A 57,671-nucleotide genomic window follows, 5' to 3' on the forward strand; every position below is an offset into this window, starting at 1 on the left:
CTGCCGCTTGTGGTGTTCGTCGGCATTGCCAGCGTGATCGGCCTCGCGCTGCTGATCGCGCCGTTCATGCTCGCCTACAGCAACCCCGATCCGGAAAAGCTGTCGGCCTATGAGTGCGGCTTCGATGCGTTCGATGATGCACGCATGAAGTTCGATGTCCGGTTCTATCTGGTCGCCATTCTGTTCATCATCTTCGACCTCGAAGTCGCCTTCCTGTTTCCCTGGGCGGTGGCGTTCGGTCAGCTCGGAGCCACCGGTTTCTGGTCGATGATGGTGTTTCTTGCGGTGCTGACCATCGGCTTCGCCTATGAGTGGAAGAAGGGCGCGCTCGAATGGGATTGATTCAAACACGTGACACCGTCGTGTCGAAGCCGTCGACCGGCGTTCTTGATCCGCGGACCGGCCAGCCGGTCGGCGCGGACGATCAGTTTTTCGTCGATGTGAACAACCAGCTCGCCGACAAGGGCTTCTTCGTCACTGCGACCGACGACCTGATCACTTGGGCGCGTACCGGTTCGCTGATGTGGATGACGTTCGGGCTCGCCTGCTGTGCGGTCGAGATGATGCAGATGTCGATGCCGCGTTACGACGCCGAGCGATTCGGCTTCGCGCCGCGTGCGTCGCCGCGGCAGTCGGACGTGATGATCGTCGCGGGGACGCTTACCAACAAGATGGCGCCGGCACTGCGCAAGGTCTACGACCAGATGCCGGAGCCGCGCTATGTGATCTCGATGGGCTCCTGCGCCAACGGCGGCGGGTACTACCATTACTCTTACTCGGTCGTCCGCGGTTGCGACCGCATTGTGCCGGTCGACATCTATGTGCCGGGCTGCCCGCCGACAGCCGAGGCGCTGCTTTACGGTGTGATGCTGCTGCAGAAGAAGATCCGCCGGACCGGCACGATCGAGCGGTGAGGATCAGCCAATGGACGACACCCAACTCGACCAGCTAGGCGCGGCGATTGCAGAAGCATTGCCGGAGGCGGTGACGGGCCGCAGCCTGTCCCACGGCATGCTGACGCTCGAGGCCGACGCCGCAAAAATCGTCGACGTCGTGAAATTCCTGCGCGACGATCCGCGCTGCCGCTTCGTCAACTTCACCGACGTCACAGCTGTCGACTACCCTGGCCGACCGCACCGCTTCGAAGTCGTCTATCACTTCCTGTCGCCGTACCTGAACACGCGCGTCCGCATCAAGATCCCCGCCAACGAAACGACGCTGGTGCCATCCATCGTCGGGGAGTTTCCGGGAGCCGACTGGTTCGAGCGCGAGACGTTCGACCTCTACGGCGTGATCTTCACCGGTCACCCCGACATGCGCCGCATCCTCACCGACTACGGCTTCGACGGCTATCCGCTGCGCAAGGACTTCCCGCTGACCGGCTTCGTCGAGGTTCGCTACGACGATCAGGAAAAGCGGGTGAAGTATGAGCCGGTGCGGCTGAACCAGGAGTTCCGCAAGTTCGATTTTCTCTCGCCATGGGAAGGCGCCGATTACGTGTTGCCGGGCGACGAGAAGGCGAAGAAGAGCGAACAGAGTTCATGACTGAAGCCCAGCTCCGCAATTTCACGATCAATTTCGGCCCGCAGCATCCTGCGGCGCACGGTGTGCTGCGTCTCGTGCTCGAGTTGGACGGCGAGGTGGTCGAACGCGTCGATCCGCATATCGGCCTGCTTCATCGCGGCACCGAGAAGTTGATCGAGCAGAAGACCTACCTGCAGGCGATTCCATACTTCGACCGGCTCGACTACGTCGCGCCGATGAACCAGGAGCATGCGTTCTGTCTTGCGGCGGAAAGGCTGCTGGGCATTGCCGTTCCACGCAGGGGGCAACTGATCCGCGTGCTGTACTGCGAGATCGGCCGCATCCTGTCACATCTGCTCAACGTCACCACCCAGGCGATGGACGTCGGTGCACTCACGCCACCGCTCTGGGGTTTCGAAGAGCGCGAGAAGCTGATGGTGTTCTACGAGCGTGCATCCGGCTCGCGCATGCACGCGGCGTTTTTCCGCATCGGCGGCGTGCACCAGGATCTGCCGCCACAGCTGATCGAGGACATCTGGAACTGGTGCGATCCGTTCCTCACCGTCTGCGACGATCTCGAGACGCTGCTCACCGACAACAGAATCTTCAAGCAGCGCAACGTCGACATTGGAGTGGTGTCGCTGGAGGACGCCTGGAAGTGGGGCTTCTCCGGTGTAATGGTGCGCGGCTCCGGTGCTGCGTGGGATTTGCGCAAGTCGCAGCCCTACGAGTGCTATGCCGAAATGGATTTCGACATTCCAATCGGCAAGAACGGCGACTGCTACGACCGCTATTGCATCCGCGTCGAGGAGATGCGCCAGTCCGTGCGCATCATGAAGCAATGCATTGAGAAGTTGCGCGTCGCCGACGGGCAGGGCCCGGTCGTCGTCGAAGACCACAAGATCACGCCGCCACGGCGTGGTGAGATGAAGCGCTCGATGGAGGCGCTGATCCATCACTTCAAGCTCTATACCGAGGGTGTGCACGTGCCTGCCGGCGAGGCGTACGCTGCCGTGGAAGCGCCGAAAGGCGAGTTCGGCGTCTACCTCGTCTCGGACGGCACCAACAAGCCCTACAAGTGCAAGATCCGCGCTCCAGGTTTCGCGCATCTGTCGGCGATGGAGTTTCTTTGCAAGGGCCACCTGCTCGCTGACGTCTCGGCCATTCTCGGCTCGATCGACATCGTGTTCGGTGAGGTGGACCGATGATCGTGCGCGCGTTTGCAGCTTCGGCACTGATCGCTTCCGGCGCCGGTATGGCCGTTGCGCAGGAGCAGAGCGTCGGCTCGCTCCTGAAGGACGGCTTTACAATCGCGGGTGTAATTCAGTCCTCCGCTGGACCAGGGCTCTTTCTGCAGAAGGGCGACAGACTGATGCTCTGTGTCGTCACCGAGACGCCATCGTCTGCGGATGTGACGACCCGCTATTGCAAGCCGGTGCGCTGAGGTGGCAATGCGCGAGGCGGCGAGCGAGGCGATTGCGAACGGAGGCATGGCGATGAGCGCCGGGCCGCGTCTTGCATTTGATCGCGCGACCGGCGCCTTTGATGGCGCGTCGGTGCGCGAGCAGCTGGCCGCGTACGCCTTTCAGGCAGGCGCGCGCCTGAGCTCGGCGTGGTCTTATCGAGGCTTCGCCGCAGGCTGCAAAGCGGTTCGTTCGGTTCTGCCGGGGCGGGATATCACTGTGGTGTTGAACGAAGACGCGCAGTTTGCGTTTCCCTATGGCGACGGCAACTGGACGCTGCTGCTCGATCGCAACTATCGCTACGAACCGGACATCGAGCTCTTCCTCAACGGCATCGCCGACGTCGACTACACGCTGATCGATTGCGGCGCGAGCTACGGCTACTGGCCGGTGCTTACCACGAGCAAGCCGTACGGCGCGCATCGTGGTATTGCGATCGAAGCAAGGTCGAGGAATTTCGCAAGACTTGCGCACAATGCGAAGATCAACGGCAGTCGCATCAAGACGATACGGCGCGCGATCGGCGAGAGGCCGGGCATGGCGCGTCTTCCGGCCGGCGAGGATGTCGCGGTGATTTCGCTGGACAGCCTGATCGACGGAAGTCTGATCACGGCGCTCGGGCGCTACGTCATCAGGCTGGACCTCGATGGCGCCGAGGTTCAGGCCATGCGTGGCGGCCAGCGGTTGCTGAAATCGGACTGCGTGCTGATCTGCAAGGAGCGGGGCAACGATGCAGACCGCGCAGCCTCGCTGCATATCCTCGAGCAGACAGGTCTGAAGCTGTTCTGCTACGACCGCGCGACGGGTCATTTCGAGCATCTGCGCGATGTTGCTGCCTTGAATCGCGTCAAGCAGACATCCAATGTCGGCTACAATGTGCTGGCGACGGCGAGCGCGTTCTGGGAGAGCCGCATCCGCGCGCTCTCCGGCGAGCCCGTACGCAAGCATTAGAAGGAACGAGTTTCGAAATGGCTGTCCGCCGCCTCGCACCAAAAGAGCTTCAGCCCGCGAGCTTCGCATTCAGCGATGAGAATCTCGCATGGGCAAAGGAGCGGATCGCGAAGTATCCGGAGCGGAGGCAGGCTTCGGCCGTGATCCCGATCTTGTGGCGCGCCCAGGAGCAGGTAGGTGGCTGGCTGCCGGAAGCCGCCATTCGTACGGTCGCCGATATGCTCGACATGCCGTATATCCGCGTGCTCGAGGTCGCAACCTTCTACACCCAGTTCCAGCTCCAGCCCGTCGGCAAGAAGGCGCATGTGCAGGTGTGCGGAACGACGCCGTGCCAATTGCGCGGCGCAAGCGAGCTGATCGCGCTGTGCAAGCGCCGGATCCACCATGATCCATTTCATGTGTCGGCGGACGGCGATTTCAGCTGGGAGGAGGTCGAGTGCCTCGGCGCGTGCGTGAACGCTCCGATGGTTCTGATCGGCAAGGACACCTACGAGGATCTGACCACGGAAAGCTTCGGCAAGGTGCTGGACGGCCTGGCCGCCGGCAAGCCGCCGAAGCCCGGTCCGCAGAACGGCCGCCAGTTCTCCGCGCCCATCGACGGCATCACGACGCTCAAGACCGACGTCGCCGCCAACGCGGGCGCGAAGCCGGCGAAGGAGCCTGTTGTCGCCGACGCTGAGGCGAAGAAGCCCGGCGAGGCAGCGAATACGCAGGAGCGTCCGGCGCCGAAGCCGCCCAGCGGCGACGCAACGGCCAAGACGTCATGACGGAGGCTGCTATGCCGAATGACAAGCTGCGTTTCGTCCTGCTGTACACGGTGGGAATCGCGCTGGTCGTGTTCATCATCAATCGCGTGGTGCTCCATGCGGATATGCAGACGTCGCTGATGTGGACGGCGATGTTCGCAGCCATCGCCTTTGCGATGGCCTGGCGCCACGCGTCGCAGAAGAAGCAATAGAGGAAGATCGCAACGATGCTCGCCGACAAGGACCGCATCTTCCGCAACCTGTACGGTCTCGAGGACTGGGGCCTCAAGGGCGCCCGCGATCGGGGCGCATGGGACGGCACCAAAGCCATTCTGGAAAAGGGCCGCGACTGGATCATCAACGAGATGAAGGCGTCGGGACTGCGCGGCCGTGGCGGCGCCGGATTTCCGACCGGGTTGAAGTGGTCGTTCATGCCGAAGGAGAACGACGGCCGGCCGCACTACCTCGTCGTCAACGCCGACGAGTCGGAGCCTGGCACCTGCAAGGATCGTGAGATCCTGCGGCATGATCCGCACCTGCTCATCGAAGGCTGTCTGCTTGCGAGCTTCGCGATGGGTGCGAACACCTGTTACATCTATGTGCGCGGCGAGTTCATCCGCGAGCGCGAGCATCTGCAGGCCGCGGTCGATCAGGCCTACGAGGCGAAGCTGATCGGCAAGGACAACGTGCACGGTTATCCCTTTGATCTCTATGTGCATCACGGCGCTGGCGCTTACATCTGCGGCGAGGAGACGGCGCTGCTGGAAAGCCTCGAAGGCAAGAAGGGCCAGCCGCGGCTGAAGCCGCCGTTTCCGGCCAATATGGGCCTTTACGGTTGTCCGACCACGGTCAACAACGTCGAGTCGATCGCGGTTGCGCCAGACATCCTGCGGCGTGGGGCGGCCTGGTTTGCCGGCATCGGCCGGCCGAATAACGTCGGGACCAAGCTGTTCTGCGTCTCCGGTCACGTGAATCAGCCGTGCAACGTCGAAGAGGCGATGGGCATCACCTTCCGGGAGCTGGTCGATACCCATTGCGGCGGCATCCGCGGCGGCTGGGATAATCTGCTGGCTGTCATCCCGGGTGGCGCATCGGTGCCGCTGTTGCCGGCCGAGCAGTGCAACGACCTGCACATGGATTTCGATACACTGCGCAACCTGAAGTCCGGTCTCGGGACCGCTGCGGTGATCGTCATGGACAAGTCGACCGACATCATCGCCGCGATCGCGCGGCTGTCGTATTTCTACAAGCATGAGAGCTGTGGTCAGTGCACACCTTGCCGCGAGGGCACTGGCTGGATGTGGCGCGTCATGACGCGCATGATCGAGGGCCGCGCCCACAAGCGCGAGATCGGCATGCTGCTGGAGGTGACGACACAGGTGGAAGGCCACACGATCTGCGCGCTCGGCGACGCGGCGGCCTGGCCGATCCAGGGGCTGATCCGGCATTTCAGGCCGGAGATCGAGCGGCGCATTGACGAGTTCGCGCGCAACGCCGACGCGGCGCGGCCCGCCGAGCCGGTTATGGTCGCAGCGGAGTAGGACCATGCAACCTGACGGCACGCATTCTGCGGAATTCAACGCCGGCGTCGTTACGCCGGTTGCCAGCTGAGGAAGACGTAAAGGCCATGACCAAGCTTCTCGTCGATGGCAAGGAAGTCGATGTGCCGGCGGAGTACACGCTGCTGCAGGCGTGTGAGGCCGCGGGCGCAGAGATTCCGCGCTTCTGCTACCACGAGCGGCTGTCGATCGCCGGCAACTGCCGCATGTGCCTCGTGGAGCTGAAGGGCTCGCCGAAGCCGGTCGCAAGCTGCGCCTGGGGCGTACGCGACTGTCGTCCCGGTCCGAACGGCGAATTGCCAAGCGTCAGCACCCGCTCGCCGATGGTGAAGAAGGCGCGCGAAGGCGTGATGGAGTTCCTGCTGATCAACCATCCGCTCGATTGCCCGATCTGCGATCAGGGCGGCGAGTGTGACTTGCAGGATCAGGCGATGGGCTACGGCGTCGACACCAGCCGTTACGCCGAGAACAAGCGTGCGGTTGAGGACAAGTATCTCGGTGCGCTGGTCAAGACATCGATGAATCGCTGCATTCAGTGCACGCGCTGCGTCCGCTTCTCGGCGGAGGTCTGCGGTGTGCCGGAAATGGGCGCCATCGGCCGCGGCGAGGATATGGAGATCACGACCTATCTCGAGCAGGCGCTGAGCTCGGAGCTGCAGGGCAACCTCGTCGACATCTGCCCGGTCGGCGCATTGACCTCGAAGCCTTATGCGTTCGCCGCCCGGCCGTGGGAGCTCGGCAAGACGCAGTCGATCGACGTCATGGATGCGCTGGGGTCTGCGATTCGCGTCGACACGCGTGGCCGTGAAGTGATGCGCATCCTGCCGCGCGTCAATGAAGCCATCAATGAGGAATGGATCTCCGACAAGACGCGGCACGTCGTGGACGGCTTGCGCACGCAGCGGCTCGACCGGCCGTACGTTCGTGTCGACGGCAAACTGCAGCCGACGAGTTGGCCGGAGGCGTTCGCAGCAATCGCCGCGCAGGTCGCCCGCTCCGACGGCAAGCGCATGGGCGCGATCGCCGGCGACCTCGCAAGCGTCGAGGAGATGTTCGCGCTAAAGGACCTGCTCGGCAAATACGGTTCGGTGAACTTTGCGACACAGGACGGGACGGCGCTCAATCCGGCGCATGGTCGCGCATCGTACATTTTCAACCCGTCGATCGCGGGCATCGAGCAGGCCGACGCCATCCTGATCGTCGGCGCGAATCCGCGGAAGGAAGCCGCGCTTTTGAATGCGCGCATCCGCAAACGCTGGCGGAGCGGTGCAAACTTGCGGGTCGCGGTGATCGGCGAAAAGGCAGATCTGGCCTTCACTTACGACTATCTTGGCGCAGGTCCCGAAACGCTCGCCGATCTTGCCGCCGGCAAACATTCGTTCGCAGACGTTCTGAAGAACGCGAAGAACCCCATCGTTCTGGTCGGGGCAGGGGCAGCGGCGCGTCATGATGGCGCGGTGGTTCTGGCAAGCGCTGCGAAAATTGCACTCGACGCAGGCGCGGTGAAGGACGGCTGGAACGGGTTCGGCATCCTGCACAATGCCGCCTCCGAGGTCGGCGCGCTGGATATCGGTTTTGCGCCGAGCGGCGGCGGGCTGACGGCGGTGCAGATGGCCACCTATGGCACGCTCGACGTGCTGTTCTCGCTCGGCGCCGATGAGATCGATATCGCGGACGGCACCTTCGTCGTCTACGTCGGCACCCATGGCGACAAGGGCGCGCACCGCGCTGACGTGATCCTGCCGGGCGCGGCCTACACGGAGAAGGCCGGCATCTACGTCAACACCGAGGGCCGCGTGCAGATGACGAGCCGCGCTGGTTTCCCGCCGGGCGACGCCCGCGACGACTGGTCGATCATTCGTGCCCTGTCTGATGTTCTCGGCAAGAGACTCGACTACGATTCGCTGCCGGCGCTGCGGCAGGCACTGTTCAAGGCCCGTCCGCATATGATGCGGATCGATCAGATCGAGCAGGGCGGTGCCGACGATATCCGCAAGCTTGCGGCGGGCAGCGGCGCCTACGACAAGACGCCGTTCAAGAGCCCGGTGACCGACTTCTATCTGACCAATCCGATCGCGCGCGCCTCGGCAATCATGGCCGAATGCTCAAAGCTTGCCGTGGACCGTGTTCAGCAGGCGGCGGAGTGACCACAATGACTTTCGCCGAACTCTGGGCCGATTATCTCTGGCCGCTCCTGGTTATCGTCGTGCAGAGCGTGGCGATGCTCGTCATCCTTCTCGTGGCGATCGCCTACATTCTTTTGGCTGACCGTAAGATCTGGGCGGCGGTACAGATTAGGCGTGGTCCGAACGTGGTCGGGCCATGGGGCCTTTTTCAATCCTTCGCCGATCTCCTGAAGTTCGTGTTGAAAGAACCGACGATCCCGGCGGGTGCGAACAAGGGCGTGTTCCTGCTGGCGCCTCTGGTGTCCTGCGTGCTCGCGCTCGCCGCCTGGGCAGTGATTCCAGTCAATCTCAACTGGGTGATCGCCGACATCAACGTCGGCATCCTCTACATCTTCGCGATCTCGTCGTTGTCGGTCTACGGCATCATCATGGCCGGCTGGGCATCGAACTCGAAGTATCCGTTCCTCGCGGCGCTTCGCTCGGCGGCGCAGATGGTGTCCTACGAGGTCTCGATCGGTTTCGTCATCATCACTGTGCTGCTCTGCGTCGGTTCACTGAATCTGACTGCGATCGTCGAGGCCCAGAACACCCAGTACGGCGTATTCGGCTGGTACTGGCTGCCGCTGCTGCCGATGTTCGTCATCTTCTATGTATCAGCGCTGGCGGAAACCAACCGCCCGCCGTTCGACCTGGTGGAGGCGGAGTCCGAGCTTGTGGCGGGCTTCATGGTCGAATACGGCTCCACTCCGTACATGATGTTCATGCTCGGCGAATACTGCGCCATCGTCACCATGTGCGCGCTCGCCACGATCATGTTCCTGGGCGGATGGCTGTCGCCGATTCCGTTCGCGCCGTTCACCTGGGTTCCGGGTGTGATCTGGTTCGTGCTGAAAGTCTGCTTCATGTTCTTCCTGTTTGCGATGGCGAAGGCGATCGTGCCGCGCTATCGCTACGACCAGCTGATGCGGCTGGGCTGGAAGGTTTTTCTGCCGTTATCGCTTGCGGCGGTGGTGATCGTCGCCGGCGTTCTGCATTTTGCCGGGCTCGCGCCGAAATGATGCGGGCCGTGAGAGTGAGGACATCATGAGTGTCGCAACCGCAGCCAAGTCGCTGCTGCTGAAGGAGTTCGTGTCGGCGTTCTTCCTCGCCATGCGCTACTTCTTCAAGCCGAAGCCGACGCTGAACTATCCGTTCGAAAAGGGACCGATCTCGCCGCGGTTCCGCGGTGAGCACGCGTTGCGCCGCTATCCAAACGGCGAAGAGCGCTGCATCGCCTGCAAGCTGTGCGAGGCGATCTGTCCGGCGCAGGCGATCACCATCGAGGCGGGGCCGCGCCGGAACGACGGCACGCGCCGGACGGTGCGCTACGACATCGACATGGTGAAATGCATCTACTGCGGTCTGTGCCAGGAAGCCTGTCCGGTCGACGCTATCGTCGAGGGACCGAACTTCGAGTTCGCGACCGAAACGCGCGAAGAGCTTTACTACGACAAGGCAAAGCTGCTGGCGAACGGCGACCGCTGGGAACGCGAGATCGCGAAATCAATCGCGCTCGATGCGCCGTACCGGTGAGGTAGGGGATGGTTATTCCCGCATTGTTCTTCTACCTGTTCGCCGGCGTCTGCGTGGCGTCGGCGGTCATGGTGATCGCCTCGCGCAATCCCGTGCATTCCGTCCTGTTCCTGATCCTGGCCTTCGTGAACGCAGCCGGCCTGTTCATCCTGATGGGCGCGGAATTCCTCGCGATGATCCTGATCATCGTCTATGTCGGTGCTGTTGCGGTGCTGTTCCTGTTCGTGATCATGATGCTGGACGTCGACTTCGCTGAGTTGCGGGAAGGCTTCCTCAACTACCTGCCGGTCGGCCTGGTGATCGGCGCGATCTTTCTCGCCGAACTGCTGCTGGTGGCCGGCGGCTGGGTGATCAATCCGAACGTGAGCCAGTCGATCGGCTCGCCGATCCCGGCCAATATCAGCAACACCGAGGCGCTCGGCCTGGTGCTGTACACGAAGTACATCCATTACTTCCAGATCGCCGGCCTTGTGCTGCTGGTGGCGATGATCGGCGCGATCGTGCTGACACTGCGTCACAAGCCCAACGTCAAGCGCCAGGACATCGCGATCCAGAACGCACGCACCAAGGCGATGGCGATGGAAGTGGTCAAGGTTGCGCCCGGGCAGGGCCTGCAGGATACGCCGCCGAGGGAGGCCGCCGAATGACCATCACGCTCGGCCATTATCTCGCTGTCGCCGCGATCCTGTTCACGATCGGCATCCTCGGAATTTTCCTCAATCGCAAGAACGTCATCGTTATCCTGATGTCGGTCGAACTGATCCTTCTTGCCGTGAACATCAACCTCGTGGCGTTTTCGACGTTCCTGAACGACATCGTCGGCCAGGTGTTTGCGCTCCTGGTGCTGACCGTGGCCGCCGCCGAGGCGGCGATCGGTCTGGCGGTGCTGGTCGTGTTCTTCCGCAACCGCGGTTCGATCGCGGTCGAAGACATCAATCTGATGAAGGGCTGAGCGGCTAAGATGATCCAAGCCATTGTCTTCCTGCCGCTGCTCGGCGCGATCCTTGCTGGATTGATCGCGATCGTCGGCGCACATGCACGCAATCCGAGCGGCGACGACATGGATCATGCCCACGGGCACGACCATGCGGCGCAGGCCCATGACGATCACGCGCATGACGACCACGACGATTCGCACGACCATCCGACCGAGCCCGCAGCTGCGGGCTCGCGGGCGGCCGAACTGATCACCACGGCACTGCTATTCGTCTCAATGGCGCTGTCGTGGGTGGTGCTGGTCAATGTCGGATTCCAGCATCAGGACGCGCGTATCGCGCTGGCGCCGTGGATCGAGTCCGGCGACTTGAATGTCTCGTGGTCGTTGCGGGTCGATACGCTGACCGCGGTCATGCTGGTGGTCGTCAACACAGTCTCCGCGCTCGTTCACCTCTACTCCATCGGCTACATGGCCGAGGATCCGAACCGGCCACGGTTCATGGCGTATTTGTCGCTGTTCACTTTCGCGATGTTGATGCTGGTGACGTCGGACAATCTCGTGCAGCTGTTCTTCGGCTGGGAGGGCGTGGGACTTGCGAGTTACCTGCTGATCGGTTTCTGGTTCAAGAAGCCGTCTGCCAACGCTGCGGCGATCAAGGCCTTCATCGTCAACCGCGTCGGCGACTTCGGTTTTGCGCTCGGTATCTTTGCGATCTTCATGCTGGTCGGGTCGACCGACTTCGAGACGATCTTTGCCGCAGCTCCGAGCCTGACTGGCAAGACGATCAACTTCTTCGGCTGGCACGCGGACGCGCTGACGTTGACCTGCCTCTTGTTGTTCATGGGTGCGATGGGCAAGTCGGCGCAGTTCCTGCTGCACACTTGGCTGCCGGACGCCATGGAAGGACCCACACCGGTCTCCGCGCTGATTCACGCAGCGACCATGGTGACCGCGGGCGTGTTCATGGTGGCAAGGTTGTCGCCGTTGTTTGAGCTCGCCCCGACCGCGCAGGCCGCGGTCATGTTCTTCGGCGCGACGACCGCCTTCTTCGCCGCCACCATCGGTCTCGTGCAAAATGACATTAAGCGCGTTGTCGCCTATTCGACCTGTTCGCAGCTCGGCTACATGTTCGTGGCGATGGGGGCGGGGGCTTATTCCGTCGGAATGTTCCACCTGTTCACCCACGCCTTCTTCAAGGCATTGCTGTTCCTGGGCTCCGGCTCGGTGATCACGGCGATGCATCATGAGCAGGACATCCGCCAGATGGGTGGCCTCTACAAGAAGATCCCGATCACCTACATCATGATGCTGGTCGGTACGCTGGCGCTGACGGGCTTCCCGCTCACCGCCGGTTACTTCTCAAAGGACGCGATCATCGAGTCCGCGTTCGTCGCGCATAACCCGTTCGCACTCTATGGCTTCATCCTGACGGTCATCGCCGCCGCCCTGACCTCGTTCTATTCGTGGCGGCTCGTTTTCAAGACCTTCCACGGCGAGCCGCATGATCGCGAGCATTACGAGGCGGCGCATGAAAGCCCCCTGGTGATGCTCATTCCGCTGTTCGTGCTGGCGGCGGGGTCTATCCTTGCGGGCTTCCCGTTCAAGGACGTGTTCGCGGGCCATGGAACGGAGGAGTTCTTCCGCGAGTCGTTGAAGATGAAGCCTGGGCTGCTTGATGAGATCCATCATGTTCCAGCGACGATTGCTCTTCTGCCGACGGTGATGATGGTAATCGGCTTTGCGATCGCCTGGCTGTTCTACATCAGCCGTCCGTACCTGCCGGTCGAACTCGCAAGCCAACACCAGATGCTGTACCGCTTCCTGCTCAACAAGTGGTACTTCGACGAGCTCTACGACGCGATCTTCGTCAGACCCGCGAAGTGGCTCGGCAGGACCCTTTGGAAGAAGGGCGATGGTGCCGTGATCGACGGCTTCGGGCCCGATGGGGTATCGGCGCGTGTTCTCGACGTGACACGTAACGTCGTGCGGCTGCAGAGCGGCTACCTCTACCACTACGCCTTTGCGATGCTGATCGGCGCTGCAATGATGATTACCTGGTTCATGTTCGGCGCGGGGGCCAACTGACGATGACCTGGCCCATCCTTTCCGTCGTTACTTTCCTTCCGGTCGTCGGCGCGCTGCTGATCTGGCTCAGCCGCGGCGAGGACGCGGCTGCGCAAGGCAACGCGCGCTGGATCGCGCTCTGGACCACGCTGATCACGTTCGCCGTCTCGCTGATTCTGGTGATGCAGTTCGATCCCTCGAATCCGGACTTCCAGTTCGTCGAGAAGGCGCAGTGGCTGGCGCAGGGCATTTCCTACCACATGGGGGTGGATGGCATTTCGCTGCCGTTCGTCATTCTCACCACGGCGCTGATGCCGTTCTGCATCCTGGCCAGCTGGAAGGCGATCACCGTTCGCGTGCGCGAATACATGATGGCGTTCCTCATCCTCGAGACGCTGATGGTCGGCACGTTCTCCGCGCTGGATCTGGTGCTGTTCTACCTGTTCTTCGAGGGCGGCCTGATTCCGATGTTCCTGATCATCGGCGTGTGGGGCGGACCGCGCCGCGTCTATGCGAGCTTCAAGTTCTTCCTCTACACGCTGCTCGGTTCGGTGCTGATGCTGCTTGCCATCATGGCGCTCTACTGGAATGCCGGGACTACCGATATTCCGACGTTGATGCGCACGGCGGTGCCGCGCAATATGCAGACCTGGGCGTGGCTTGCGTTCTTCGCGTCATTTGCGGTGAAGATGCCGATGTGGCCGGTGCATACGTGGCTGCCGGATGCGCACGTCGAGGCGCCGACCGCCGGGTCGGTGATCCTTGCGGCCATCCTTTTGAAAATGGGCGGCTACGGCTTCTTGCGTTTCTCGCTGCCGATGTTCCCGCTGGCGTCAGCCGACTTTGCGCCGTTCGTGTTCGCACTGTCGGTGATTGCCATCGTCTACACATCGCTGGTCGCGCTGATGCAGGAGGACGTCAAGAAGCTGATTGCGTACTCATCCGTCGCGCATATGGGCTTCGTCACCATGGGGATCTTCGCCGGCAACACGCAGGGGATTGCCGGCGGCGTGTTCCAGATGGTGTCGCACGGCATCGTCTCCGGCGCGCTGTTCCTTTGCGTGGGCGTGATCTATGACCGCATGCACACCCGCGAGATCAGCGCCTATGGCGGTCTGGTCAATCGCATGCCGCTCTATGCGGTGGCGTTCATGGTGTTCACCATGGCCAATGTCGGCCTGCCCGGAACGTCCGGCTTCGTCGGTGAGTTCCTGACGCTGCTCGGTACCTTCAAGGTCAATGTCCCGACGGCGACGCTGGCGACCCTTGGCGTCATTCTGTCGGCGGCCTATGCGCTCTGGCTCTACCGCAAAGTGGTGTTCGGCGCACTGGAGAAGCCGAGCCTTGTCGGCATCAAGGATCTGACACTGCGCGAGGGCATCGTGCTCGCACCGATGGTCGCGCTGACCATCCTGTTCGGCGTCTATCCGAAGCCGGTGCTGGACATGTCGGCGGCATCGATCCAGCAACTCGTCAGCAACTATCAGACCGCGATCTCGGCCGTGAAGGCCGCGACGCTGGTCCAATGAGCACGCAGAGGCCACGATCATGAGCTTTACGGCCGCAGGTTACGTGCTGCTCCCGGTGTTGCCGGAACTGCTCCTGAGTGTCTGCGCGATGATCCTGTTGATGATCGGCGCCTTTAATGGCGCCCGCGCCACCAATACGATCATCGCTCTTGCGATCTTCTTCCTCGTCTGTACGGCGGCGGTGATCGTCGTGTCGCCGGGCGGAAAGGTCGAGACGTTCGGCGGCAGCTTCGTACTGGACGATTTCGCTCGCTTCCTGAAGCTGTTGACGCTTCTGGGCTCAGCGGCGACGTTGATTCTGTCGATCGAGTTCCTGCAGGACCAGTCGCGGCGGATGTTCGAATTCGCAGTGCTGGTGCTGCTGTCGACCGTCGGCATGATGATCCTCATTTCCGCCGGCGACCTGATCGCGCTTTATCTTGGACTCGAGCTGATGAGTCTGGCGCTTTACGTGGTTGCGGCAAGCCACCGCGACAACGCCAAATCCACCGAGGCCGGTCTGAAGTATTTCGTGCTCGGCGCGCTCTCGTCCGGCATGCTTCTCTACGGCGCGTCGCTGATCTACGGCTTCACCGGCACCGTGAGCTTCGCAGGGATCGCCACCGCCGCGACGGCCGGCAATGTCGGCCTGATGTTCGGCCTCGTGTTCCTGCTTGCCGGCCTGTGCTTCAAGGTCTCGGCGGTACCGTTTCACATGTGGACGCCGGACGTCTATGAAGGCGCGCCGACACCGGTCACCGCCTTCTTCGCCTCGGCGCCGAAGGTCGCAGCCCTTGCGGTGTTCACGCGCGTGACGATGACCGCATTTCCGGAAATCACCCATCAGTGGCAGCAAATCGTGGTGTTCGTCTCGATCGCCTCGATGGCGCTAGGCTCGTTCGCTGCAATCGGCCAGACCAACATCAAGCGGCTGATGGCCTATTCGTCGATCGGCCACATGGGCTTCGCGCTGGTCGGGCTCGCGGCCGGGACCGCGGAGGGCGCGCAGGGCGTGCTCGTTTACATCGCGATCTACGTGATGATGACGCTCGGCACTTTTGCGATCATACTTGCCATGAAACGCAACGGCGAGGCGGTCGAAACCATCAGTGATTTTGCCGGCCTCGCGCGCACTAATCCGATGCTGGCATTTTTCCTGGCGATGCTGTTGTTTTCGCTCGCCGGCATTCCGCCGCTCGCAGGCTTCTTCGCGAAGTTCTACGTGTTCATGGCGGCCATCAATGCCGGCCTGTTCACGCTTGCAGTGCTTGGCGTGCTGGCGAGCGTGGTCGGCGCCTACTACTATCTCTACATCGTCAAGGTGATGTACTTCGACGAGCCGATCGGCGCGGTGCAACCGATGCGCATGGAGTTGCGGTCGGTGCTTGCGGTCGCAGGCCTCTTCAACATCCTGTTCGCGGTCTATCCCGGACCGCTCGTGTCGGCGGCGTCGGCCGCTGCGAAGTCGCTGTTCTGATGGCGTTCGCCCTCGGATCGAAGGCGCAATCCGCGGGTTATCGGCTGCTTTCGTTTGACAGCATCGGCTCGACCAACGCGGAGGGGCTCGCACGTGCGAAAGCGGGCGAGACGGGGCCGCTGTGGCTCGTAACGGACCATCAGGTCAGCGGGCGTGGGCGGCGCAACCGTGCTTGGATCTCACCGCGCGGCAATCTGGCGGCAAGCGTCCTTGAGGTGATGGCGGTGCAGCCAGCGGTGGCGGCGACGCTCGGCTTTGCTGCAGGCGTGGCGCTCGCCGAGGCGTTGCGGTCTCTCGGAGTCGAGGCGGAAGTCAAATGGCCGAACGACGTGCTGCTGCACGGCGCGAAGCTCTCCGGTATCCTGCTCGAAGCAGAGAGCCTGGCGGAGGGACGGATGGCGGTGGTGACGGGTATCGGCGTCAACGTGGTAGGCGCGCCGCAGGGCGTGCCTTATGCGGCGACGTCGCTCGCCGATGCCGGCACCGGCATTTCGGCCGAGCGGTTGTTTGCGGCGCTCTCGGATCGCTGGGCCGAGGCGCGTCAGCTCTGGGACGCAGGCCGCGGGATGGCGGGGCTTCGCAGCAAATGGCTGGCCTGCGCGGCCGGCGTCGGCCGACCGGTCACGATCCAGGTCGGCGGGCAAACAGTGGCGGGCACGTTCGAGACCATCGATGAAAGCGGCCATCTGATCGTCGCGACCGCGGACGGACGACGCGTGCCGATCGCTTCGGGAGAGGTGTTCTTCGGCGACGCAGGCTCGAAGCCGGCAGGTGCGGCCTGATGGCTCGACCGGACGAACTGACGTTCGCGCCGCTTGGCGGCATCGGCGAGATCGGCATGAACTTGTCGATCTACGGGCTTGGCAACCGCCATCAGCGAAGCTGGATCGCGGTTGATCTCGGCGTCTCCTTCGGCGACGAGGAGCATCTGCCGGGCATCGATTTGATTCTGCCGGACATCGCCTTCCTCGAAAAGGAGCGGAAGAACCTGCTCGGTCTGGTGCTGACGCACGCGCACGAGGATCACTTCGGCGCCATCATCGATCTCTGGCCAAAGCTGCAATGCCCGATCTATGCAACGCCGTTTTCTGCGGCGCTGCTCGCTGCCAAATGCGAGGCCGAGTTCAACTCGCCGAAGATCCCGGTGACCGTGGTGCCGCTCGGTGGACGCATCGACATCGGCCCGTTCAACGTCGAATTCATTTCCGTCGCGCACTCGATTCCGGAATCGAACGCGCTCGCGATCCGCACCGACGTGGGTACTGTTCTGCACACCGGCGATTGGAAGATCGACCCGACCCCGCTGATTGGCCTGCCGACCGACGAAAAGCGGCTGCGTGAGATCGGCGAGGAGGGTGTACTGGCCCTGGTCGGCGATTCCACCAACGCCGTGCGCGAGGGCCGTTCGCCATCCGAGACCGAGGTCGCGGCCGTTCTCGCTGGCATCGTCAAATCGTCGCCCGGCCGGGTCGCCGTGACGACATTTGCTTCGAATGTCGCGCGGATGAAGGCGGTCGCGGATGCCGCGCGCGCGGCCGAGCGCGAGGTGGTCGTCATTGGCCGGGCGATGGAGCGCGTCGCACAGGTGGCGCGTGAGACCGGCTATCTCGCAGGCGTGCAGGGGTTTCGCGACGCCAGGCTCTACGGCCATTTTCCACCGGACAAGGTGCTCGCGCTCTGCACCGGCAGCCAGGGCGAGCCGCGCGCAGCGCTCGCACGCATCGCTGCGGACAATCACCCGGACGTGACGCTGAACAAGGGCGACCGGGTGATCTTCTCCTCACGCACGATTCCCGGCAACGAGAAGGCGGTCGGCAACATCATCAATGGCCTGGTGACCCAAGGCATCGAGGTGATCACCGACCGGACGCACCTGGTGCACGTGTCCGGCCATCCACGTCGCGACGAACTGCGCGAGATGATCTCGTGGGTGAAGCCGCAGATCCTGATTCCCGCGCACGGCGAGGCGCTGCACCTTTCCGAACACGCAGACCTTGCGCGCAAGGCGGGCGTGCCGAAGGTGATCGTTTGCCGCAACGGCGATCTGGTCAAGCTCGGCCCCGGTGCGCCAGGTGTGATCGACGAGCTGCCTCACGGGCGCCTCTACAAGGACGGTATGCTGCTGGAAACCGAGCAGGCACGGGCGGTGGCCGAGCGGCGGCGGATGTCGTTTTCAGGCGCAGCGTTCGTAGCGCTCGCGATCACCGAGAAGGGCGAGCTTGCCGATGACCCGCAGGTCGACCTCATCGGCATTCCAGAGAAGGACCTCGACGGCAAGACGATCGACGATCGCGTCTATGACGTTGTGCTATCCACCTTCGAAAGCCTGCCGCGGGCGCGGCGGCGCGATCCCGACTCGCTGGCGGAAAGCATCCGCCGCGCAGTGCGTGCCGAGGTCAATGCCGCATGGGGCAAGAAGCCGGTCTGCCAGGTGCAGGTGCTGACCGTCTAAAGGCGCGTGCCGTGCAAATTGTAGGAGCTGTCGATGATCGGACGCTTGAACCATGTTGCGATTGCGGTGCCGAACGCACTGAGGGCCGCTGAGATCTATCGCGCCTGCGGCGCGCAGGTATCGGAGGCGGTGCCGCTGCCCGAGCATGGCGTGATCACGGTGTTCGTGACGTTGCCTAACACCAAGATCGAGTTCATCGAGCCGCTCGGCGAAGCATCGCCGATCGCCAAGTTCATCGAGAAGAACGCCGACGGCGGCATTCATCATGTCTGCTATGAAGTCGACGACATTGTCGCGGCGCGCGACCAATTGAAGGCCGCCGGCGCGCGCGTGCTCGGCGATGGCGAGCCGAAGATCGGCGCCCACGGCAAGCCAGTGCTGTTCTTTCACCCGAAAGATTTCTCCGGTGCGCTGGTCGAGATCGAACAGGTCTGAAGTCTGATGACCATTTCGTCGGCGCTCGCGATCTATTTCGTCGTCTGGTGGATCGTGCTGTTTGCGGTGCTGCCGTTCGGTGTGCGCAGCCAGCACGAAGATGGCGGCGGCGTGCAGGGGACTGACCCGGGCGCACCAGTCGTACACGGCATGGCGCGGAAGCTCATCTGGACCACGCTCGTTTCGGCCGTGCTCTTCGGTGCGGGCTTGGCGGCGCATCGCATCGGCCTGCTCAACGTCGAGAATCTGTCGCGGCTGATGGGTCTGCCGCACTGAGCGAGATCACGCTTTGCAACACTGCAAAAAAAAGCAGGGCTCGGAGCCCTGCGGAACTGTGTCGACCCAATTGATCCCTGATTAGCTTGGCTTGTTCGTGCTTTGCCAGGGGTGACGCTGCTTGAGCGCGCCAGGGCTCCTCCCGAGACTTGGACCACCAGATGGGACGAGCCGAAAGGCCGAACCGATCTGAAGATTTGTTCATAGCGGAAAGATTTCGTGCTGTCACCATTTTCGGCAACATTCGTCCAAATTCGCGGCACGGCGTCGTCGGCATTTTCCCACGCAATTACGTGGAGTTGCAGTCATGACGGAGAGCGCATGGGGCTCTCCACCGCCATGCATGGCGGCAGATGAGGCAGCATTACTGTCCCAATTCATTGCAAAGGAAGCGCGCCGCCAACGCTTGGCGCGTCGATGATGATGGCGCCTGCGGTGGCAATATGGCGTTCGTGAGGTTGCGACCTCTGAGCTTGGCGGCGAACGATTTGCCATCGTCCTATTCTGCCCCGCTGCAGTACGATCCGTCCGGCGTGAACGTTGAATGAAGCGGTTGCGGTTGCTGCGGATGGGCGGTCGCCGGTCTCGTAATCGGACAGGCGATAGCCGTGGTCTGATAGTCCAGATCGAGCGGCGTGCCCGCGAGCAGGGCCTTCGGGAAAAGGGCGCAAACGCGCGGCAACTCAGCGGCGAGGAACGTGAGAATGTCGCGAAAGCCGGCGGAAAGGCGCTCAAACGCGCTGCCAGCGGATTTCGGCCCCGTGTCCCTTGTGTTTTACCTGTCCTTCCGCTTTCAGTGGCCTTGAACACCTCCGATTCCTGAGTTTTGACGATGCGCCTGTCCCGTTTGTTTCTGCCGATTCTTAAAGAAACGCCGAAAGAGGCGGAAATCGCCTCGCACCGGCTGATGCTGCGCGCCGGCATGATGCGGCAGGAAGCGGCGGGTATCTACGCGCTGCTGCCGCTGGGCTTGCGCGTCCTGAACAAGATCACCGCCATCGTGCGCGAAGAGCAGAACCGCGCCGGCGGCAACGAGTTGCTCATGCCGACGATCCAGTCGGCGGAACTCTGGCGCGAAAGCGGACGCTACGACGACTACGGCAAGGAGATGCTGCGCATCAAGGATCGCCACGAGCGCGAGATGCTCTATGGGCCGACCAACGAGGAGATGATCACCGAGATCTTCCGCGCCTACGTGCGATCCTACAAGGACCTGCCGCTGAATCTCTATCACATCCAGTGGAAGTTCCGGGACGAAGTGCGACCGCGGTTCGGCCTGATGCGCGGGCGGGAATTCCTGATGAAGGACGCATACTCGTTCGACATCGACGCGGCGGCCGCACGTCACTCCTACAACCGGATGTTCGTCGCCTACTTGCGCACCTTCGCGCGGATGGGGCTGAAGTCGATCCCGATGGTCGCCGACACCGGCCCGATCGGCGGCGATCTCAGTCATGAATTCATCATCCTCGCTCCCACCGGCGAGAGCGAGGTGTTCTGCCATTCCGACTACCTGACCTACGAGGTGCCGGACGAGAATGTGAACTTCGAGGACGCTACCGGACTCCAAACCATCGTCGACAAGTGGACCTCGCTCTACGCGGCAACCTCCGAGATGCACGACAGTGCGAAGTTCGAGGCTCTGCCGGAGCCGGTGCGAATGTCGGCGCGCGGCATCGAAGTCGGTCACATCTTTTACTTCGGCACGAAATATTCCGAACCGATGCGCGCGGAGGTGACCGGGCCGGACGGCACGCCACATGCGGTGCACATGGGCTCTTATGGCATCGGCCCGACGCGACTGATCGGGGCGCTGATCGAGGCGTTTCATGATGACGCCGGCATCAAATGGCCGGAAGCAGTGGCGCCGTTCAGGGTAACCATCCTCAACCTGAAGCAAGGCGGTGCCGATACGGACGCCGCATGCGAAAAGCTCTACCGCGACCTGTCGGGCAAAGGCATCGATGTGCTCTACGACGACACGGACAATCGGCCCGGTGCGAAGTTCGCCACCGCTGACTTGATCGGCATCCCGTGGCAGATTCTGGTCGGGCCGAAGGGGCTTGCCGACGGCAAGGTGGAGCTCAAGCGGCGGAGCGACGGCTCGCGTGAACTCTTGAGTCCTGAAGATGTGGTGGCACGACTGACGCTTTGAGTTGTGCAACCGGCGTTGCGTACGGATATGGCGCGGCATCAAACCGCCCGAATCGTGGTGAAATTTCAAGGACAATGCGATGAGCGCGACGCCTCAGACCCGCCCATTTGCCCCGTTCGAGTGGCTGATCTCGTTGCGTTACCTCCGGGCGCGGCGCAAGGAGGGATTCATCTCGGTCATTGCCGGCTTCTCGTTTCTCGGCATCATGCTGGGCGTGGCCACGCTGATCATCGTCATGGCGGTGATGAACGGCTTTCGCAAAGAGCTGCTCGACAAGATTCTCGGTCTCAACGGTCACCTGCTGGTGCAGCCGCTGGAGAGCCCGCTGACGGACTGGAAAGTGGTCGCGGAACGTATCAACGGCGTGCAGGGCGTCCGTCTCGCCGCACCGATCGTCGAAGGGCAGGCGCTCGCGACGTCGCCGTTCGGAGCGACCGGCGTTCTCGTGCGCGGTATCCGTTCGGAAGATCTGACCAACATCACTTCGATCGCCCATAACATCAAGCAGGGAACGCTCGAAGGCTTCGACGAGGGCCAGGGGCTTGCGATCGGACGACGGCTCGCGGACACGCTGTCATTGCGCGCCGGCGACAACATCACCATCGTCGCCGCCAAGGGCGCGGTGACGCCGATGGGTACGCTCCCGCGTACCAAGACCTATCGCGTTGCAGCCGTATTCGAGATCGGCATGTCTGAGTACGATGCTGGTTTCGTGTTCATGCCGATCACCGAGGCGCAGGCCTATTTCAATCGGCCAAACGATGTCACGGCGATCGAGGTCTACACCACCGATCCGGATCGGATCGACGTGTTCCGCAAGGGCATAACGGAGGCGGCGGGCCGGCCGATCTTCATGGTGGACTGGCGGCAGCGCAATGCGACGTTCTTCAACGCGTTGCAGGTCGAGCGTAACGTCATGTTCCTGATTCTGACGCTGATTGTGCTGGTCGCGGCGCTGAACATCATCTCCGGCCTGATCATGCTGGTGAAGGACAAGGGCGGCGACATTGCCATCCTGCGCACCATGGGCGCCTCGCAAGGCTCGATCATGCGCGTGTTCCTGATAACCGGTGCATCGATCGGCGTCGTCGGCACCGTGATCGGCTTTCTGGTGGGGACGGTCATCTGCATGAATATCGAAACGATCCGCCAGTTCATCTCGTGGGTCACCAATACCGAACTGTTTTCACCCGAGCTGTACTTTCTGTCGAAGCTGCCGGCGGAAATGGATGCCGGGGAGACCTTTGCCGTGGTGCTGATGGCGCTGACGCTGTCACTGCTCGCCACGCTCTACCCGTCGTGGCGTGCAGCTCGGCTCGACCCGGTCGAGGCGCTTCGGTATGAGTGAAACCGAAGGGACGGCGGGCGGCGACGAGGAAGTTCCGGTCGTCTACCTGCACGGCGTGTGCCGTCGCTACAAGCAGGGCGAGAGCGAGCTGGTCATCCTGAACGGCGCAAAACTCGCGCTCTGGGCAGGGCAGTCGGTCGCGCTGGTGGCCCCGTCGGGCGCGGGCAAATCCACGCTGCTGCACATCGCAGGTCTGCTGGAGCATCCTGACGAGGGCGAGGTCTACCTGATGGGCACCGCGACCTCGGCGCTGAGCGACCTGCAACGGACGATGCTGCGGCGGACCGATGTCGGGTTCGTGTACCAGTCCCATCGGCTGCTTCCGGAATTCTCCGCGCTGGAGAATGTGATGATGCCGCAGCTCGTGCGCGGCCTGTCGCGCAGCGACGCGAGCCGCCGTGCCGAGGAGATCCTCAGTTATCTCGGACTGAAAGATCGCATCACCCACCGACCGGCCGAACTGTCGGGCGGTGAACAGCAGCGCGTCGCCATCGCGCGCGCGGTCGCCAACGCGCCGCGCATCCTGTTCGCGGATGAGCCGACCGGCAACCTCGACCCGCACACGGCTGAGCACGTCTTCGGCGCCCTGATGCAGCTTGTCCGGGCGACACGGGTCGCCATGCTGATCGCCACTCACAACATGGATCTTGCGGCGCGGATGGATCGCCGCGTCACCTTGCGCGACGGCCAGGTGCTGGAACTGGATTAGGGGTGAACGCTGGGTTCTGGTAGCAGAAGCCCACGGCAGACGCCGCCGCGCGGCATTGCTCGATGGTCGCATAGTAGCAATCAGGGCCCCACCGGCCGCTTGGCTGCATACACCAGGGATAGATCGGGGCGGCGGCTTGCGCAGGCGCGGGCTGCTGCAGCATCCCGCCAGCGAGGGCGGCGCCTCCCAGAGCGGCGAGCAAAAGCAAGCTGGGCTTCATGATCGTCTTGGACCGGCGTTAGGAGCGTCAGAGCGGCCTTATAGCATCGCTGAGCGATCGACCCGCGGAACATGTTCGTGACGCGGCGGGCCCGCCTTGAGGGCTGGTAGCGTTCACGGTGATCTGGGACAGGGCGAGGAACGGGGCGGCCCCCGTTCCTCGCCCTGTGGAGGCCATTGGCGGGTCTTGCAGGACGGCGGGCAGGGCACACGAGCCAGCCGGGCTTGCCGATTAACTATCATCGCTTTCGTCCGAGAAGCGCCGTCCAAGGAACGTTGACTCTGTAGAACAAAGACGGAACAATGTTCTTCCTATGTTCCAGAGTCTCAGGAGGGTGTGATGCTGAAGTTGTTCGTCGAGGAAGCAGCGGCACTGACCTCGGTCGTGCTGTTCGTCGGAATGATTGCGGTCTGGGCGCAGGTGATTCCGCAGCTCTGAAGTTGTTCCCCGGCTGATACGCTGGGGACAACCGGTTCAGGTGGTTGCGGCGCCGCCGCAGGAGAGGGATGGCTGCGGGCCGCACATCGCAGACTTGAGTCGCCGCACGGACGGCGCGACCCTACATCCTGGAAGCCATAGATCCCTGGAACCATGCCCAGCCCCGGCTTTATCCACCTCAACGTCCGCTCGTCCTACTCGCTCCTGCATGGGGCGATCACGATCGGCAAGCTCGCGGAGCTTGCCAAGAAGGATCACCAGCCGGCGCTGGCGCTGACCGACACCGACAACATGTTCGGTGCGCTCGAGTTCTCCGACAAGGTCGCAGGTTACGGTATCCAGCCGATCGTTGGCTGCGCGCTGGCGATCGATTTCGGCGATCAGGAGGCTGGTTCCCGATCGGTCCTCGCTCATCCGGCGCGGCTCATTCTGCTTGCGGCGCGCGAGGAGGGCTACCGCAGCCTGATGCGGCTGAATTCGCGGGCCTTCCTCGAGACACCGACGCATCAGGCGCCGCACATCAAGCTCAGCTGGCTGGAGGGTGAGACCGCCGGCTTGATCGCGCTCACGGGCGGCCCGGCGGGGCCGATTTCGATGGCAATCCTCAACGATCAGGCGGTCGCGGCCCAGCGCCTGGAGCGGCTCACGGCGCTGTTCGGCGATCGCCTTTACGTCGAATTGCAACGACACGGGCTCGAAGTCGAGCGCCGCGCCGAGGGCGGATTGATCGATCTCGCCTATGCCAAGGGGCTGCCGCTGGTCGCGACCAACGAGCCGCTGTTTGCGACCGCAGACGATTACGAAGCGCACGACGCGCTGGTTTGCATTGCCGGCGGCCGGCTGGTTGCTGAAACCGACCGTCCGCAGTTCACCGCCGATCATCGCTTCAAGACCCGTGCCGAGATGGCCGTCTTGTTGGCCGATATTCCCGAGGCGCTCGCCTCGACGGTGGAGATCGCGCAGCGCTGCTCGTACCGGCCGTTGACGCGCAAGCCAATCCTGCCGCGCTTCACGGTCGGCGGCACCGCAAGTGCCGCGGATGCGGAGACCGAAGAGGCGACCGAGTTGCGGCGTCAGGCCGAGGAGGGGCTCGCGATGCGCCTCGCAGCGGCCGGTTGCGCGCCGGGCGTAAGCGAGGAGCAGTATCGCGAGCGGCTCGCCTTCGAGCTCGGCGTGATCGAACGGATGAAATATCCGGGCTACTTCCTGATCGTCTCCGACTTCATCAAGTGGGCAAAGAGCAAGGGCATTCCAGTCGGACCGGGCCGCGGCTCCGGCGCGGGTTCGCTGGTTGCCTGGTCGCTTACCATCACCGATCTCGATCCGATCCGCTTCGGGCTGCTGTTCGAGCGCTTCCTCAATCCGGATCGCGTGTCGATGCCGGACTTCGACATCGACTTCTGCCAGGACCGCCGCGACGAAGTGATCCGTTACGTGCAGGAGCGCTACGGGCGAGATCAGGTCGCGCAGATCATCACGTTCGGTACGCTGCAGGCGCGCGGCGTGCTGCGCGACGTCGGCCGCGTGCTGCAGATGCCCTATGGACAGGTCGACAAGCTGACGAAGCTGGTGCCGCAGAACCCGGCGGCGCCGGTGACGCTCGCTGCTGCGATCAATGGCGAGCCGAAGCTGCAGGCGTTTCGCGACAGCGATCCCGTAGTGGCACGCGCCTTCGATATCGCCCAGAAGCTCGAAGGGCTGACGCGCCACGCCTCGACCCACGCCGCGGGTATCGTCATCGGCGACCGGCCTTTAAGCGGGCTTGTGCCGCTCTACCGCGATCCGAAATCGGACATGCCGGTGACCCAGTTCAACATGAAGTGGGTGGAGCCTGCCGGCCTGGTGAAGTTCGACTTCCTCGGACTGAAGACGCTGACGGTCCTCGATGTCGCCGAAAAGCTCGTGCGCAAGCGCGGCGAGGACATCAACATCGCGAGGCTGCCACTGGAGGATCCGGCGAGCTACGCCATGCTCGCGCGCGGCGAGGTGGTCGGCGTGTTCCAGGTTGAAAGTCAGGGCATGCGGCGGGCGCTGGTGGAGATGCGGCCCGACCGGTTCGAGGACATCATCGCGCTGGTCGCGCTCTATCGGCCGGGTCCGATGGCGAACATTCCGACCTATTGCGCGCGCAAGCACGGCGAGGAGGAGCCGGAGTACCTGCATCCGATCCTCGAGCCGATCCTGAAGGAGACCTTCGGCGTCATCATCTATCAGGAACAGGTGATGCAGATCGCGCAGGTGATGGCAGGCTACTCGCTCGGCGAAGCCGACCTGCTGCGGCGCGCGATGGGCAAGAAGATCCGCGCCGAAATGGAGAAGCAGCGCGAGCGCTTCGTCTCCGGCGCGGTGGAACGCAACATTCAAAAGGGCCAGGCGGACGCGATCTTCGAATTGCTCGCCAAGTTCGCCGACTACGGCTTCAACAAGAGTCACGCCGCTGCCTATGCGCTCGTCTCGTTCCAGACCGCGTATATGAAAGCGCACTATCCGGTGGAGTTTCTCGCAGCGTCGATGACGCTCGAACTGAACAACACGGACAAGCTGTCGGAATTTCGCGCCGAGGCATTGCGTCTCGGCGTCAAGATGGAGCCGCCGTCGATCAACCGTTCCGGCGTCGTGTTCGACGTGGCCAACGCGACGATCCACTATGCACTCGCTGCGCTGAAGGGCGTCGGGCCTGCTGCGGTGGAGATGATCGTCGGGGCGCGCGGCGATCGGCCGTTCACGTCACTCGCCGACTTCGCTTCGCGCGTTCCGCCGAAGGCGTTGAACAAGCGGGTGATCGAGAGCCTTGCCGCTGCCGGTGCGTTCGACTGTCTGGAGCCGAACCGGGCACGGATTTTCGCCGGCGCCGACGCCATTCTGGCCGCGTGCCAAAGCCATCATCAGGCCGAGACCACGGGCCAGCACAGCCTGTTCGGATCAGCGTCGGACGCGCCGACTTTGATCCTGCCGGCGATCGAGCCGTGGTTGCCGCAGGAGAAACTGCAAAAGGAATACGATGCCGTTGGCTTCTTCCTGTCGGGCCATCCGCTCGACGACTATGCGACGGCGCTGAAGCGGCTGCGGATCCAGTCGTGGATGGAATTCACCCGCGCCGTGAAGTCTGGAGCGACGGCAGGCAAAGTGGCGGCGACGGTGGTCTCGCGCATGGAACGGCGCACCAAGACCGGCAACAAGATGGGCATCCTCGGGCTGTCGGATCCGACCGGGCATTTCGAGGCGGTGTTGTTCTCGGAGGGGCTTGCACAGTACCGCGATGTGCTGGAGCCGGGCATGGCCGTGCTGCTGCAGCTTGGCGCGGAATTGCAGGGCGAGGAGGTTCGTGCCCGCATCCTGCATGCCGAGCCGCTGGACGCGGCCGCCGCCAAGACCCGGATGGGCCTGCGCATTTTCCTGCGCGACTCCAAGCCGCTGGAATCGATCGCCAGGCGGCTGGAACAGCCGCCCGGTGCCGCGCCACGGCCGCAGGCGAAGGCCCCGGATGCTCCGGTTTCCAGGGCCAGCTTTGAGAGAGCCGACGGAGAGGTCACACTGGTGATGCTGCTCGACCTCCAGACCGAGGCCGAAATCCGGCTTCCAGGTCGCTTCAGGGTCTCGCCGCAGATCGCCGGCGCCATCAAGGCCGTCCCAGGCGTGGTGGACGTGCAGACCGTGTAAGGGACGGTCGCCTAGCGGCTGGTGGCGGCGCCCCGCAACACGTTGAGCGAGTTAAGGAATAGGCACTTGCCCGGATCCACCAGCCCGGTTCGGCGGCGCTCGAATCCGGGTCATTGATGGCGGCTTAAGCTGCGGATTTGCTTGCTAGTTCGGGAGGTCGCGGCTATAAGCGCGGCCATCTCACACGGGAGCATGGCTGAACAGGCCGTCCGGTGGCACTCCGGGCCGCAAAGGCTCGGATATTGCTCACGCGCTCCCGGAGGAACAAACCGGAGAACTATCAATGGCGCTGCCTGAATTTTCCATGCGCCAGCTGCTCGAGGCTGGCGTTCACTTTGGTCACCAGTCTCACCGCTGGAATCCGAAGATGGCCGAATACATTTTCGGCGTTCGTAACAACATCCATATCATCGATCTTGCGCAGACCGTGCCGCAACTGCATCGCGCGCTCCAGGCGGTGAGCGACGTGGTCGCCAAGGGTGGACGCGTGCTGTTCGTCGGCACCAAGCGTCAGGCGCAGGAGTCGATCGCCGACGCGGCGAAGCGTTCGGCGCAGTACTTCGTAAACTCGCGCTGGCTCGGCGGTACGCTGACCAACTGGAAGACGATCTCCGGTTCGATCAAGCGGCTGCGCCACCTCGACGAGGTGTTGAATTCGGCCGAGGGCACGCAGTACACCAAGAAGGAGCGGCTGACGCTGCAGCGCGAGCGCGACAAGCTCGACCGTTCGCTTGGCGGCATCAAGGACATGGGCGGTTTGCCCGACCTGATTTTCGTGATCGACACCAACAAGGAAGACATCGCGATCCAGGAAGCGCAGCGGCTGAACATTCCGGTTGCTGCCATCGTCGATACCAACTGCGATCCGAAGGGCATCACGTATCTTGTCCCCGGCAACGATGACGCCGGTCGTGCGATCACACTCTATTGCGACCTCATCGCCCGCGCGGTGATCGACGGCATCTCGCGCTCGCAGGGCGCATCGGGCGTCGACGTCGGCGCGTCGGCGGCGCCGATCGACGAGGCGCTACCGGCGGCGACAGCGAAGCCGGAGTTCCAGGGCCTGCCGGGGCCGCGCGGCGTTGCCGACGACCTGAAGAAGCTGACCGGCGTGTCGGGAGCGATCGAGAAGGGGCTCAACGATCTGGGCATCTTCCACTACTGGCAGCTTGCTGAACTCGATCACGATACGGCGCACCACATCGCTGAAGAGGTGGGTCTGCCAGGCCGGGCCGACAGCTGGGTGGCGCAGGCGAAGAAGTTCGCCGAGGCTGAATAATTTAAGGCAAATCCTGCGGCCGGGCGGCGCGTCCGGCCGATCCCTTACGATCTTGATGCCGCATGGGCCGATGGCCATCTATGCGCATCGGCCCGGACGGGCAAAAGGAAGATGGACATGGCGACGATCACGGCAGCAATGGTCAAGGAACTGCGCGACAAGACCGGCGCAGGAATGATGGATTGCAAGCAGGCGCTCAATGAATCGGGCGGCGAGATGGAAGCCGCGGTCGACTGGCTGCGCAAGAAGGGCCTGTCGAAGGCGGCGAAGAAGGCCGGCCGCGTCGCAGCTGAAGGCCTGATCGGTGTGGTCGTTTCCCCGGCCAAGGGAGCGATGGTCGAGGTGAATTCCGAGACCGACTTCGTCGCGCGCAACGAGCAGTTCCAGGGTCTCGTGAAGATGATCGCCCAGGTCGCGCTCGACGTTGGTGGCGACGTCGAAAAGATCAAGGCGGCGAAGGTCGGCGACGTGACGGTCGAGACCGCGATTTCGGATGCGATCGCAACGATCGGCGAAAACATGTCGCTGCGGCGCGCCGCCCAGCTCTCGGTCGGGTCCGGCGTTGTCGCGAGCTACGTGCACAGCTCCGTCACTGATGGGCTCGGCAAGATCGGCGTGATGGTGGCGCTGGAGTCGACCGGCCAGAAGGACGAGTTGGCAGCATTGGGCCGCCAGGTCGCGATGCACATCGCGTCCACGAACCCGCTTGCGATCGACCCGTCGGGCGTCGATCCGTCGGTCGTCAAGCGCGAGAAGGATATTCTCGCCGACAAGTTTCGCCAGCAGGGCAAGCCCGAGGCCATGATCGACAAGATTACGGAGTCGGGTTTGAAGACCTTCTACAAGGAACAGACGCTGCTCGAGCAGGCCTTCATTTTCGACGACAAGAAGAGCGTCGCCCAGGCGCTCAAGGAAGCTGAGGGCAAGATCGGCGGTCCGGTGAAAGTGACCGGTTTCGTACGCTATGCTCTGGGTGAGGGAATCGAGAAGCAGGAATCCGACTTCGCTGCGGAAGTCGCCGCGGCTGCCGGAACCAACTGACGGAACCATCGGCTGGATTGCCCGGCTCCGATCAGGCTTCGCCGACTGATCTAGCGGGCTTTCCGGATGCGCGTGAGCACATCCGGCTGACCAGTGCGCTGGATTAACGTTCGTAGCACCATCGCCGCTAAGTCCTGCGTGCGAACGTCAAATCCAAAGGCGCACTCGCTGCATAAAGTTGCTAGTGTCCCTCTGGTTCTACCGTTCGCATACGAGGTCGCCGCCAAGTGATGCGAACGTCAGATCCGGGACACCAGGTCACAGGGAGCGCCGCAATGGCTGAAGCGAAGTACCGGCGCGTCGTCGTCAAGCTCTCCGGCGAATACCTTGCCGGCGACCAGCCTTTTGGCATTCATCAGCCGACCATCGACCGAATCGCCGGCGACCTGATCGAGGCTCAGGAGCTGGACGTGGAGCTCGCTGTCGTTGTTGGCGGCGGCAACATCTTTCGTGGCGTCGAGGTGTCCTCGCGCGGTGTATCGCGGGCGCGAGGTGACACTATGGGCATGCTGGCCACAGTGATGAACTGCCTGGCGCTTGAATCCGCGCTCGAGCGTCTTGGCCAATCGGCCCGGGTGCTGTCGTCTTTCGTGATGCCGCAGGTCTGTGAACTGTTCACTCGCAGTGCAGCACACAAATACCTCGCCGAGAACCGGATCGTGTTGCTTGCCGGTGGGACCGGCAATCCGTTCTTCACCACCGACACCACTGCAGTTCTACGCGCCGCCGAGATCGGCGCGAACGCGGTCCTGAAGGCCACCAACGTCGATGGCGTCTATTCGGCCGACCCGAAGAAAGACCCTTCCGCGACGCGTTTTGAACGACTGACCCACTCTCAGGCGCTGGAAGGCGGCTACAAGGTCATGGACGCCACCGCCTTCGCCCTTGCCCGGGAAACCGCGATGCCTATCATCGTGTTTTCCATCGCCGAATCCGGCTCGATCGGCGCTATTCTGAGCGGCGACGGGCAGGGCACCATCGTCGCCGGTTGAGCATGAAGTCGGTCAAATCGGCCGAAGCTCACGGTACCGGCCGAAATCAGCTTTGCGAGGAGTTAAGGACATGTCGTCCGGATCATTTGACATCAACGATCTGAAACGCCGGATGCAAGGCGCGACGTCGTCGCTCAAGCATGAGCTTGGCGGATTGCGTACCGGGCGTGCGGCAATCTCGATGCTCGAGCCGGTGCAGGTCGAAGCTTACGGCACGCATATGCCGCTGAACCAGGTGGCGACCGTCAGCGTGCCCGAACCGCGCCTGTTGTCGGTCCAGGTGTGGGACAAATCGATGGTGCACGCCGTCGAGAAGGCGATCATCAATTCCAATCTGGGATTGAGCCCCGCGACCGAGGGGCAGGTGATCCGGCTGAGAATTCCTGAACTCAATCAGGAGCGGCGCAAAGAGCTCGTGAAGGTGGCGCACAAATATGCAGAGGCCGCCCGCGTTGCAGTCCGCCATGTTCGCCGCGATGGCCTCGACGTCATCAAGAAGCTCGAAAAGGATCACAAAATCTCCGAGGATGATCAGACACGCTTGTCTAGCGAGGTACAAAAGGCGACCGATCACGAGATCGCCGAAATCGACAAGATGCTCGCCACCAAGGAAAAGGAGATTATGACGGTCTGATGAGCACGACCGAAACAGCTGCGCTTGCGCAGGCACCGGCGCACGCCGATGTACCGCGCCATGTTGCCATCATCATGGATGGCAACGGCCGCTGGGCGGCGGCGCGTGGATTGCCGCGCGGCGAAGGCCATCGACGGGGTGTAGAGGCGTTGCGCAAGGTCGTGCGCGGCGCCGGCGAGCTCGGCATTGCCTATCTGACGATTTTTTCCTTCAGCTCGGAAAACTGGTCGCGGCCGGTGGAAGAGATCGGTGATCTGTTCGGCCTGTTGCGCCGCTTCATTCGCAACGATCTCGCCGAGCTGCACCGCGATGGGGTTCGCGTGAGAGTGGTCGGCGAGCGCGAAGGCCTTGAGTCCGACATCGTCGCGCTCCTGAACGAGGCCGAAGACCTCACGCGCGACAACACCCGCATGACGCTGGTCGTGGCCTTCAACTATGGTTCGCGGCAGGAGATTGCCCGCGCGGCGCAACGGCTGGCGCAGGAGGTCGCGGATGGTCGACGTGATGCGTCGACAATCAATGCCGACCTGCTCGAAACCTATCTCGACACATCGGGCATTCCGGATCCGGATCTCATCATCCGCACCAGCGGCGAGCAGCGGCTGTCGAATTTCCTGATGTGGCAGGCGGCCTACAGCGAGTTCGTCTTCGTGCCGTTGCACTGGCCCGATTTCGACAAGGCCGCGCTTGAACGCGCGGTCGACGAGTATGCGCGGCGCGAGCGTCGTTTCGGTGGTCTCGCCGCCAAGACGGGATCCTGAGGCGGTGGCCGACCGCGCAACGGCAGGCGACGGCGCTTCGGGGCTGCGATCCAACCTTGCATTGCGGGTGATGGCGGCGCTGGTGCTGGCGCCGCTGGCGATCGCAGCCGCCTGGTTCGGCGGCGCGTTCTGGCTCGGCCTTGCGACCATCACAGTCATCGGCCTGTTTGGTGAATGGCTGATGATCGTCGGCAACTTGCGGCGGCCGGTGCTGTTCTGGGGGTTCCTTGCATTGGCCGCCGTTGGCATTTCACTCGGCGTCGGCAATCTGGAGATCGCCAATCTCTCGGTCGCGCTCGGCCTGTTCGCGATGTTCCTGTTTTCTACGCCGGCGCATCGCTCCTGGACCGCAATCGGACTTGCCTATACCGCAGCGGCGCTGTTTGCCTGCGTGCTGGTGCGGCGCGATCCGGCATATGGCTTTATCGCGCTGATCTTCGTGTTCCTCGTGGTGTGGATCACGGACATTCTCGGCTATTTCGTCGGCCGAGGTCTCGGCGGTCCAAAACTCTGGGTCCGGATCAGCCCCAAAAAGACCTGGTCGGGCGCGATTGGCGGCGTGCTCGGCAGCATGGCCTTTGCCGTGGCATTTGCGGCGGCCGGTTACGGTAAAGTGCTGCCGATGCTGTTGCTTGGAACTGTGATCTCCGTCATATCCCAGTTTGGCGATCTGTTCGAATCTGCCCTCAAGCGGCAGTTCGGCGTAAAGGATTCGAGCCAGATTATCCCTGGACACGGCGGTCTTCTGGATCGACTCGATGGATTTATGGCGGCGATCATTGCCGCCGCAATAATAGGTTACATGCGCTCTGGGACCGAGGCGATCGGTCAGGGCCTTTTGGTATGGTGATGTAATGAGCGCAGTTCCACTGCGGGCGAGCGAATTTCAGCCGCAGGTCGATCGGGTTGTGACCGTGCTTGGCGCCACCGGTTCGATCGGCACCAGCACGATCGATCTGTTGCGCCGTTCGCGGGACCGCTTCCGCGTCGAGGCGCTGACCGCACATAGCAACGTTGCGGCACTTGCCAAACTCGCGATCGAATTCAACGTCCGCTTCGCTGCAGTCGCAGAGGAGCAGCGTTACGACGAACTGAAGTCCGCGCTGGCCGGCACCGGCATTGCTGTCGGCGCAGGTGAGGGCGCCATGATCGAAGCGGCGCAGCGTCCTGCCAACTGGGTGATGGCAGCGATGAGTGGTGCCGCTGGGCTGAAGCCCGCAATCGCTGCCGCCGAGCGCGGCGTCACCGTGGCGCTTGCCAACAAGGAATGCCTTGTTTGCGCCGGCGAAGTGTTCATGCGGACTGCAGAAAAGAACGGCGCCTGCGTGCTCCCGGTGGATTCGGAGCACAATGCGCTTTTTCAGGCGATGGGCGCGGGCCGCCGCGAGGATCTGACCAAGGTCATCCTGACGGCGTCGGGCGGACCATTCCGAACCTGGACGCGCGAGCAAATCGAGAACGCGACGATCGAGCAGGCGCTCAAGCATCCGAACTGGAGCATGGGCAGGAAGATCACGATCGATTCCGCCTCGATGTTCAACAAGGGGCTCGAAATCATCGAGGCCTACCATCTGTTCGACCTGGAGCCAGACCAGATCGATGTGCTGGTCCATCCGCAGTCGATCATCCACGGGTTGGTCGAATTCTCCGACCGCTCGGTGATCGCACAGATGGGCGCGCCCGACATGCGCACGCCGATCGCTCATTGCCTGGCGTGGCCGGAGCGCATCGACGGTCCAGCGCAGAAGCTCGACCTTGCCGCCATTGGCCAATTGACGTTCGAGGCCCCGGACCCGGTCCGCTTTCCGTCACTTCGCCTCGTTCAGGCGGCGCTTCGGGCGGGGGGGGCGATCCCGACCGTATTCAACGCGGCGAACGAAGTCGCCGTCGACGCGTTCCTGAACGGCAGGATCGGCTTCGGCGGCATCGCGCGGCTGGTCGAAGCGACCATGGAGGCGGCTGCACGGACCAATTCGTTACCGCAGACGGCCGACGATGCGCTTTCTATTGACCATAGTTCACGAAATATGGCGCGCAGCCTCTTGCCTGAAATTGCCGCAAAGGCATCTTAACGGATTGGGGGGAGGGTCGCCGCAGCCGCGTGCGCTCTAAGCTGTTGATGCCGCGCATGATCTTCGCCACGACGGCCCCGGTTCCGGCCGATTGGGCGTGTAGCTAAGGGAACGGATGGTGGACTTTTTTCTGAGTGGGTTCAGCACGCTTGGCAACGGCGTGGTGGGCTATGTGGTTCCATTCCTGTTTGTGCTGACGATCGTCGTCTTCTTCCATGAGCTCGGCCATTTTCTGGTCGCGCGCTGGACAGGCGTAAAGGTCCTGACCTTCTCGATCGGTTTCGGCCCGGAACTCATCGGCTTCAACGACCGACGCGGAACGCGCTGGAAGCTTTCGGCCATTCCGCTCGGCGGCTACGTCAAGTTCTTTGGCGACGAAAGTGAAGCAAGCACGCCGTCCGCCTCGGCGCTCGCCAAGATGTCGGACGAGGATCGCAAGGTCAGTTTCCACCACAAGGGCGTTCTGGCGCGTGCGGCGATTGTCGCTGCCGGGCCGATCGCGAATTTCCTCCTGGCGATCGTCATATTTGCCAGCCTTTTCACCTTCTTTGGCAAGCCGAGCGCGAGCGCGCGTGTCGATACCGTGCAGGCCGACAGCGCAGCCGCCGCGGCCGGCATTCAGCCGGGCGACCTGATCACCGCGATCGACGGTGCCGCTATCGAGAGTTTCTCGGACATGCAGCGGATCGTCTCGACCAGAGCCGGTCAGGCGCTCACACTTGCGGTCAAACGCGGCAACACGAACCTTGAACTCCGCGCGACGCCCAATCTGCGCGAAATCAAGGACAATTTCGGCAATACGCATCGCATTGGCGTGCTCGGCATCACCCGCGCCTCGTCGCCCGAGGATGCCGCGAACACAAAGGTCGATCCGGTCACCGCGCTCGGGCTCGGTGTGAAGGAAACCTGGTTCGTCGTCGATCGGACGCTTGCCTATATCGGCGGAGTGTTCGCGGGACGCGAAGCCGCCGACCAGATTGGCGGGCCTATTCGAATCGCGCAGATTTCCGGCCAGGTCTCGACCATCGGACTGACCGCGCTTATCCATCTGGCTGCGGTTTTGTCCGTATCGATCGGGCTCCTGAACCTGTTTCCGGTGCCGCTGCTCGATGGCGGTCACCTTTTGTACTACGCGGTTGAGGCCATTCGAGGACGCCCCCTGTCCGAGCGGGCACAGGAAATGGGCTTCCGTGTCGGTCTTGCCCTCGTTCTGATGTTGATGATCTTCGCGACCTACAACGACATCCTGCACATCTTCCGGGCCACGTCGTAGAGATTCTGCCGCCACGTCCGATAGGGGACCTTTGTCAAGCCGTGGCGGAAGAGCAACGTGTTGGTTGGAAATTGGAAATTGGCTGCGAAACGAGGTTTGCCGCTTTGCTGAAATTAGCTACAAGCAGCCTCGGAATGGGGATTCTGTCGGACGCGGGGCGCGTGTCGGCGTGAGTTTGATGAGGGCGCTTGGCGAATGAGACTTGGACTGAGAACGCTGCGGGGGGGTCTCGCCGCTGTCCTGATAACTGTCGCACTGCCGGCCGCGTTGGTGGGTGCGACGACCGTTGCATCCCCGGCCATCGCCCAGAGTGCTTCATCGATCGTCGTTGAAGGCAATCGGCGGGTCGAAGCCGATACCATTCGCAGCTATTTCAGGCCCGGCTCGGGCGGTCGCATCGACAGCGGCAGCATCAACGATGCGCTGCGCGCACTGTACGAGACAGGCTTGTTCCAGGACGTGCGCATCAACCAGGCCGGCGGCCGTCTCGTCGTCACTGTCATCGAAAACCCGGTGATCAGCCGCGTCATCTTCGAGGGCAACCGGAAGATGAAGGACGAGCAGCTCGCCAGCGAGGTGCAGTCCAAGCCGCGCGGCAGCTTGTCCCGACCGCTGGTGCAGTCGGACACGCAACGCATTACGGAAATCTACCGCCGCCAGGGCCGTTACGACGTCTCGGTGGTCCCTCAGATCATCGAGCAGCCCAACAACCGCGTCGACCTTATCTTCGAGGTCAATGAAGGCGGCAAGACTGGCGTCAAATCCATCGAGTTCGTCGGCAACAAGGCGGTTTCGGATTATCGCCTGCGCGACGTCATCAAGACGCGCGAAACCAACCTCTTGAGCTTTCTTGGCTCGGGCGACGTTTATGATCCGGATCGCGTCGAGGCCGACCGCGATCTCATTCGACGCTATTATCTGAAGAACGGCTATGCCGACATTCAGGTGGTTGCGGCGCTGACCGAATATGATCCGCAGCGACGTGGCTTCCTCGTGACCTTCCAGATCGAAGAAGGTCGGCAGTATCGCGTTGGTTCGATCGACATCCAATCGAACATTCGCGGTCTCGATCCGAACGCCTTCCGGTCGTTCCTGCGCCTCGGTGTCGGCTCGGTCTATAATGGCGAGGCGATCGAGAAGTCCGTCGAAGAAATTACCGTGGAAGCGGCGCGGCGCGGCTACGCCTTCGCCACCGTGCGCCCGCGTGGAGAGCGCAACTTTGAGAACGGGACCGTCTCGATCGTCCTGGTGCTCGAAGAGGGGCCGCGCGTCTATGTGGAGCGAATAAACGTTCGCGGCAACACGCGCACCAAGGACTATGTGATCCGTCGCGAATTCGATATCGCCGAAGGTGACGCCTACAACCGTGCGCTGATCGACCGCGCCGAGCGCCGCCTGAAGAATCTCGACTACTTCAAGACGGTGAAGATCCTGACCGAGCCCGGCTCGTCGGCAGACCGCGTCGTTATCGTTGTCGATCTCGAGGAGAAATCCACTGGCGACTTCTCGGTGTCCGGCGGCTACTCGACCTCGGACGGCTTCCTGGCGGAGGTCAGCGTCTCCGAACGTAACCTGCTCGGAACAGGCCTTTATGCAAAGGCGGGCGTACAGTACGGCGAACGTACGCGGGGCTACAACGTCTCCGTCGTCGAGCCCTTCCTGTTCGGCTATCGCATTGCGGGCGGCATCGACATCTTCCAGCGCCAACAGCTGCCATCGAGCTACGTCTCGTATGAGACGACGACGATCGGCGGCTCGGCCCGGCTGGGTTTTGCGCTTCGCGAAGACCTCTCGATGCAGGTGCGCTACTCGCTGTACCGGCAGGAAGTTGGCATCGATCCGACACTGCAGAACTGTAACAACAACGTTAACAACGCGAGCTTGGGGTTCAATCCCACGCCGTCTTACGTCTTGAACCCAACCAACGGACTGCCTGTCGGCTTTGATTCTGCGGCTTACCTGGCTGCAACCAGCGGCCTTGGGTGTTATGCGGACGGCGAGGCGTCGCTGCCGATCAAGATCGAGCTCGCCAACGGCGCTGTCTGGACTTCGTCGGTTGGCTACACGCTCGCCTACAACACCCTCGACAACAACAAGGACCCGACGAGTGGTCTGCTCGCCGAATTCCGCCAGGACATTGCTGGTCTGGGCGGCGACGTGAAGTACCTCCGTTCGGCCGTGGATGCCCGCTTCTATTTCCCGGTTATTTCGGACGTCGTCGGCGTGCTGCGCGGTCAAGGCGGTCACATCATGGGATTGGGCGGCGGCGATCTTCGTATGCTGGACCACTTCCAGATGGGCCCGAACCTGGTCCGCGGCTTTGCGCCGGTCGGCATCGGTCCGCGCGACATCACGCTCGGCACCGCACAGGACGCGCTTGGCGGTACGATGTACTGGGGCGCATCGGTCGAACTGCAGATGCCGTTCTGGTTCCTACCCAAGGAAGCGGGTCTGAAGGGAGCGATCTACGCTGACGCCGGTTCGCTCTGGGACTATAAGGGACCGGAGACGTTCCCCTCGACACTGGAGTCGATCACGGTCGCGCAGAACGGCATGCAGGTTCGCGCTTCGGTTGGTGCCGGCATCATCTGGCAGTCGCCGTTCGGACCCTTGCGTTTCGACTATGCCATCCCGGTGGCGAAAGGCCCGAACGACCGCACGCAGGAATTCAGGTTCGGCGGCGGCACCAGCTTCTGATCGTGGAGCGGTCGGAAAGTCGAACGGTCTCGCTGCTTTGGCGGAGCGAGGCCGTTTTCGGCTGATGATGGCGAGGTCATGAGGCATCACAGATTTTTCAGCGAGCCGCCCAGGCTGACGCTTGCCGATATCGCCGAGATGACCGGCGCAGTGCTCGCCGATTCAACGCGCGCACTGGTGCCGATCACTGGTCTCGCCGTGTTGGACGAGGCAGGGCCTTCGCAGCTGACCTTCCTGGAGAATGCGAAGTACGCGCCGAAGCTCGCGAGCTGCCACGCTGCGGCATGTCTGGTCAGCCGGCGGCTGGAGCAGGAGCTGCCGTCCCGCGTGGCGGTGCTTCGCGTCGCCGATCCTTATCGGGCCTTTGTCGCTGTCGCGCGGAGGATGCATGCCGACGCACTCAAGCCGCATGTGCAATCTGGCGCCGAAGGCGTTTCGCCGATGGCCGTTGTTCATCCGACGGCCAGGCTTGAAGAGGACGTGACCGTCGAAGCTCACGCAGTGATCGGACCGGGTGCCGAAATCGGAACCGGTACCATCATCGGGCCAGGGGCCGTGATCGGTCCCTATGTAACGGTCGGACGTGGTTGCGCGATCGGCGCTGGCACCACCATTGCCTGCAGCCTGATTGGCAACGCCGTCATCGTCCATCCGGGCTGCCGGATCGGGCAGGATGGTTATGGATTTCTGCCGGGCGCCGATGGCCATGCGAAGGTGCCGCAGACCGGCCGGGTTATCATCCAGAACGACGTGGAGATTGGCGCCAACACCACGATTGATCGCGGAGCGCTGCGTGATACCGTGATCGGCGAAGGTACGAAAATCGACAATCTGGTGCAAATTGCACACAACGTGGTGGTCGGCCGCCGCTGCCTCGTCACCAGCCAGGTTGGTATCGCGGGAAGCGTGACCCTGGGCGAGGGAGTGGCATTGGGTGCGCGCGTCGGCATCAACAATCACGTGACGATCGGCGACGGCGCGCAGATCGCCGCAACCAGTATCGTGCACGACGACGTGCCGCCAGGCGCCCGATGGGGTGGTACGCCAGCCAAGCCCGTCAAACTCTGGTTCCGCGAGATGATGCTGCTTGAACGGATGGCCCGCGAGGCCGCGACAGGAGAGGCGGACGCGCGCCCACGTGGAGCGCACCCGGGACCCGAGGAATGACACAAACGACGCTCGAAGCGGCCGATATCAACTTCATCTTGAAGACCCTGCCGCATCGCTTTCCATTTCTGCTGATCGACCGCGTGCATTCAATCCGCGGTGATGAGTTCGCTGTGGGCGTCAAGAACGTGACCGCCAACGAACCGCAATTCATGGGACACTTCCCGGAGCGACCAGTGTTTCCCGGCGTCTACATGATCGAGGGAATGGCGCAGACGGCAGGCGTTATTTGCATCTGCTCGGGCAAAGTGCCGACAGGGAGCTCGCCGACGGTCTACTTCATGACTATCGACAAGGCGAAATTCCGCAAGCCCGTGATCCCGGGCGACACGATCGAATATCACATGACCAAGATCGCCCAGCGCAAGAACATGTGGTGGTATCGCGGCGAGGCGCGGGTCGGGGACGTGCTGGTCGCCGAGGCCGAAGTCAGCGCCATGCTCAGCGCCTGAATGTTTGATGCCCGCGTGCTAGTCTTACCGCTTTGACGTTCGTACTACCCTTGGCGCCAAGCCCGGCATGCGAACGTTAGAACCGGGACACCGTCATCATGCGTAACAATTCATGACCACATGCGGCGATCGAATTTGCATATACGCGCAAGGAAAGGTCTTGCAGCGTGTCGCCGTAACGCGCGGCAATGAGGGGTGAAATGGCGACGATTGATCCCACAGCCAGGATCGAAGATGGAGCGCGCGTCGCGGCCGACGCGGAGATTGGTCCGTTCTGCATCGTTGGCAAGGACGTGACGATCGGCAGCGGCTGCCGGCTGCTCTCACACGTCAACGTCACGGGCCGCACGACGATCGGCGCCGGCTCCCTGATCTATCCGTTCGCATCACTCGGGACAGCGCCGCAGTCGCTTGCCTATCGTGGTGAACCGACGATGCTTGAGATCGGCGAGAACTGCACGATCCGCGAGTCGGTAACGATGAACGTGGGGACGGTCAGTGGTGGCGGCGTGACGCGGGTCGGACGTCGAGGTTACTTCATGTCCTACAGCCATGTCGGACATGATTGCCGGGTCGGCGACGATGTGATTTTTGCGAACTCTGCCACGCTCGGCGGCCATTGCGACGTCGGCGACAATGTCTTCATCGGGGGCTTGAGCGCCGTGCACCAGTTTGGGCGCGTCGGTTCGAATTCGATGATCGGCGGCGTGACCGGCGTACGTGGCGACGTTATCCCGTTCGGACTGGCCAATGGGCAGTATGCGTTCCTTGACGGGCTGAACATCGTCGGCATGCGTCGGCGCAAGTTCACGCGCGAGCGGTTACACAAGGTTCGTTCGTTCTATCAGGAGCTGTTTCACGGTGGGGGCGCGTTCGCGGACAGGTTGGCCGCCTTGCAGGACGAGCGCGAAAGCGATCCGGCGATCGCCGAGATCCTCGATTTCCTCGGACAGGACGGAAAGCGATCGCTTGTGCTTCCGAAGCAATCCAGCGGCCGGGCTTCACTCGAGGCTTGATGGCGATGCCGGGTGCCACGGACAATTTCAATACCGGCATTGTCTCGGGTAGCGGCGCGCTTCCATTTGCAGTTGCGGACTCCCTGGTTGCCCGGGGGCGCGTACCCGTCGTGCTCGGCATCCGCGGTTTCTGCGATCCGGAAAGGATCACGCGTTACCGTCACCACTGGATCGCACTTGGGCAACTGGGGCGGCTGACGCGACTGCTACGCGCGGAACGCTGCCGCGACGTCATGTTCATTGGCGGGCTTGTTCGTCCGGCCCTGTCGGAGATCAGACTGGATTTCGGCACCTTGCGCGTCACGCCACGTATCATTGCCGCTTTTCGCGGCGGCGACAATCATCTGCTCACCGGTATCGGCCGCATCATGGAAATGCACGGATTCCGAATGGTCGGGGTGAAGGAGGTCGCGCCGGATCTGGTGATGCCTGAAGGCGTTCTGACGCGCACCGAACCCGATGACGGCGCGAAAACGGACATCGCTACGGGTCTCGATCTGCTGCGCGCACTGAGCCCTTTCGATGTCGGCCAGGCGGTGGTGGTGATCGACGGCAACGTCGTTGCGGTGGAAGACATCGAAGGCACCGACGCCCTGCTTGCGCGTGTCCAGCGTCTCCGCGGCGAGGGACGCATCAGGTCGAGGGCAGGGCGCGGCGTGCTGGTCAAAGCGCCGAAAACTCAGCAGGATGTGCGGTACGACCTGCCTACATTCGGGCCGCGCACGGTCGAGGGCGCAGCGGCCGCGGGGCTTGGCGGCATCGCCATCGTCGCCGGCTACACGCTGATGGCCGAGCCGGAAAAGGTCGTGGCGGCCGCTGACAAGGCGCATCTGTTCCTGACGGGCCTCGCCGCCAAACCGGCTGCACCTGTGGCATGAACGCTCCCGGGATGGCGCAACGAGCAAACATCTTCCTGGTCGCCGCGGAAGAATCCGGCGACCGGCTCGGCGCCAATCTGATGCGCGAACTGCGTGCTAATCTTGGCGACCACGTCACGTTTTCCGGTGTCGGTGGTCGCGCCATGGCGCAGCAGGGTCTGGCAACGCTTTTCCCAATCGACGAACTTTCGATCATGGGGCTGGCGTCAATTCCGCGTAAATTACCGATGATCCTTCGCCGCATCAGGCAGACGACCGACAGCGTGCTGAGTGTCAGGCCGGACGTGCTCGTCATCATCGACAGCCCGGATTTTACGCAGCGTGTCGCCAAGCGGGTGCGGCGACGCGATCCTGCCATCCCGATCGTCGACTATGTTTCGCCAACGGTCTGGGCCTGGCGACCAGGCCGTGCCCGCGCCATGAGCCGATATGTCGACCGCCTGCTCGCGCTCCTGCCGTTCGAGCCGGATGTTCACAAACGCCTTGGTGGACCACCATGCACCTATGTCGGCCACCCGCTGCTCGAACAGCTCGATGTATTGCGGCCGAATGTTTTGGAAGAGGAGCGGCGGCAGCGCGAGGCCGTTCTCGTCGTGCTGCCAGGTAGCCGCCGCATTGAAATCCGCCATCACATGCAGCCGTTCGGCGAAACGCTGGCGCAACTGCGTGACATGGGCGTCGCCTTCGAGCCGGTACTGCCGGCGCTGCCACATCTCGCCGATCTGATCCGCGAAACGAGCGCGAACTGGCCTGTTCAGCCGCACATCGTGATCGGAGACGATGAGCGACGAGCGGCCTTTCGGATCGCCAGGGCGGCGCTGGCAAAGTCCGGCACCGTGACGCTTGAGCTCGCGCTCTCCGGAGTGCCGATGGCGACTGCTTATCGAGGAACGGCGTGGGAGGCATTCATCGCGCGCCGGCTGGTGCGCGTGCCGTCGGTGATCCTGGCCAATCTCGTCCTCGGCGAGAACGCCGTGCCCGAGTTCCTGCAAGAGGACTGCACGGCCGCCCGGCTGGCGCCGGCCCTGCGCGATCTCATGCAGGACGGCCAGGTCCGCAGGAGACAGCTCGATGCCTTCGGCCGGCTCGACACCGTCATGTCGACCGGTGAACGATCGCCGAGCCAGCGCGCGGCCGACGCCGTGGCCGCGACCATCCGCAGATAGCAGAGTTTGTGCGAGCGAGGCCTGAACGAAAAAGGCCGGCGCCAATGGCGCCGGCCCTGACTGTGGACCTGCGTCCGTTATTTGCGCTTGTCGAGCGGGATGTACTGTCGTTCGACGTCGCCCGTGTAGAGCTGGCGCGGGCGGGCGATCTTGTAGTTCGGGTCGTCGATCATTTCCTTCCACTGCGCGATCCAACCGACGGTGCGCGCGACGGCGAACAACACGGTGAACATCGAGGTCGGGAAGCCAAGCGCCTTCAGCGTGATACCTGAGTAGAAGTCCACGTTTGGATAGAGCTTGCGGCTGATGAAGTAATCGTCGCTCAACAGAATCCGTTCGAACTCCAGCGCGACCTGCAGCACCGGATCGTTCTCGTGGCCGGTTTCCTTCAAGACCTCATGGCAGAGCTGCTGCATGATCTTCGCGCGGGGGTCGTAGTTCTTGTAGACGCGGTGGCCGAAGCCCATGACGCGGAAGAGGTCTTCCTTGTCCTTGGCGCGCTTGATGAAGGCCGGGATATTCTTCACGTCGCCGATCTCGGTCAGCATCTTCAGTGCCGCTTCGTTGGCGCCGCCATGCGCGGGTCCCCACAGGCAGGCAATGCCGGCCGCGATGCAGGCGAACGGGTTCGCGCCCGACGAACCGGACGAACGCACGGTGTTGGTCGAGGCGTTCTGCTCGTGGTCGGCATGCAGGATGAAGATCTTATCGAGTGCGCGCGAGAGGACGGGATTGACCTTGTACTCTTCGCAAGGCACGGCGAAGCACATCCGCATGAAATTCGACGCGTAGTCGAGCGAGTTCTGCGGATAGATGAACGGCTGGCCGATCGTGTACTTGTACGCCATCGCCGCCAGTGTCGGCACCTTTGCGATCATGCGCATCGAGGCGACCATGCGCTGATGTGGATCGTTGATGTCAGTCGAGTCGTGATAGAACGCCGACAGCGCGCCGACCGAGGCCACCATTACAGCCATCGGATGTGCGTCGCGGCGGAAGCCCTGGAAGAAGCGGGCCATCTGCTCGTGAACCATCGTGTGGTTCGTAACGCGGTTGACGAAATCGGCCTTCTGGGCCTTGTTCGGAAGTTCGCCTTCCAGCAGCAGGTAACAGGTCTCAAGAAAATCGCCTTGGGCGACCTGCTCGATCGGGTAGCCTCGGTAGCGGAGGATGCCGGCATCGCCGTCGATATAGGTGATCTTCGATTCACAGCTTGCGGTAGCCATGAACCCCGGATCGTAAGTGAAGATGCCAGCCTTGTTGTAGAGCGTCGAGATGTCCACCACGTCGGGACCCTCGGTGCCGTTCTTGACCGGGAAATCGTAGCTCTTGTTGCCAACCGTCAGCGTGGCGGTCTTGCTTGTATTGCTTGCGTCCATGGCTAATTCCCCGGATCGTTTTCGGTGGCTGATGCGGCTGAAGGTCGTCGCTGGAAGCGCGACCTTGGGCCGCGGGAAGGGCTCCGGTCACTTGCGTAGCTTATTGCCGTTTGCATCGCAAGATGGCTGAAACCCGGCATTTAACAGGCCTTTAACCGGACGACAAATCACCAAGCCGGGCGAGACATTCGTCCTTACCGAGCACCGCGAGCACGTCGAAAATTCCCGGTGACGTCGTACGCCCGGTCAGCGCTATGCGCAGCGGCTGTGCAATGGCACCGAGCTTGAGGGAACTCTGTTCGGCAAAGGTGCGGATTGCTGCTTCGGTTGTTTCGGCTGTCCACGGCGATACCTGGCTCAGAATGTTCTTCAAATCGCCGATCAGCTTGTGCGTGTCGTCGTTGAGCAGCGCCGATGCCTTCGCATCCATCGTCAGCGGTCGCGGGGCGAAGATGAACGCTGAACTATCGACCAGGTCGAGAAGGGTTTTTGCCCGCTCCTTCAGGCCGGGCATCGCCTGCAACAGCTGAGCACGGGAGTGATCGTTCAGTCTGTTCTGAATGTCGGAACCGTTCGGTACAAATTTCAGCACATCCTCGAACGCGGCGACGAGCGCGCGATCGTCGGAGTTGCGGATGTAGTGCCCGTTCAGGCTCTCCAGTTTCGCGAAATCAAACCGCGCGGCGGAACGTCCGACTGCCGGCAGATCGAATGCGTCAATCAGCTCCTGCGTCGAGAAGATTTCCTGATCGCCGTGGCTCCAACCGAGCCGCGACAGATAGTTGCGAAGAGCAACCGGCAAGTAACCCATGGCGCGATAGGCATCGACGCCGAGCGCGCCGTGCCGCTTTGAAAGCTTTGAGCCGTCCGGCCCGTGGATCAGAGGGATGTGTGCCATTATCGGCACCTCCCAGCCAAGCGCATCGTAGATCTGCTTCTGTCGCGCACCGTTGGTCAGATGGTCGTCGCCGCGGATGATGTGGGTCACGCCCATGTCGTGGTCGTCGACCACCACCGACAGCATGTAAGTCGGATTGCCGTCCGAGCGCAGCAAGACGAAATCGTCGAGGTTCTCGTTCTGCCAGACCACGCGTCCTTGCACCTGATCCTCGATCACCGTCTCGCCGGTGAGCGGCGCCTTCAGACGGATGACCGGCTTAACGTTCGGGCGCGCCTCCGACGGATCGCGGTCGCGCCAGCGGCCATCGTAAAGGCGGGTCTTGCCCTCGGCGCGCGCCTTCTCGCGCATCTCGGCCAACTCTTCCGGTGAGGCATAGCAGCGGTAGGCCCTGCCGGCCGCCAGCAACTGCTCGACCGCTTCACGATGTCGTGCGGCGCGCGCATACTGGTGGACAACCTCGCCATCCCAGTGAAGTTCCAGCCATTTCAGCCCGTCAAGGATCGCGTCGATCGCTTCCTCGGTCGAGCGTTCGCGGTCGGTGTCCTCGATCCGGAGCAGCATTTTGCCGCCGCGGCCGCGCGCGTACAGCCAATTGAACAGTGCAGTACGGGCGCCGCCGATATGGAGGAAGCCGGTAGGTGAGGGCGCAAAACGCGTGACGACAGATTTGGTCATTTACCGTGCGATAGTGTTGATTTAGGCGCTAGATAGCGTGGTCCGTGGCATAACAAAAGTGCTCGTTGCACCGCAGCGGGCTTGGCTCTCGGGGCTGGATTTGGCACATAGGCCTCTTATGAACGGAACTGGATCTGGCACGACATGGCGGCGGTAGCGGCAGAGGCGGACGCAGGGCGCGATTTCATCCGCGATATCATCGCTGCCGACCTGCAGAGCAAGCGGAATACGGGCGTCGTGACGCGCTTTCCGCCGGAGCCGAACGGCTACCTGCATATCGGCCACGCGAAATCCATTTCACTGAATTTTGGCGTCGCCGAGGAGTTTGGTGGCCGCTGCCATCTCCGCTTCGACGACACGAATCCGACCAAGGAAGAGCAGGAGTATATCGACGCCATTGAGGCCGATGTGCGCTGGCTCGGCTATGACTGGGGCCAGCATCTCCATTATGCATCGGATTATTTCGAGCAGCTCTATGAGTGGGCGGAGGACCTGATCCGCGCCAAGCTCGCCTATGTCGACGACCAGTCGCCTGAGGAGATGCGGCTGGCGCGCGGCACATTGACCGAACCCGGCAGGGACAGCCCCTTTCGTGACCGCTCGGTCGACGAGAACCTTGATCTATTCCGGCGGATGCGGGCGGGCGAATTTCCAAATGGCGCGCGCGTGCTGCGCGCCAGGATCGATATGGCTTCGGGCAACATCAACCTGCGTGATCCCGTCTTGTACCGGATCCTGCATGCTGAGCATCCGCGCACCGGCAAGACGTGGTCGATCTATCCGAGCTACGATTTCGCACACGGTCAGTCGGATGCGATCGAGCACATTACCCACTCGATCTGTACGCTGGAATTCGAGGACCATCGGCCCCTGTATGAGTGGTTCCTCGATAAGCTTCCAGTGCCGTCGAAGCCGCGGCAGTATGAGTTCGCGCGCCTCAATCTCACCTACACGGTGCTTTCCAAGCGCGTGCTGACGGAGCTTGTCCGCGGCGGCCATGTCTCGGGATGGGACGATCCGCGCATGCCGACCCTCGCCGGGCTCCGACGCAGGGGGGTACCGCCGGCCGCGATCCGCGATTTCGTCAAGCGCATCGGCGTCGCCAAGGCCAACAGCGTTGTCGACGTCGGAATGCTGGAGTTCTCGATCCGTGAGGTTTTGAACAAGACCGCCAGCCGGCGCATGGCGGTCCTGCGACCGCTGAAGGTCGTGATCGAGAATTATCCCGAAGGCCAGGTCGAGGAGCTCGAAGCGGTCAACCACCCGGACGACCCCACGGCCGGCACCCGTCGTATCAGCTTCGCCCGTGAGCTCTTCATCGAGCAGGAAGACTTCATGGAGAATCCGCCGAAGAAGTTCTTTCGGCTCTCGCCTGGCAATGAGGTTCGTCTGCGCTACGCCTACTTCATCAAGTGTCATGACGTGGTGAAGAACGCGGCTGGCGAAATCGTCGAGCTGCGCTGCACCTATGATCCTGCGACACGCGGCGGCAACGCGCCGGATGGGCGTAAGGTGAAAGCGACGTTGCACTGGGTCGCTGCCAACAGCGCGGTGCAGGCCGAGGTACGCGTTTACAATCAGCTCTTTGCCAAACCGGCGCCGGACGTGGCGAATTTCGCCGCCGACCTCAATCCCAATTCGCTCGAGGTCCTGAGCGACGCCAGACTTGAGCCATCGATTGCGGAGACGAATTCATCCGAACCGATGCAGTTCGAGCGTCAGGGATATTTCGCGCGCGACCCGGGCTCCAAGCCGGGCCGTCTTGTCTTCAACAGGACAGTCGGATTGCGCGACACATTTGCGAAGGAAGTTGGCAAGAGTTGATTGCTGTTGCGGAAAGCCGCGGGGCTTAGCCACAGTCACGCGTTGCGGAGTGCGTTGTGGTCCAGTGGGGCAGGGGCAGGAGCAAGGTCGAGACCTGGCTTCCCGACGTCGCATGGCGACGCCGCAGGGATTGGCCATGGCTCGATCGCGCAGGTGCACGCGCAGTGCGGATCGCCGCCTGGATCAAGAGCCAGCTCGTCGTCGAAGCGGCGCAGGGCCGGCTTTTCCCGTGGCTTGCCGTCGCATTCGGTGCGGGAATTGCGACCTATTTTGCAGCCGATCGCGAGCCAATCGTATGGATCGTGCTCTTGGTTGCAGCCGTGTTCGTCGTCGCTGCATGGCTTGCGCGGCGATCGCGCTATTTTGCGCTCGCGGCTCTCGCAGCCGCTGCTGCGGCAGGTTTCGCCACTGCCAGCCTGAAGACTGCGCGGATCGAGCACGGGGTACTGGCGCGGCCGATGTTCGCGGTTACGCTCGCAGGTTTTATCGAGGTGCGCGAAGAACGTGAACGCAGTGACCGCTTCGTGCTGCGCCTCGACCGGTTCGAGCCTGCGCGGGTCACGACCGACACACTGCCCAAGCTCGAGCGCGTCAGGCTGTCGGTGAAGAAGGGGACTGCGCCTGCAGTGGGCAGTTACGTCGAGTTGAAGGCGCGTCTGTCGCCGCCCTTCACCGCTCTGCGCCCGGGCGGCTACGATTTCGCACGCGACATCTACTTTCAGCGTATCGGCGCGTCGGGTTTTGTGCTCGGCGCGATCAAGCCGCTTGCCGCGCCGGAGAGCGGCGGCTGGTGGCTTGGCTATGCCGTCGCGATCAACAGCATGCGCGATGCGATCGATGCACGCATCCGTCAGACACTGTCGGGTGACGCCCGCGCGATCGCGACGGCGCTGCTCACGGGCAAACGGGACGCGATCACCTCGCCGGTCAACGAGGCGATGTACGTATCGGGCCTAGGCCACATCCTGTCCATCTCTGGCTATCACATGGCGCTCGTCGCCGGCGCGGTGTTCTTCGTGCTCCGCGCGCTACTGGCGCTGATCCCGTCGTTGACGGTCGGATTTCCGATCAAGAAATGGGCCGCCGCCGCAGCGCTTGTCGCAGCCGCGTTCTATCTGTTGCTGTCCGGGGCGGAGGTCGCAACGCAACGGTCGTTCCTGATGACAGCGGTGGTTCTCATCGGCGTCATGGTGGACCGCCGCGCGATCACTTTCCGGACACTTGCGGTCGCAGCGATGGTCGTGATGCTTCTTGCACCCGAAGCCGTGGTGCATCCGAGTTTCCAGATGTCATTTGCGGCGACGCTCGGTCTTGTCGCGCTCATGGATCGCGACCGGCCGCTGTTCTCTACCGCAGATCATTCGGGCGCGGCGCGTGCGGCGCTTTGGGGCGCGCGCGAGGTGGCGATCCTTGCTCTCGCTTCGCTGATCGCCGGCCTTGCCACCATGCCCTACGCGGCGTTCCACTTTCATCGCGCGACGCCCTACGGCCTCGTGTCGAACCTGCTGGCGATGCCGATCGTCTCGGGAGTCGTGATGCCGGCGGGGTTGTTCGGACTGCTGGCGATGCCGTTCGGATTTGACGGCGTGTTCTGGAGGTTGATGGATCTGGGCATCGGCTGGATGATCTCGGTCGCGCAATGGGTGGCCGCACTGCCGGGCGCCGTCGGGCGGGTCTCCGCCTTCGGCATGCTACCGCTGCTGCTCGCGACCTTGGGCCTGATCGTCATCGCCCTCATGCGCACGCCGTTGCGCTGGTGCGGCGCCCTGCCGATACTGATCGGAGCTGCTCTGGCGCTCGTCACGCCGCAGCCAGATGTTCTGATCGCCAGCGACGGACAGAGCGTCGCGGTGCGGGGGAGTGACGGGAAGCTGCGTTTCATGCAGACGAAGAAGGATGCTTTTGCCGTCAAGGACTGGCTTGCCGCCGATGCCGATGCCCGAGGGGCTGGCGACGCGACGCTTGCGCACGGTGCGCGATGCGACGCCGCCGGCTGCGCGGTACGAACAGCCAATGGAGGCTACGTCACGATCGCACAGCGCCTCAATGCATTTGCGGATGATTGTGCGAAGGCCGCGGTGATCGTCACGGCACTGCCGCCGCCTGCGGGCTGCAAGGCTCTGGTGTTCGGACAGGATCGCTTGAATGAAACAGGCAGCGTCGCGCTCTACGTCCGCGACGGCGCTTTCGTGGTCGATGCCGTCAAGCCTCCCGGAAGCAGCCGGCCGTGGGCGCGTCGTGCCCAAGCTACCAGCGATTCCAACGATGCTGCGGTCCGCCAGCCGACGTCGCGTCCGACCGACGCGACGCCTTCCGTCGACAGCCTTTCGCCGGAAGATCAGTAGACTTTCAGTAGCGACGGAAGATGCTGACCAGCTTACCCTGGATGCGCACGCGATTCGGCGGCAGGATGCGGACCTCGTAAGCGGAGTTCGCAGGTTCGAGCGCAATCGATGCGCCACGGCGGCGGAAGCGCTTCAGCGTGGCTTCCTCCTCGTCGATCAGCGCAACGACGATGTCGCCGGTGTTCGCGGCCTCCGTCTTCTGGATCATCGCCACATCGCCGTCGAGGATGCCTGCCTCGACCATCGAATCACCGCGCACCTCGAGCGCATAGTGGTCGCCGGAGCCGAGCATTTCGGGAGGCACATTGATGGTGTGGCTGCGCGTCTGCAGTGCCTCGATCGGCGTACCCGCCGCGATCCGGCCCATCACCGGGATCGCGACCGGACGGCCGCCTTCATCCTCGGAGACCGAGCGGACCTTGCCGAGATGGCCTTCGATGACGTTCGGGGTGAAGCCACGCCGCCCGTTTCCGAAGTTGCCGGCCGCCTGTTCGGGCAGCTTGATCACTTCGATGGCGCGCGCACGGTTGGGCAGGCGACGGATGAACCCACGCTCCTCCAGAGCCGTGATCAGGCGATGGATGCCCGATTTCGAGCGCAGGTCCAATGCGTCCTTCATCTCGTCGAAGGAGGGCGGGACGCCCGCTTCCTTCAGCCGCTCATTGATGAACCGCAGAAGCTCGTATTGTTTGCGCGTCAGCATCGTCGGCGAATCCCCCGAAATCTGTCATGGCCGGCCAATGTCCGTGGGGGACCCGCCGGCCTCAAGGCCGTTTCCGATTGTTCTCCGGTTCCGATCTTTCGACTAAACCTAGAAACAAATCATGAACGAACACTATATGTTCCATATGTGTTCTGCAAGCCCTTAATTTCTGGTCAACGGAGATGGATTTTGGAGAAGGATTTTGGGTCGCGCGACCGCGCCAGATCATGAGGGGAGTCTTAGCACCCTGCATGGTGCGCCTGCGGTGGCTGCCGGCGCGTGTGGCGGCCGGATGATAAGTGCATCGGCACGGCTGAGATTGGCGAGCAGGGAGCTGTCCTGGTGGCCCACGGGGGTGGCCAGAGGAGGGGCTCCGTGACGTTCCTGTAACGAGGCGCGCAGGTAGTCTTCGCGTAAGTCGTTGGCGGGCGTGTCGGTCCCCAGGACTGCGTCCTCGAGCGGCCAGGCGGTATCGGTCCGGCCGGTCAGCGTCCGAATCAGGGGGGCCAGGAACAGGATCGCGCAGACATAGGACGAGACCGGATTGCCCGGCAGACCCAGCACGCGAAGCGCGCCACGCCGCCCATGCATCATTGGCTTTCCCGGGCGCATGGCGATCTTCCAGAAGGCGATCTCCACGCCCTCGCTCTGAAGCGCCTGTTGCACCACATCGTGCTCGCCGACCGATGCGCCGCCGGTCGTCACCAGGATGTCAACGCCGGCATCGATCGCCTGCCGGATCGCCGCCGCTGTCTCCGCAACGGTGTCACGCGCGATGCCGAGGTCAATGACGTCCGCGCCCTCGTGCCGCGTCAGCGCCCGCAGCGCGTAGCCGTTCGAATAGACGATCTGGCCTGGAGCCGGCGCATTCCCCGGCATCACCAGTTCGTCGCCGGTTGCAAACAGCGCCACCTTCGGTTTCCGATGCACCGGCAGTGTCGCATGGTTCATCGATGCGGCGAGCGCGAGATCGCGGTCCAAGAGACGGTGCGATTTTTTCAGGAGTATCTGGCCGGCGCGAAAGTCGATCCCGGCGCGGCGGATATGTTTGCCAGGGGACGCGGCCTCGTTGACCGTGACCAAGTCGCCGTCACGCGTCGTGTCCTCCTGGATCACCACAGCGTCCGCGCCGTTCGGGATCACGCCGCCGGTGAAGATCCGGACCGCTTCGCCGGCCTGCACGGGGCGTGCAAATGGCCGGCCGGCAGCGACCTCGCCAATGACCTTCAGCTTTGCCGACAACGTCGCGTCCGCCGCACGCACCGCGTAGCCGTCCATGGCCGACATGTCGTCGGGCGGCTGGGTGCGCAACGCTGCCAGATCGCGCGCAAGCACGCGCCCGAACGCCTCGTCCAGCCCGACCTGTTCCTCAGCAAGGCCGGCTGCTCCGTCGAGCACGGCATTCAGCGCGTCCGCGACCGGCATCAGCGCCATGGCGTCACTCCTTCGCTTTGAAATGCCCCGACTTGCCGCCCTTCTTCTCGACCAGGCGGATGCCTTCGATGCGAATGCCCCGGTCGGCGGCCTTCACCATATCGTAGATCGTCAGACATCCGATCGAAACGGCGGTGAGCGCCTCCATCTCGACGCCCGTTTGACCTGATACCTTCACGGTGGCGCGCACGCGACAGCCCGGAAGCTTGCTGTCCGTTTCGATGTCGACCTCGACCTTCGACAACAGCAGCGGGTGGCAGAGCGGAATCAGCTCGTGCGTCCGCTTTGCCGCCATGATCGCAGCAATGCGTGCGGCGCCGAGCACGTCGCCTTTCTTGGCGTCGCCCTTGACGATCAACTCGAGCGTTGCAGGTTGCATGACCACCGCGCCTTCGGCGACGGCGATACGCTCGGTTGCGGGCTTTTCTGAAACGTCGACCATCCGCGCTTCACCCTTCGCATCGATATGCGTCAGCGATCTCTCGTTCGCTGAAGGGCCGCGCGGCATCTAGCGCGTTCCTGTCGTTTGCGGCGCGCCGGGGTGCGCGAGCAGGGCGCGCGTGGCTGCCGCGACGTCCGCCTGGCGCATCAAGCTCTCACCGACAAGGAACGTGGAAACGCCGACGCGCGCAAGCTGCGCGAGATCGGCCGGCGTAAAGATGCCGCTTTCGCCGACGGCAATACGATCTTTCGGAATCAGCGGCGCGAGTGCCTCGCTGGTTGCGAGCGTCGTCTCGAAGGTGCGCAGGTTGCGGTTGTTGACGCCGAGCAGCGGCGAGCGCAGCTTGCACGCGCGTTCGAGCTCGGCGCGGTCATGCACTTCCAAAAGCACGTCCATACCGAGCGCGAGACTTGCGTCCTCGATGTCGCGGGCCGCCGCGTCGTCGAGCGCCGCCATGATGATCAGGATGCAGTCGGCGCCGTACGCGCGGGCCTCCATCACCTGATAGGTATCGTACATGAAATCCTTGCGCAGCACCGGTAGCGAGACCGCTGCGCGCGCCGCCGTCAGATAGTCGAGGCTGCCCTGAAATGAGGGCCCGTCGGTCAGGACCGACAGGCACGTGGCGCCTCCAGCTTCGTAGGCGCGTGCGAGCTCCGGCGGATCGAAGTCTGAGCGGATCAGGCCCTTCGATGGCGAGGCCTTCTTGATTTCAGCGATCAGCGCGTAATCGCCGCGCGCTAGCACGTTGCGGATCGCGTCGGCGAAACCGCGCGGGGCGGGTGCCGCGCTGACCGCGGCCTCGAGCTCGATCAAAGGGCGCGCACGCTTGGCGCTCGCGATCTCTTCGCGCTTATAGGTTTCGATTTTCGTCAGGATATCGGCCATCGCTCTTAAAGCTATGTCACGTGTTTGAGACCGCAACGAGGCGACTCAGGCGATCGAGCGCCGCGCCGCTGTCGAGCGACTTGGCGCCGAGCGCGACGCCTTCCTTGAGGTCTTTCGCCTTGCCGGCGACCACGAAGGCTGCAGCAGCGTTCAGCAGCGCGACATCGCGAAAGGCGCCCGTCTTGCCCTCAAGTACGCCGCGCAAGGCGACAGCATTCGCTGCCGCATCGCCGCCCTTCAGCGCACCGCCGTTCGCGCGCGAAAGCCCGGCGTCTTCCGGCGTGACCTCGAAGCTGCGGATGTGGCCGTTCTCAAGCGCGCAGACCGCGGTCGGCCCGGTCAGCGTGATCTCGTCAAGGCCGTCAGAGCCGTGCACCACCCAGATCGACTGGGCGCCGAGATTCTTCAGGACTTCCGCGAGCGGCTGCACCCACTGGCGTGAGAAGACGCCGACCATCTGCCGTGTCACGCCCGCCGGGTTCGACAACGGTCCGAGCAGATTGAAGATCGTACGGGTGGCAAGTTCGACGCGGGTCGGGCCGACATTGCGCATCGCGGGATGATGCGCCGGCGCGAACATGAAGCCGATGCCGGCCTCGCGGATGCAGAGGCCGACCTCCTCAGGCGTGAGTTCTATCTTGACCCCAAGCGCGGCGAGCACGTCGGCGGCGCCGGATCTCGACGAGAGCGCACGGTTGCCGTGCTTCGCGACCGGCACGCCCGCGCCCGCGACGACGAAGGAGGCGCAGGTCGAAACGTTCACCGATCCGGAGCCGTCGCCGCCGGTGCCGACGATGTCGATCGCATCGGCCGGCGCCGAGACCGTCAACATCCGCGCACGCATAGCCGATACCGCGCCGGTGATTTCCTCGACGGTCTCGCCGCGCACACGCAGCGCCATCAGCAGGCCGCCCATCTGCGATGGGGTGGCTTCACCGGACATCATTCGATCGAAGGCGATGGCGGCCTCCTGCCGCGTCAGTGCCGCTCCGGTCGCGACCTTGCCGATCAGTGCTTTCAGATCATCCATTGCGCCCAGACCCAAACCCAACCTCTTTCAGGCAGCGCCCAATGCCGCCCTGACGGGTCATAAAGCATGTTCCGGCGGAGAGGAAAACCGCCGCACTGGAAGATCAGTTCGCCGCCTGTGCGCCGGTGGCCTGCGCCAGCGCGGCCTCGTTCACCTGCGTGCCGAAATCCCGCTCAAGTCTCTGAACGAACTGGTTCACCTGTTCCTCAGCTTGCGTGCGCTGGACATTGTCGCGCAGCGCCTTGATCTCGGCAGAGGTAAGGTCGACCTTCGGCTCGACGATATCGGTGACGACATAGACAACGCGCTGTCCCGCCTGCGCGCCGTCGGACTGTCCGGCGTCGCCCTTGTTGGCGGCAAAAACGGCTTCGACGCCATTGGCGCTCATGCCTGGAACATTCGCTCCGCGTTTGAAGGAGGCGGCGGTCTCGACCTTGAGGCCGGCGGCCTGGGCCAGCTCGGCGAGCTTGCGTCCCTTCTGGAGCTGCTCAACCATCTCGTCGCTCTTGGCGCGCAGCCGCTTCTCGATCTCGTTGTCGCGCCAGCGGGCAATGACCCGATCCTTCACTTCGTCGAGCGTGCGGTCGCGCGACGGCGTGACGTTAAGGACATCGTACCAGACATAGCCGGAGTCGCTTGGGCCGCGATTGATCTGCAGCGGATCGTTGTCGGAGCCGACGTCGGCAGTGAATACCGGCGTCACGATATCCAGAGTCGGCGGCAGGCCGGGGACCGGTTTGCCGTCCGGTGCACGTCCCGAGCGGTCCATCGCTTCGATGGTCGTGACCGGCAAGCCGACCTTCTTTGCTGCCTCGATCACGCTGGCGCCGCCGCCGCGCTCGTCTTCCATCTTGTTGTAAACATCGCGCACGGTGGCGCGGGCGCGCTCAAGTGCGATTTCGTTCTTGATCGACTGTGCCACCTTGTCGAACGACGCGGCGACGCCGGTCTCGATCTTCGTGACCTTCGTCAGCACCACGCCGAAGCGGCCGACGACGGGCTGACTGATCTCGTTTTCAGGAAGCGCGAATGCGGCCTCCGCCACTGCGGGATCAAGGATGCCGGACTTTGTCACCGTGCCGAGATCGTAATCGCTCGTCGAAAGCCCGCGTTCCTTGGCCAGTTGCTCGAACGACGTGCCGCTGGTCAGCTTGGCACGGGCGGCATTTGCTTCCTCGGCGGTCGGAAACACCATCTGCAGCACATGGCGCTTTTCGGCGGTTTCGTATTTCGCCTTGCTCGCCTCGAAAACCTTGCGCGCCTCATCGTCCGAGACCTCGGTCCATTTGGCCTGGTCCTGCGGCGTCAGCACCACCACGGCGACTTTCCGGAATTCCGGCGCGCGGAAGAGCGCCTTGCGTTCGTCGAAGTAGCTTGCGAGCGCTTCGGGCGAGGGCTCGCCGACATTACCCGCCTGTGCGGGGCCAAGCTGCACGTAGTCGATCGAGCGCAGTTCGTCCCGGTAGCGGAGCAGGGCGTCCAGCAGCGCCTTCGGCGGCTCGACTCCGCTGCTGATGGTCGTTGCAATCTGCCGTCGCACAGAGAGCTTGCGCTGCTCGGCAATGTAACGCTGCTCGTTGTAGCCAACCTGGCGGATGAGCTGCGCAAACCGCTGCGGATCGAATTTGCCGTTCACGCCTGCGAAGGTCGGGTCGCTGTGAATGAGCCGGACGATCTCCGCGTCCGATTGGCCGAGGCCCATGCGGCGCGCCGCCTCGTCCATCACCGAATCGGCAAGCCACTGCTGCAGCACCTGCTGATCGAGACCGAATGCGCGCGCCTGCGCGGACGACATCGGCCGGCCGATCTGCCGGCCGATCATCTGCAGCCGCTCGTTATAGAGCTGCCGGAACTGATCGATCGATATTTCGGAATCGCCGACCTTGGCGACCGTGGACTGGCCAAATCCCCTGAAAACGTCGGCAACGCCCCAGATGGCGAAGGAGAAAATGAGAACGCCCATCACGGAGGCCATGATGGTTTTGCCAAGCCAGCCCGATGAGGCCGTGCGAATTCCTCGAAGCATTAGATCCAGTCGTCTGATGGAGTGAAAGCGACGCCCTATGCGATATCGCTATGATTGATCTGCATAATAAAGATGCCTTGCGCCAGCCGCAACCAGGGGCAAAACGCCGCTGGCGCCACCTCGGTGTTGTGTTGGGGACACTGGCGGATTCGAGCCCTCTCTGGTACGGCCGAATTACCAATAGTTAACGGGACCGACAAAGCATGGCCGGACGCAAGAGCCGCCCGCTGATCGCGGGCAACTGGAAAATGAACGGGTTGGCGGCCTCGGCCGCCGAATTGCAGGCAATCATCGCAGCCTCGGAACCGCTCGCCGCCAAGGCCGATCTGTTGATCTGCCCGCCGGCAACACTTGTCCAGGCGTTTGCAACCCGCGCACGGGGCTCCGTCGTCGCGGTCGGCGGGCAGGACTGCCACCCGGCCGTTTCAGGTGCGCATACCGGCGACATTTCCGCCGAGATGCTGAAGGACGCCGGCGCCTGGTTCGTCATCGTCGGCCATTCGGAGCGGCGTGCCGACCATGGCGAGACAGATTCGCAGGTGAACGCGAAGACCGAAGCAGCGTGGCGCGCGGGCCTCACGGCGATCGTCTGCGTTGGCGAAACGCGCGCCGAACGGGACAGCGGCAAGACGCTGGAAGTCGTTGGCCGCCAGCTTGCGGGGTCAGTGCCGGACGGGGCAACGACAGAGAACCTCGTGATCGCCTACGAGCCGGTCTGGGCGATCGGCACCGGACTGACACCGACCGTCAAGGACGTGGAACAAGTCCATGGTTTCATTCGCGAAAAGCTGACGGCGCGGTTCCCGGCCGAGGGAGCCGCCATTCGCATCCTCTATGGCGGATCGGTTAAGCCCTCGAATGCTGCCGAACTGCTCTCGATTGCCAATGTCAACGGCGCGCTGATCGGAGGCGCCAGCCTGAGGGCCGCGGATTTCCTTGCGATAGCTGCGGCTTGTCCCTAAATCGGCACGAGCGC

The 57,671-nt window shown here is 63.1% G+C and carries 51 protein-coding genes; 42 read left to right on the forward strand and 9 right to left on the reverse strand.

Annotated features, from left to right (window positions below):
* The 24 genes from RCO31_RS13510 to RCO31_RS13625 all read left to right on the forward strand — a co-directional run.
* The coding region (locus tag RCO31_RS13510; protein WP_308968922.1) for an NADH-quinone oxidoreductase subunit A at positions 1-342 on the forward strand (342 nt) is incomplete at its 5' end.
* Complete coding sequence (locus tag RCO31_RS13515; RefSeq protein WP_308968923.1) at positions 333-914, forward strand: NADH-quinone oxidoreductase subunit B family protein; 582 nt, start codon at positions 333-335, stop codon at positions 912-914. The genes RCO31_RS13510 and RCO31_RS13515, both read left to right, overlap by 10 nt.
* A 10-nt stretch (positions 915-924) precedes the next feature.
* The gene (locus RCO31_RS13520) at positions 925-1,545 is read left to right on the forward strand and encodes an NADH-quinone oxidoreductase subunit C (RefSeq protein WP_308968924.1); all 621 of its coding nucleotides are present in this window, start codon (positions 925-927) and stop codon (positions 1,543-1,545) included.
* Positions 1,542-2,732, forward strand: coding sequence for an NADH-quinone oxidoreductase subunit D (locus RCO31_RS13525; protein WP_308968925.1), 1,191 nt, complete (start codon positions 1,542-1,544; stop codon positions 2,730-2,732). The genes RCO31_RS13520 and RCO31_RS13525 overlap by 4 nt, the downstream gene beginning before the upstream one ends.
* Entirely contained in the window at positions 2,729-2,968 is a 240-nt protein-coding gene (locus RCO31_RS13530; protein ID WP_308968926.1) for a hypothetical protein, read from the forward strand. Before RCO31_RS13525 ends, RCO31_RS13530 begins: the two co-directional genes overlap by 4 nt.
* A 7-nt stretch (positions 2,969-2,975) precedes the next feature.
* On the forward strand, positions 2,976-3,938 hold the full coding sequence (locus RCO31_RS13535) for an FkbM family methyltransferase (protein ID WP_308968927.1): 963 nt from the start codon (positions 2,976-2,978) through the stop codon (positions 3,936-3,938).
* 17 nt (positions 3,939-3,955) lie between these two features.
* Positions 3,956-4,705 carry an NADH-quinone oxidoreductase subunit NuoE gene (gene nuoE, locus RCO31_RS13540; RefSeq protein WP_308968928.1) on the forward strand — a complete coding sequence of 250 codons (750 nt, stop codon included), beginning with the start codon at positions 3,956-3,958 and terminating at the stop codon, positions 4,703-4,705.
* Between the two features lie 11 nt (positions 4,706-4,716).
* The gene (locus RCO31_RS13545) at positions 4,717-4,896 is read left to right on the forward strand and encodes a hypothetical protein (RefSeq protein WP_308968929.1); all 180 of its coding nucleotides are present in this window, start codon (positions 4,717-4,719) and stop codon (positions 4,894-4,896) included.
* Between the two features lie 15 nt (positions 4,897-4,911).
* Positions 4,912-6,225 (forward strand): NADH-quinone oxidoreductase subunit NuoF, encoded by a 1,314-nt coding sequence (nuoF, locus tag RCO31_RS13550; RefSeq protein WP_308968930.1) that lies wholly within the window; start codon positions 4,912-4,914, stop codon positions 6,223-6,225.
* Positions 6,226-6,311: 86 nt separating this feature from the next.
* A complete protein-coding gene (gene nuoG / locus RCO31_RS13555) occupies positions 6,312-8,390 on the forward strand; it encodes an NADH-quinone oxidoreductase subunit NuoG (protein WP_308968931.1) in 2,079 nt (692 codons plus the stop codon).
* 5 nt (positions 8,391-8,395) lie between these two features.
* On the forward strand, positions 8,396-9,427 hold the full coding sequence (gene nuoH, locus RCO31_RS13560; protein ID WP_308968932.1) for an NADH-quinone oxidoreductase subunit NuoH: 1,032 nt from the start codon (positions 8,396-8,398) through the stop codon (positions 9,425-9,427).
* Positions 9,428-9,452: 25 nt separating this feature from the next.
* Positions 9,453-9,941 carry an NADH-quinone oxidoreductase subunit NuoI gene (gene nuoI, locus RCO31_RS13565; protein WP_308968933.1) on the forward strand — a complete coding sequence of 163 codons (489 nt, stop codon included), beginning with the start codon at positions 9,453-9,455 and terminating at the stop codon, positions 9,939-9,941.
* Between the two features lie 8 nt (positions 9,942-9,949).
* On the forward strand, positions 9,950-10,588 hold the full coding sequence (locus RCO31_RS13570; RefSeq protein WP_308968934.1) for an NADH-quinone oxidoreductase subunit J: 639 nt from the start codon (positions 9,950-9,952) through the stop codon (positions 10,586-10,588).
* Complete coding sequence (gene nuoK, locus RCO31_RS13575) at positions 10,585-10,893, forward strand: NADH-quinone oxidoreductase subunit NuoK (protein ID WP_308968935.1); 309 nt, start codon at positions 10,585-10,587, stop codon at positions 10,891-10,893. Before RCO31_RS13570 ends, nuoK begins: the two co-directional genes overlap by 4 nt.
* 9 nt (positions 10,894-10,902) lie before the next feature.
* On the forward strand, positions 10,903-12,963 hold the full coding sequence (gene nuoL, locus RCO31_RS13580) for an NADH-quinone oxidoreductase subunit L (protein WP_308968936.1): 2,061 nt from the start codon (positions 10,903-10,905) through the stop codon (positions 12,961-12,963).
* Between the two features lie 2 nt (positions 12,964-12,965).
* Complete coding sequence (locus RCO31_RS13585; RefSeq protein ID WP_308968937.1) at positions 12,966-14,471, forward strand: NADH-quinone oxidoreductase subunit M; 1,506 nt, start codon at positions 12,966-12,968, stop codon at positions 14,469-14,471.
* A gap of 19 nt (positions 14,472-14,490) precedes the next feature.
* Positions 14,491-15,927: an NADH-quinone oxidoreductase subunit NuoN gene (gene nuoN, locus RCO31_RS13590; RefSeq protein ID WP_308968938.1), complete on the forward strand. Its 1,437-nt coding sequence runs from the start codon at positions 14,491-14,493 to the stop codon at positions 15,925-15,927.
* Positions 15,927-16,709, forward strand: coding sequence for a biotin--[acetyl-CoA-carboxylase] ligase (locus tag RCO31_RS13595; protein WP_308968939.1), 783 nt, complete (start codon positions 15,927-15,929; stop codon positions 16,707-16,709). Before nuoN ends, RCO31_RS13595 begins: the two co-directional genes overlap by 1 nt.
* Positions 16,709-18,379: a ribonuclease J gene (locus RCO31_RS13600; protein WP_308968940.1), complete on the forward strand. Its 1,671-nt coding sequence runs from the start codon at positions 16,709-16,711 to the stop codon at positions 18,377-18,379. Before RCO31_RS13595 ends, RCO31_RS13600 begins: the two co-directional genes overlap by 1 nt.
* A gap of 33 nt (positions 18,380-18,412) precedes the next feature.
* Positions 18,413-18,814 carry a methylmalonyl-CoA epimerase gene (mce, locus tag RCO31_RS13605; RefSeq protein WP_308968941.1) on the forward strand — a complete coding sequence of 134 codons (402 nt, stop codon included), beginning with the start codon at positions 18,413-18,415 and terminating at the stop codon, positions 18,812-18,814.
* Positions 18,815-18,820: 6 nt separating this feature from the next.
* Complete coding sequence (locus tag RCO31_RS13610) at positions 18,821-19,090, forward strand: DUF1467 family protein (RefSeq protein WP_308968942.1); 270 nt, start codon at positions 18,821-18,823, stop codon at positions 19,088-19,090.
* Between the two features lie 832 nt (positions 19,091-19,922).
* A complete protein-coding gene (proS, locus tag RCO31_RS13615) occupies positions 19,923-21,245 on the forward strand; it encodes a proline--tRNA ligase (protein WP_308968943.1) in 1,323 nt (440 codons plus the stop codon).
* 79 nt (positions 21,246-21,324) lie between these two features.
* Positions 21,325-22,593 (forward strand): lipoprotein-releasing ABC transporter permease subunit, encoded by a 1,269-nt coding sequence (locus RCO31_RS13620; RefSeq protein WP_308968944.1) that lies wholly within the window; start codon positions 21,325-21,327, stop codon positions 22,591-22,593.
* Complete coding sequence (locus RCO31_RS13625) at positions 22,586-23,302, forward strand: ABC transporter ATP-binding protein (RefSeq protein WP_308968945.1); 717 nt, start codon at positions 22,586-22,588, stop codon at positions 23,300-23,302. Before RCO31_RS13620 ends, RCO31_RS13625 begins: the two co-directional genes overlap by 8 nt.
* Here RCO31_RS13625 and RCO31_RS34740 read toward each other — a convergent pair.
* Positions 23,265-23,522 (reverse strand): DUF3551 domain-containing protein, encoded by a 258-nt coding sequence (locus RCO31_RS34740; RefSeq protein WP_374991474.1) that lies wholly within the window; start codon positions 23,520-23,522, stop codon positions 23,265-23,267. The two genes, RCO31_RS13625 and RCO31_RS34740, sit on opposite strands and share 38 nt — an antisense overlap.
* Before the next feature lie 591 nt (positions 23,523-24,113).
* Here RCO31_RS34740 and dnaE point away from each other — a divergent pair.
* The 15 genes from dnaE (at position 24,114) to lpxB (ending at position 43,048) form a co-directional block, all read left to right on the forward strand.
* Positions 24,114-27,620 (forward strand): DNA polymerase III subunit alpha, encoded by a 3,507-nt coding sequence (gene dnaE, locus RCO31_RS13630; RefSeq protein ID WP_308968946.1) that lies wholly within the window; start codon positions 24,114-24,116, stop codon positions 27,618-27,620.
* Positions 27,621-27,903: 283 nt separating this feature from the next.
* Complete coding sequence (locus tag RCO31_RS13635; protein ID WP_308968947.1) at positions 27,904-28,899, forward strand: 30S ribosomal protein S2; 996 nt, start codon at positions 27,904-27,906, stop codon at positions 28,897-28,899.
* Between the two features lie 117 nt (positions 28,900-29,016).
* Entirely contained in the window at positions 29,017-29,940 is a 924-nt protein-coding gene (gene tsf / locus RCO31_RS13640) for a translation elongation factor Ts (protein ID WP_308968948.1), read from the forward strand.
* Positions 29,941-30,215: 275 nt separating this feature from the next.
* On the forward strand, positions 30,216-30,932 hold the full coding sequence (gene pyrH, locus RCO31_RS13645) for a UMP kinase (protein ID WP_308968949.1): 717 nt from the start codon (positions 30,216-30,218) through the stop codon (positions 30,930-30,932).
* Between the two features lie 70 nt (positions 30,933-31,002).
* A complete protein-coding gene (frr, locus tag RCO31_RS13650) occupies positions 31,003-31,566 on the forward strand; it encodes a ribosome recycling factor (protein ID WP_308968950.1) in 564 nt (187 codons plus the stop codon).
* The gene (locus tag RCO31_RS13655) at positions 31,566-32,327 is read left to right on the forward strand and encodes an isoprenyl transferase (protein ID WP_308968951.1); all 762 of its coding nucleotides are present in this window, start codon (positions 31,566-31,568) and stop codon (positions 32,325-32,327) included. The genes frr and RCO31_RS13655 overlap by 1 nt, the downstream gene beginning before the upstream one ends.
* A 4-nt stretch (positions 32,328-32,331) precedes the next feature.
* Positions 32,332-33,177: a phosphatidate cytidylyltransferase gene (locus RCO31_RS13660; protein WP_374991475.1), complete on the forward strand. Its 846-nt coding sequence runs from the start codon at positions 32,332-32,334 to the stop codon at positions 33,175-33,177.
* Between the two features lie 4 nt (positions 33,178-33,181).
* Positions 33,182-34,399, forward strand: coding sequence for a 1-deoxy-D-xylulose-5-phosphate reductoisomerase (gene dxr, locus RCO31_RS13665; protein WP_308968952.1), 1,218 nt, complete (start codon positions 33,182-33,184; stop codon positions 34,397-34,399).
* Positions 34,400-34,514: 115 nt separating this feature from the next.
* Positions 34,515-35,672: an RIP metalloprotease RseP gene (gene rseP, locus RCO31_RS13670; RefSeq protein WP_308968953.1), complete on the forward strand. Its 1,158-nt coding sequence runs from the start codon at positions 34,515-34,517 to the stop codon at positions 35,670-35,672.
* Positions 35,673-35,867: 195 nt separating this feature from the next.
* A complete protein-coding gene (gene bamA / locus RCO31_RS13675) occupies positions 35,868-38,369 on the forward strand; it encodes an outer membrane protein assembly factor BamA (protein ID WP_308968954.1) in 2,502 nt (833 codons plus the stop codon).
* A gap of 78 nt (positions 38,370-38,447) precedes the next feature.
* Positions 38,448-39,536 carry a UDP-3-O-(3-hydroxymyristoyl)glucosamine N-acyltransferase gene (gene lpxD, locus RCO31_RS13680; RefSeq protein ID WP_308968955.1) on the forward strand — a complete coding sequence of 363 codons (1,089 nt, stop codon included), beginning with the start codon at positions 38,448-38,450 and terminating at the stop codon, positions 39,534-39,536.
* Positions 39,533-39,988 (forward strand): 3-hydroxyacyl-ACP dehydratase FabZ, encoded by a 456-nt coding sequence (gene fabZ, locus RCO31_RS13685; protein ID WP_308968956.1) that lies wholly within the window; start codon positions 39,533-39,535, stop codon positions 39,986-39,988. The genes lpxD and fabZ overlap by 4 nt, the downstream gene beginning before the upstream one ends.
* A 200-nt stretch (positions 39,989-40,188) precedes the next feature.
* A complete protein-coding gene (gene lpxA / locus RCO31_RS13690) occupies positions 40,189-41,004 on the forward strand; it encodes an acyl-ACP--UDP-N-acetylglucosamine O-acyltransferase (RefSeq protein ID WP_308968957.1) in 816 nt (271 codons plus the stop codon).
* On the forward strand, positions 41,004-41,882 hold the full coding sequence (locus tag RCO31_RS13695) for a UDP-2,3-diacylglucosamine diphosphatase LpxI domain-containing protein (protein WP_308968958.1): 879 nt from the start codon (positions 41,004-41,006) through the stop codon (positions 41,880-41,882). The genes lpxA and RCO31_RS13695 overlap by 1 nt, the downstream gene beginning before the upstream one ends.
* Positions 41,879-43,048, forward strand: coding sequence for a lipid-A-disaccharide synthase (gene lpxB / locus RCO31_RS13700; protein WP_374991476.1), 1,170 nt, complete (start codon positions 41,879-41,881; stop codon positions 43,046-43,048). Before RCO31_RS13695 ends, lpxB begins: the two co-directional genes overlap by 4 nt.
* 77 nt (positions 43,049-43,125) lie before the next feature.
* On the opposite strand, the gene gltA is transcribed toward lpxB, so the two are convergent.
* On the reverse strand, positions 43,126-44,427 hold the full coding sequence (gltA, locus tag RCO31_RS13705) for a citrate synthase (protein ID WP_308968960.1): 1,302 nt from the start codon (positions 44,425-44,427) through the stop codon (positions 43,126-43,128).
* 151 nt (positions 44,428-44,578) lie between these two features.
* Positions 44,579-46,003 carry a glutamate--tRNA ligase gene (gltX, locus tag RCO31_RS13710; RefSeq protein ID WP_308968961.1) on the reverse strand — a complete coding sequence of 475 codons (1,425 nt, stop codon included), beginning with the start codon at positions 46,001-46,003 and terminating at the stop codon, positions 44,579-44,581.
* Positions 46,004-46,147: 144 nt separating this feature from the next.
* On the opposite strand from gltX, the gene RCO31_RS13715 reads away from it, so the two are divergent.
* Both RCO31_RS13715 and RCO31_RS13720 read left to right on the forward strand, forming a co-directional pair.
* Complete coding sequence (locus RCO31_RS13715; RefSeq protein ID WP_308968962.1) at positions 46,148-47,827, forward strand: glutamine--tRNA ligase/YqeY domain fusion protein; 1,680 nt, start codon at positions 46,148-46,150, stop codon at positions 47,825-47,827.
* Between the two features lie 56 nt (positions 47,828-47,883).
* On the forward strand, positions 47,884-50,172 hold the full coding sequence (locus RCO31_RS13720) for a ComEC/Rec2 family competence protein (protein WP_374991477.1): 2,289 nt from the start codon (positions 47,884-47,886) through the stop codon (positions 50,170-50,172).
* 4 nt (positions 50,173-50,176) lie between these two features.
* Here the strand turns inward: RCO31_RS13720 and lexA are convergent, their stop codons facing one another.
* The 6 genes from lexA to RCO31_RS13750 all read right to left on the reverse strand — a co-directional run bounded on the left by lexA (position 50,177) and on the right by RCO31_RS13750 (position 56,695).
* Positions 50,177-50,875 (reverse strand): transcriptional repressor LexA, encoded by a 699-nt coding sequence (gene lexA / locus RCO31_RS13725; protein WP_308968963.1) that lies wholly within the window; start codon positions 50,873-50,875, stop codon positions 50,177-50,179.
* A 225-nt stretch (positions 50,876-51,100) separates the two neighbouring features.
* The gene (gene glp, locus RCO31_RS13730) at positions 51,101-52,309 is read right to left on the reverse strand and encodes a gephyrin-like molybdotransferase Glp (protein ID WP_308968964.1); all 1,209 of its coding nucleotides are present in this window, start codon (positions 52,307-52,309) and stop codon (positions 51,101-51,103) included.
* Between the two features lie 4 nt (positions 52,310-52,313).
* The gene (gene moaC, locus RCO31_RS13735) at positions 52,314-52,817 is read right to left on the reverse strand and encodes a cyclic pyranopterin monophosphate synthase MoaC (RefSeq protein ID WP_308968965.1); all 504 of its coding nucleotides are present in this window, start codon (positions 52,815-52,817) and stop codon (positions 52,314-52,316) included.
* Entirely contained in the window at positions 52,818-53,639 is an 822-nt protein-coding gene (gene trpC / locus RCO31_RS13740; RefSeq protein WP_308968966.1) for an indole-3-glycerol phosphate synthase TrpC, read from the reverse strand.
* 16 nt (positions 53,640-53,655) lie between these two features.
* A complete protein-coding gene (gene trpD, locus RCO31_RS13745) occupies positions 53,656-54,669 on the reverse strand; it encodes an anthranilate phosphoribosyltransferase (protein WP_308968967.1) in 1,014 nt (337 codons plus the stop codon).
* A gap of 103 nt (positions 54,670-54,772) precedes the next feature.
* The gene (locus RCO31_RS13750; protein ID WP_308968968.1) at positions 54,773-56,695 is read right to left on the reverse strand and encodes a SurA N-terminal domain-containing protein; all 1,923 of its coding nucleotides are present in this window, start codon (positions 56,693-56,695) and stop codon (positions 54,773-54,775) included.
* A 203-nt stretch (positions 56,696-56,898) separates the two neighbouring features.
* On the opposite strand from RCO31_RS13750, the gene tpiA reads away from it, so the two are divergent.
* On the forward strand, positions 56,899-57,657 hold the full coding sequence (tpiA, locus tag RCO31_RS13755) for a triose-phosphate isomerase (RefSeq protein WP_308968969.1): 759 nt from the start codon (positions 56,899-56,901) through the stop codon (positions 57,655-57,657).
* The last annotated feature ends 14 nt before the right edge of the window (positions 57,658-57,671 follow it).

Origin of the sequence: Bradyrhizobium sp. LHD-71 (genome assembly GCF_031157255.1) — a bacterium.
In the GTDB taxonomy this organism is placed as follows: Bacteria; Pseudomonadota; Alphaproteobacteria; order Rhizobiales; family Xanthobacteraceae; genus P52-10.

Excerpts from the sequence above, each read along its gene's own strand:
- lpxD (WP_308968955.1), top strand. The coding sequence starts at position 38,448 with ATGAGGCATCACAGATTTTTCAGCGAGCCGCCCAGGCTGACGCTTGCC.
- lexA (WP_308968963.1), bottom strand. The coding sequence starts at position 50,875 with ATGCTGACGCGCAAACAATACGAGCTTCTGCGGTTCATCAATGAGCGG.
- gltX (WP_308968961.1), bottom strand. The coding sequence starts at position 46,003 with ATGACCAAATCTGTCGTCACGCGTTTTGCGCCCTCACCTACCGGCTTC.
- RCO31_RS13610 (WP_308968942.1), top strand. The coding sequence starts at position 18,821 with ATGACCATTTCGTCGGCGCTCGCGATCTATTTCGTCGTCTGGTGGATC.
- nuoL (WP_308968936.1), top strand. The coding sequence starts at position 10,903 with ATGATCCAAGCCATTGTCTTCCTGCCGCTGCTCGGCGCGATCCTTGCT.
- RCO31_RS13595 (WP_308968939.1), top strand. The coding sequence starts at position 15,927 with ATGGCGTTCGCCCTCGGATCGAAGGCGCAATCCGCGGGTTATCGGCTG.
- tsf (WP_308968948.1), top strand. The coding sequence starts at position 29,017 with ATGGCGACGATCACGGCAGCAATGGTCAAGGAACTGCGCGACAAGACC.
- nuoF (WP_308968930.1), top strand. The coding sequence starts at position 4,912 with ATGCTCGCCGACAAGGACCGCATCTTCCGCAACCTGTACGGTCTCGAG.
- RCO31_RS13585 (WP_308968937.1), top strand. The coding sequence starts at position 12,966 with ATGACCTGGCCCATCCTTTCCGTCGTTACTTTCCTTCCGGTCGTCGGC.
- RCO31_RS13520 (WP_308968924.1), top strand. The coding sequence starts at position 925 with ATGGACGACACCCAACTCGACCAGCTAGGCGCGGCGATTGCAGAAGCA.
- proS (WP_308968943.1), top strand. The coding sequence starts at position 19,923 with ATGCGCCTGTCCCGTTTGTTTCTGCCGATTCTTAAAGAAACGCCGAAA.
- glp (WP_308968964.1), bottom strand. The coding sequence starts at position 52,309 with ATGGCGCTGATGCCGGTCGCGGACGCGCTGAATGCCGTGCTCGACGGA.
- rseP (WP_308968953.1), top strand. The coding sequence starts at position 34,515 with ATGGTGGACTTTTTTCTGAGTGGGTTCAGCACGCTTGGCAACGGCGTG.
- RCO31_RS13695 (WP_308968958.1), top strand. The coding sequence starts at position 41,004 with ATGGCGATGCCGGGTGCCACGGACAATTTCAATACCGGCATTGTCTCG.
- lpxB (WP_374991476.1), top strand. The coding sequence starts at position 41,879 with ATGAACGCTCCCGGGATGGCGCAACGAGCAAACATCTTCCTGGTCGCC.
- tpiA (WP_308968969.1), top strand. The coding sequence starts at position 56,899 with ATGGCCGGACGCAAGAGCCGCCCGCTGATCGCGGGCAACTGGAAAATG.
- moaC (WP_308968965.1), bottom strand. The coding sequence starts at position 52,817 with ATGCCGCGCGGCCCTTCAGCGAACGAGAGATCGCTGACGCATATCGAT.
- RCO31_RS13655 (WP_308968951.1), top strand. The coding sequence starts at position 31,566 with ATGAGCACGACCGAAACAGCTGCGCTTGCGCAGGCACCGGCGCACGCC.
- RCO31_RS13620 (WP_308968944.1), top strand. The coding sequence starts at position 21,325 with ATGAGCGCGACGCCTCAGACCCGCCCATTTGCCCCGTTCGAGTGGCTG.
- dxr (WP_308968952.1), top strand. The coding sequence starts at position 33,182 with ATGAGCGCAGTTCCACTGCGGGCGAGCGAATTTCAGCCGCAGGTCGAT.
- RCO31_RS13715 (WP_308968962.1), top strand. The coding sequence starts at position 46,148 with ATGGCGGCGGTAGCGGCAGAGGCGGACGCAGGGCGCGATTTCATCCGC.
- gltA (WP_308968960.1), bottom strand. The coding sequence starts at position 44,427 with ATGGACGCAAGCAATACAAGCAAGACCGCCACGCTGACGGTTGGCAAC.
- frr (WP_308968950.1), top strand. The coding sequence starts at position 31,003 with ATGTCGTCCGGATCATTTGACATCAACGATCTGAAACGCCGGATGCAA.
- RCO31_RS13750 (WP_308968968.1), bottom strand. The coding sequence starts at position 56,695 with ATGCTTCGAGGAATTCGCACGGCCTCATCGGGCTGGCTTGGCAAAACC.
- nuoH (WP_308968932.1), top strand. The coding sequence starts at position 8,396 with ATGACTTTCGCCGAACTCTGGGCCGATTATCTCTGGCCGCTCCTGGTT.
- trpD (WP_308968967.1), bottom strand. The coding sequence starts at position 54,669 with ATGGATGATCTGAAAGCACTGATCGGCAAGGTCGCGACCGGAGCGGCA.
- RCO31_RS13625 (WP_308968945.1), top strand. The coding sequence starts at position 22,586 with ATGAGTGAAACCGAAGGGACGGCGGGCGGCGACGAGGAAGTTCCGGTC.
- RCO31_RS13600 (WP_308968940.1), top strand. The coding sequence starts at position 16,709 with ATGGCTCGACCGGACGAACTGACGTTCGCGCCGCTTGGCGGCATCGGC.
- RCO31_RS34740 (WP_374991474.1), bottom strand. The coding sequence starts at position 23,522 with ATGAAGCCCAGCTTGCTTTTGCTCGCCGCTCTGGGAGGCGCCGCCCTC.
- RCO31_RS13515 (WP_308968923.1), top strand. The coding sequence starts at position 333 with ATGGGATTGATTCAAACACGTGACACCGTCGTGTCGAAGCCGTCGACC.
- nuoE (WP_308968928.1), top strand. The coding sequence starts at position 3,956 with ATGGCTGTCCGCCGCCTCGCACCAAAAGAGCTTCAGCCCGCGAGCTTC.
- nuoK (WP_308968935.1), top strand. The coding sequence starts at position 10,585 with ATGACCATCACGCTCGGCCATTATCTCGCTGTCGCCGCGATCCTGTTC.
- dnaE (WP_308968946.1), top strand. The coding sequence starts at position 24,114 with ATGCCCAGCCCCGGCTTTATCCACCTCAACGTCCGCTCGTCCTACTCG.
- RCO31_RS13545 (WP_308968929.1), top strand. The coding sequence starts at position 4,717 with ATGCCGAATGACAAGCTGCGTTTCGTCCTGCTGTACACGGTGGGAATC.
- bamA (WP_308968954.1), top strand. The coding sequence starts at position 35,868 with ATGAGACTTGGACTGAGAACGCTGCGGGGGGGTCTCGCCGCTGTCCTG.
- RCO31_RS13535 (WP_308968927.1), top strand. The coding sequence starts at position 2,976 with ATGCGCGAGGCGGCGAGCGAGGCGATTGCGAACGGAGGCATGGCGATG.
- RCO31_RS13570 (WP_308968934.1), top strand. The coding sequence starts at position 9,950 with ATGGTTATTCCCGCATTGTTCTTCTACCTGTTCGCCGGCGTCTGCGTG.
- nuoI (WP_308968933.1), top strand. The coding sequence starts at position 9,453 with ATGAGTGTCGCAACCGCAGCCAAGTCGCTGCTGCTGAAGGAGTTCGTG.
- lpxA (WP_308968957.1), top strand. The coding sequence starts at position 40,189 with ATGGCGACGATTGATCCCACAGCCAGGATCGAAGATGGAGCGCGCGTC.
- RCO31_RS13530 (WP_308968926.1), top strand. The coding sequence starts at position 2,729 with ATGATCGTGCGCGCGTTTGCAGCTTCGGCACTGATCGCTTCCGGCGCC.
- nuoN (WP_308968938.1), top strand. The coding sequence starts at position 14,491 with ATGAGCTTTACGGCCGCAGGTTACGTGCTGCTCCCGGTGTTGCCGGAA.
- nuoG (WP_308968931.1), top strand. The coding sequence starts at position 6,312 with ATGACCAAGCTTCTCGTCGATGGCAAGGAAGTCGATGTGCCGGCGGAG.
- trpC (WP_308968966.1), bottom strand. The coding sequence starts at position 53,639 with ATGGCCGATATCCTGACGAAAATCGAAACCTATAAGCGCGAAGAGATC.
- RCO31_RS13525 (WP_308968925.1), top strand. The coding sequence starts at position 1,542 with ATGACTGAAGCCCAGCTCCGCAATTTCACGATCAATTTCGGCCCGCAG.
- mce (WP_308968941.1), top strand. The coding sequence starts at position 18,413 with ATGATCGGACGCTTGAACCATGTTGCGATTGCGGTGCCGAACGCACTG.
- pyrH (WP_308968949.1), top strand. The coding sequence starts at position 30,216 with ATGGCTGAAGCGAAGTACCGGCGCGTCGTCGTCAAGCTCTCCGGCGAA.
- fabZ (WP_308968956.1), top strand. The coding sequence starts at position 39,533 with ATGACACAAACGACGCTCGAAGCGGCCGATATCAACTTCATCTTGAAG.
- RCO31_RS13635 (WP_308968947.1), top strand. The coding sequence starts at position 27,904 with ATGGCGCTGCCTGAATTTTCCATGCGCCAGCTGCTCGAGGCTGGCGTT.